The following is a 55,386-nucleotide window of genomic DNA, read 5'->3' as shown; positions in this document are numbered from 1 at the left end:
TTGTCCCGGCCCTTCAATGCATGGTGCAGCAGGTGCGCCTTGTACAAGCGCTTGAGGTAGCGATTGCGCGGCCGGGGCTTGAACGGCCAGTGCCGGTGCACGATGCCATCGTGGACGATCACGTAGAGCACACCAAACGCCGCCACGCCCGCGCCCACCCATTGCAAGGGTGCATGGCCGGCCCGACCTAGGGCGACCAGGGCAAAGGCGATCAAGGCCAGGGCTGCCAGGTAGATATCGTTGGTTTCCAGCGCCCCCAGGTGCGGTTCATGGTGCGAGCGGTGCAGGAACCAGCCCCAGCCGTGCATAATGTAGCGATGCGCGAGGTAGCCGATGCCCTCCATGGCCGTCAGGGTGCAGAGAAATACCGCGAGGTTGAGGATCATCGAAGGGTGTACGGTTCAAAGGGGCTGTGAAGGGCGAAAAGCCTACCACCAAGGCACCCGTTGGCACACCCTGCAGTCGGCTAAAACCGATTGAATGTCGCGTGTTCGGTGACTTTGGGCAGGTACAGGCTGGTCATTGAAAAATGTTGCGGGGCGGGATCGGGCATGGTGGATGCGGTGGCAGCGCCAACCAGCGCGATAACAACCAGGGAAAAGACGTAGTGGCGCATAACGGTGCTCCTTCACCCGGGCGGGGCCTGGGTGGTGAAGTTTTTTTGTTGTCAGGCACCACCATGATCCCTTGTGCAGGGGGTGTCTTGTCTTTATGCGCCACTGATTTATCTTTCCAGACCATTTCGATGACCTGCCCCGCCCCTCAATCGCGCACGGTAACCGTAGCCGTGGTGCCGGCGCGCAAGGTGGCCTTGCCGGCGTAGGCCGGGTCGATCTCGATCCGCACCGGCACTCGCTGGGCCAGCTTGACCCAGGTATAGCTGGGGTTGACGTTGGCCAGAAGGCGATTGCCCAACTCGTTTTCGCGGTCGGTAATGGCGTAGGCGATGCTCTGCACCTTGCCCTCGAAACGCTCCCCGCTCATCAGGGCGATGTCTACCCGGCTGCCAGGGTGGATGCGCGGCAACTTGGTTTCTTCAAAGTAGCCGCTGACATAGAACGAGCCGCTGTCGACCAGGGCCAGCAAGGCCACGCCGCTGCTGGCGTAGTCACCCTGGCGGGTCTGCAGGTTGGTGACGAAGCCTGTGACGGGCGAAACGATTCGTGTGCGCTCAAGATCCAGCTCCGCCTGGGTCAGCGCCGCCCTGGCCAGACGGCTGTTGGCCAGGGCCAGGCTCAAGTCCGACTGCCCGCGCATCAGCTCGGCCTGGGCCACGGCGACTTCGGTGCTGGATTTCTCCCATTCTTCCCCGGAAATCGCGAAGCCCTGCTTCAAGGTCCGCCGGCGTTGTTCTTCGCTCTGGCGCTGCTTGAGCAACGCCTGGCTCGAGACGATCTGCGCCCGCGCCTGGCCTTCGCTGGCCTGGGCCACCTCCACCGCACGCCGCGCATGCTCGACCGCCAGCTGGTAGCGGGCCGGGTCGATCTCAAGCAGCAGATCGCCCTTGTTCACGTGTTGGTTGTCTTGCACATGCAGCGCGGTGATGCGCCCCGACACATCGGCCGACAGCGTCACCACGTCCGCGCGCACTCGCGCATCGCGGGTCCAGGGCGCGCGGGTGTAGTGCTCCCAGGCAAACCAGCCAAGGATCAACGCCAGTGCCACGATTGCCAGGGTCGAGGCCTGGGCCAGAAACGTCTTCAAGGTTCAACTCCCCATGAACAGGATAATCAAGGCGCAAACACAGGTGTACAGCGCACCTTCGAACAAGGCCGGGTGCCACACCCGTTGCATGACGCCCAGGCGCTGCAACAGCCACAGCAGCACGAACAGCACGGGCATGGCCAGCAACAAGGCCTGGGCAATCGGTGGCAGGTAGACGCCGCCGATCTCGAAATCAATGGGCAAGGGCCGGCTCTCCTTCGGCAGCGGGATCGAGGTAGCTGCTGTAGTGACGCAGGAACCCGGCAATCACCAGCAGTGCAACGCGAATCCGGAACAGCGAGCGCAGCTGTTCGGCTGGCGCATCGAACTTTTCGCTGTGCCGGGTATCGAGGTCTTCGCCCAGCGCTTGCAGGGTGTCGAGCAACGCGGGCAACTGGCCCCGGGTGCGCCCGGCCACATAGCGGCCGGTGTTGCGCAAAACCTGCTCAAGGCGCTCGCGAGTGGCCTCGGCCAGCAGCAAATTGCTGCGGCCCTGCTCCTGCAACTGACGCAACGCCACCCCCAGGGCCATGCAGGCCAGGTTGACTTCGAACAACGCCTTGGAGCGGGCATCCTGGGTGGCGGGCAGCAGCCCGAGGATCAAGGTCAGGCGGTCGACCATGCGGCTTTCGAAGGCAAACTGCCGCTCATCGCTGGCGGGTCCCTTGAGCAAGGCATAGACCTGCTCGCGGGTCTCGCGAAACAGCCGCTCGATACGCAGTCGTGGGTTGAACGGGAACATCCAGGCGTACACCAGCAGCGACAGTACCCCGCCGCAGATATAGGCCCCGGCGAACTCGAACCACTGGATCGCGGTGTTTTGCCAGGCTCCGATATTCTGCGGCCCGAACAGCAGGAAGCTGGACAAACCCAGGCCCATGCCGATGCCGGCGGTCATCGGTGTCGAGAGCCCCACCGCGACCACATACAGCAGCGGCAGCAGCAACAGCGCGAGCATCTCGAAGTCGACCACCTGGGGAATCAGCCAGAACTGGTACAACGCCGACACCACCAGGGCCATGCCCAGCCCGCGCATGTAGTTTTGAGCGGCCATCAAGGGCCGTGGAAACGTCGCCATCAACGAACACAGGATGCCCACCAGGATCACCCCGGCGCGGGCGCCGTCCCAGGCAGTCTCGATCCAGATCGCGCCGGCGGCGAGCAAGGCGACGAAGGCGCGACTGGCGTTCATCGCCGCCAGGCGAAAGTCCAGGTGCAGCGGGTTGGTCAGTGGCTGGCGGTAGACACAGTCGCCGGCCCGGCCTTCCTGGATGGCATCGCTGAGTTCCAGCATTTCGCCCAGTTGCTCCAGCAGGCGCGCCTGCTCCCAGCGCAGCGCCCAGGCGAGCGAGCGCAGGGTCGGGGGCAAGTCGTGCTGCAACTGCTCGGCCTGCAGGGCGGCCTGGTCGAAGCGCCGTTGCAGGGCGCTGAAACGTTCGCGGGCACTGGCCGGCATGGCCCTGCCCTGTTGCGCCAACTGGTCGAGAAAGGCCAGCTCGTCGGTGAGCAGGCGGTTGATGAATTCGGGGTACGCGCCCTGCCAGCGCTCGGCGATCATCAGCTTTTGATTGCGCAGCACGGTCAGCCGAGAGCTGAGCAGTACCAGCTGGTTGCCCAGCAATTGCACCAGGCCGTTGGCTCCACGCAAGTGCGGGGCATCGAAGTACAGGTGGCGACGCAGCCCCTCCAGGGCGCTGATTTCACCGAGGATCTGCATTTGCCGTTGACTGAACGCGGCGCTGGATTCTTCGCCGCGAATGGCTGCTGCGGCATGGGCGGCCATCAGCTTGATCAGGTTGTCGACCTTGGCGAAATAGCCACTGGCTACCGCCTGGGGCCGGGCGCCGAGCAGGCTGACGGCACACACGCAGGCCACCGCCAGCAAGGTCTCGGTGACCCGGGTAATGGCCAGCATCAAGGTGTTGCCTTGCTCGGGAATCGCCAGCATGGCCACCACCACGGCGGTGAACCCACTGAGCACAAAGGCATGGGAGCTGGTATAGCGCAGCAAGGTGCCACCGGCGGTACACAGGGCCAGCCATAGCGCCAGGGTGACGATAAAAGGCACCGGCGCCTGGGGAAACAGCGCCATGATCAGCACCGCCACCGCTGCGCCAATGGTGGTGCCGACCACCTGGGCAAAGCTGCGCTGCAGGGTCATGCCGCCCAGTGGCTGGCTGACGATGAACACGGCCATGATCGACCATTTGGGTTGGTCGAGGTCGAAGATAAAGGCCAGGTATAGCGTCAGCAGGCAGGCGACGATGGTCCGCAAGGCAAAGCGAAAGGTGTCCGGCCCTGGGTGCAGGACCATCCTGAAATAGTTGACCAGTGGCTGCATACCGCTCCCTCGACACACCGTGTTACTTACCTTAGCCACAGTGGTGGGTGGGCGGAAGCGGCAACGGCATATTAGAGCGTTGCATTTATGGAACGGTGGCGGCCCGCAACCTGAAGGAGCGGGCTTGTCCCGCGATAGCGATATGACGCTCAGCTCGCATCGCAGGGCAAGCCCGCTCCACTAGCGGCGATCGTCCGACAGCGGGCTGGGCTGGTCCGGCTCAGGCAGGCGGTCGTTCGTATCCGGATCGTCAGGCACTCGCTCGACGTCCTGGGGGTGCTCGCGTCGTTGTGGATCGCCATCGACATTCGGGTCGGTGACCGGGTCGTGTTCGCGTTGCGGGTTGTTCAGCGGATCCTTCCAGAGCGGATCATCCTCAGGGCGTGGCGTGCTCATGGCAGATACCTCACGAATCGGGCCGGGTGAAATCCTGGCCGTATCTTTTCGAGCCGCGCCACCGCCCCCACGTGCCGTCGAAGCGATCAACGGTTGAGCAGTGAAAATATGCTCAGTGCCCAGCAAAATCCGCTGCAGGAGACATCGCCCGACGGGGTATCGTGTAGCAAAACAATCAGCCAGAGGTGCACTGTGGCGTCCTATACCTTGCGTCAGTTGAAGTACTTCGTCACCACCGTCGAATGCGGCAGCGTCGCCGAGGCTTCGCGCAAGCTGTACATCGCGCAGCCTTCGATTTCCACCGCGGTCAAGGGCCTGGAAGACAGCTTCGGCGTGCAATTGTTCATCCGCCATCACGCCCAGGGCGTGTCGCTTACCCCCAGTGGCGCGCGCTTCTACCGCAAGGCCCAGGAACTGCTGCGCATGGCCCGGGAGTTCGAGCAGAACGCACTGGCCGACAACGACGTGGTGTGCGGCCAGATCGACATCGGCTGCTTCGAAACCGTTGCCCCGCTCTACCTGCCGCGCCTGATCAAGGGTTTTCACGAACGCTTCCCGGGGGTGGAGATCCGCCTGCAGGACGGTGAGCAGCAGGAGCTGGTTCAGGGCCTGACCGGTGGGCGCTTCGACCTGGCGATCTTCTACGACCATGACCTGGACAGCACCATCGAAACCGAAGCGTTGATGGCCCCGCAACGCCCCTATGCCCTGGTACCGGCCGGGCACCGCTTCGCAGGCCAGGCCCAGGTGTCGCTGCGAGACCTGGCCCTGGAGCCGATGATCCTCCTCGACGTGCAGCCCAGCCGCACCTACTTCGTGAGTATCTTCGAGGAACTGCAACTGACCCCCAACATCGTCTTCAGCTCGCCCTCGATCGAAATGGTCCGCGGCATGGTCGGCCAGGGGTTCGGCTTTGCCTTGCTGGTGACCCGTCCGCACCTGACCTGCACCTACGACGGCCAGGAAGTGGTGTGTGTCGAGCTGGTCGAAAATGTCACCGGCTCCGGGCTGGTGGCCGGGTGGTTGAAGCGTACGCAGTTGACCAAGCCTGCGCAGTTGTTCGTCGAGTACTGCAAGGAACAATTCATCGCCTGGCTCAAGTGATCGCGGCGCCGCGGGTGCACGGCGATGGCCATGGGATTAGACTGGGCGCCTTTTTTCACCTGGAACACGAGGTTCTCATGGCCAACCACGACATCACCTACATCCCGGACCCGGACGCGGACTCCATCTCCAGTGACGTGACCGGCTTCGGCGGCCTGCTGGTTTCCACCCAGATCCCTACCCGCGCCGACGGCAGCCTGGAGCTGGGCGACATCACGGCCCAGAGCGAATGCACCCTGGAGGCGCTCAAGGTGGCCCTGGAGCGTGCCGGCAGCTCCATGGACCGCGTGCTGCACCTGACCATCTACCTCACCGACATGGCTGACCGACCGGCCTTCAACGAAGTGTACAAGCGCTACTTCGCCAAGCCCTGGCCGGTGCGCGCCGCCGTCGGCGTGGCAGCCCTGGCAGCCGAAGGCATGCGCGTCGAAGTCACCGCCATGGCCGCCAAGGCCTGACCTGGTAGGAGCGGACTTGCCCCGCGATGCGATGTGACTGAGAGATCGCTATCGCGGGGCAAGCCCGCTCCCGCACAACCCCACACCACACCACCGCCGCACCACCGGGCAGCATTCGGGTGCCGTCGCGCCGTTTCGCCGCTACAATGCGCGCCTTGACCGTGACAGCCTGACTAAAAAAACCATGTCCCTGCCCAAACATCATCTAGAACTGCTCAGCCCTGCCCGCGATGTGGCCATCGCCCGCGAGGCCATCCTGCATGGCGCCGACGCCGTGTACATCGGTGGCCCAAGCTTCGGTGCGCGCCACAATGCCTGCAACGAGGTGAGCGAAATCGCCCAACTGGTGGAATTTGCCCGGCGCTACCACGCCCGGGTGTTCACCACCATCAACACCATCCTGCACGACAACGAGCTGGAACCGGCCCGCAAACTGATCCACCAGCTCTACGACGCCGGCGTCGACGCCCTGATCGTCCAGGACCTGGGCGTGATGGAACTGGACATCCCGCCGATCGAACTGCACGCCAGCACCCAGACCGACATCCGCACCCTGGGACGGGCCAAGTTCCTCGACCAGGCGGGCTTCTCGCAACTGGTCCTGGCCCGTGAGCTCAATCTCAAGGAAATCCGCGCCATCGCCGATGAAACCGATGCCGCCATCGAGTTCTTCATCCACGGCGCGCTGTGCGTGGCGTTCTCCGGCCAGTGCAACATCTCCCACGCGCAGACCGGGCGCAGTGCCAACCGTGGCGACTGCTCCCAGGCCTGCCGCCTGCCGTACACCCTCAAGGACGAAAAAGGCGGCGTGATCGCCTACGAAAAGCACCTGCTGTCGATGAAGGACAACAACCAGAGCGCCAACCTGCGCGCCCTGGTCGAGGCCGGCGTACGTTCGTTCAAGATCGAGGGCCGCTACAAGGACATGGGCTATGTGAAGAACATCACCGCCTACTACCGCCAGCGCCTGGACGACATCCTCGAAGACCGCCCGGACCTCGCCCGCGCCTCCAGCGGCCGCACCGCGCATTTCTTCCTGCCCGACCCGGACAAGACCTTCCACCGTGGCAGCACCGACTATTTCGTCAGCGAGCGCAAGATCGACATCGGCGCCTTCGACTCCCCGACCTTCACCGGCCTGCCGGTCGGTGTGGTGGAAAAAGTCGGCAAGCGCGACCTGATGGTCGTCACCCACGAGCCACTGTCCAATGGCGACGGCCTCAACGTGCTGGTCAAGCGTGAAGTGGTGGGCTTTCGCGCCAACATCGCCGAGCCCAAGGGCGAGTTCGAAGAAGACGGCGAGAAGCGCTACCGCTACCGGGTAGAGCCCAACGAGATGCCCAACGGCCTGCAACTTCGCCCCAACCATCCGCTGAGTCGCAACCTGGACCACAACTGGCAGCAAGCCTTGCAGAAGACCTCGGCCGAACGCCGTGTCGGCCTGGCCTGGGAGGCACAGCTGCGCGAGAACCACCTGCAGCTGACCGCTACCAGTGAAGAAGGCGTCAGCGCCAGCATCACCCTGGACGGTCCGTTCGGCGTGGCCAACAAGCCGGAGCAGGCGCTCGAGCAACTGCACGACCTGCTCGGCCAGCTGGGTACCACCCAGTACCATGCCACGGACATCAAGCTCGATGCACCGCAGGCGTACTTCATCCCCAACTCGCAGCTCAAGGCCCTGCGCCGTGAAGTGATCGAGGCCCTCACCAGCGCCCGCGTCGCCGCCCACCCACGTGGGGCTCGCAAGGCCGAGACCGACCCTGCGCCGGTATACCCCGAGTCGCACCTGTCGTTCCTGGCCAACGTGTACAACCAGAAGGCCCGCGACTTCTACCACCGCCACGGCGTCAAGCTGATCGACGCGGCCTACGAGGCCCACGAGGAAACCGGAGAAGTGCCGGTGATGATCACCAAGCACTGCCTGCGTTTCTCCTTCAACCTGTGCCCCAAGCAGGCCAAGGGCGTGACCGGCGTGCGCACCAAGGTTGCGCCGATGCAGCTGGTGCATGGCGATGAAGTGCTGACACTGAAGTTCGATTGCAAGCCATGCGAGATGCACGTGATCGGCAAGATGAAGGGCCACATCCTCGACCTGCCGCAACCCGGCAGCGTGCAACAGGTGGTGGGCCACATCAGCCCTGAAGACCTGCTCAAGACCATTCCCCGCGCGCCACACTAAGCGATGGGCCTGCATGGCGCTGTGATGGCGCCGTGCAAGGTCTGCGCGGCTGGCGGGAAAACCGGGCGCAGAAACAAGAACACCCCGGCGTTCTGGCAGCGATTGCTGCTGAACGACCGGGGTGCATCTTGAAAAATATGGCAGGGGCGGCTGGATTCGAACCAACGCATGGCAGGATCAAAACCTGCTGCCTTACCGCTTGGCGACGCCCCTGTAATGCGCGCAAATTTACCAACATATTTGCGCCCTGGGAAGCCCCTTTAGAAAAAAAATATCAGTGGAAACAGCCGCTTACTGCCCGGCTGCAGAATTACGGCGCCGCCTGCGCACAGAACAGCGCCCGCCTTCACAGCACTCCTACGCAACTCAGGCTCCCCGTTTGCGCAACTTGCCACGCCCTTGCCTGCTGTATCAATCGCCATTCAAATACGTTGAAATATAATTGTTCTTATTAGCACCTTATATAAGCGCCTGGTTATCTTCCGTATAAATGACCTGTATCAATCCGCCGTCGGTCGCGCTGGGCTTTTATCGACACGTCCGATCTTCTTGTTGATCTACGCTCAATCAACAGTTCGGCTGGAGATAGTTCAATGTCGTTGGCTGAAGAACAAAAACCTGCGCGTCGCAAGGAAGCCCGGTTGTTCATCTTTCTTGTCGCCTTCCTCTTCCCCTTGCTGTCGGTGGCAATCGTCGGCGGCTACGGTTTCATCATCTGGTTCCTGCAAATGCTCTACGGCCCGCCTGGGCCGCCCAACGGATAGACCTTCCCCTACCAAGTCTATTGGAGCCAGCCCATGGACGAAATGCTGCACATCGCCAGCCTTGTAGTACTTGCCCGCCCCGAACTGCTTGAAGCCGTAAAAGCCAACTTGCGCCTGCTCGACGGGCTTGAACTGCATCAACAAAGTGCCCTGGGGAAGTTAGTGGTGGTACTTGAAGCCCGTGATGAAGCAGAGATTCTTCAACGCATCGAACAGATCAACAATTTGCCCGGCGTACTTAATGCGGCGTTGATCTATCACGAACTCCTCGACCCTGCAGGAGCGTCCCAATGAGCATGACCCGCCGTGAATTCGCCAAGGCCCAGGCGGCCGCCATTGCCGCCGCCGCGGCCGGCCTGCCGATCTATACCACCGCCAGCAACCTGATCACCGAAGCCGACATGGTCACCCTGGACTGGAACAAGGCGCCGTGCCGCTTCTGCGGGACCGGTTGCAGCGTGATGGTCGCTACCCGCGACAACAAGGTCGTGGCCACCCACGGCGACGTCAAGGCCGAGGTCAACCGCGGTCTCAACTGCGTCAAAGGCTACTTTCTGTCCAAGATCATGTACGGCAACGACCGCCTGACCCAGCCACTGCTGCGCATGAAGAACGGCCAGTACGACAAACAGGGCGAGTTCCAGCCAATCAGTTGGGAAAAGGCCTTCGACATCATGGAGGCCAAGTTCAAGGAAGCGCTGAAGAACAAGGGCCCGGAATCCGTGGGCATGTTCGGCTCCGGCCAATGGACGGTCTGGGAAGGCTACGCCGCCAACAAGCTGATGAAGGCCGGCTTTCGCAGCAACAACATCGACCCCAACGCCCGCCATTGCATGGCCTCGGCGGTCATGGGCTTCATGCGCACCTTCGGTATGGACGAGCCGATGGGTTGCTACGACGATATCGAGGCCACCGACGCCTTCGTGCTCTGGGGCTCGAACATGGCCGAGATGCACCCGATCCTCTGGAGCCGGGTCACCGACCGGCGCCTGAGCCAGCCCCAGGTCAAGGTCGCGGTGCTGTCGACTTTCGAACACCGCAGTTTCGAGCTGGCCGATATTCCCATGGTGTTCAAACCGCAGACCGACCTGCTGATCCTCAACTACATCGCCAATCACATCATCGAAAGCGGTGCGGTCAACAAGGACTTCGTCAGCAAGCACACCCGCTTTGCCAAGGGTGCCGACGACATCGGCTATGGCCTGCGCCCGGACAACCCGCTGGAAGCCAAGGCCAAGAACGCCGACAAGGCCAACACCTGGAGCGATATCGACTTCGAGCAGTACGCAGCGTTCGTCAGGCCCTACACCCTGGAGCGCACCGCCAGGGAAACCGGCGTACCCGCCGAGCGGCTCAAGGCCCTGGCCGAGCTGTACGCCGACCCCAAGCGCAAGGTGGTGTCGTTCTGGACCATGGGCTTCAACCAGCACACCCGCGGTGTGTGGGCCAACAACCTGATCTACAACATCCACTTGCTCACCGGCAAGATCAGCGAGCCAGGCAACAGCCCCTTCTCCCTCACCGGCCAGCCCTCGGCCTGCGGTACCGCACGGGAGGTCGGCACCTTCTCCCACCGCCTGCCGGCCGACCTGGTGGTGACCAACCCCAAGCACCGCGCCACCGCCGAGAAAATCTGGAAACTGCCGGCCGGCACGATCCAGGAAAAGGTCGGGTTCCACGCCGTGCAGCAGAGCCGCATGCTCAAGGACGGTGTACTCAACGTCTACTGGACCCAGGCCAGCAACAACATGCATGCCGGCCCCAATATCATGCAGGAGGTGCTGCCCGGCTGGCGCAAGCCGGACAACTTCGTGATCGTCTCCGATGTGTACCCCACAGTGTCGGCGCAAGCCGCCGACCTGATCCTGCCGAGCGCCATGTGGGTAGAAAAGGAAGGGGCCTTCGGCAACGCCGAACGGCGTACCCAGTTCTGGCACCAACTGGTCAGTGCACCGGGCGATGCCAAGTCCGACCTGTGGCAACTGGTGGAGTTCTCCAAGCGCTTTACCACCGATGAAGTCTGGCCGGCCGAACTGCTGGCCAAGGCCCCCGAGCTCAAGGGCAAGACTTTGTTCGAGGTACTGTACAAGAACGGCCAGGTCGACCAGTTCCCGGTCGAGCAACTGGAGGCCGGCTACAAGAACGACGAGGCCAAGGCCTTCGGCTTCTACTTGCAAAAGGGCCTGTTCGAAGAGTACGCCCAGTTCGGCCGCGGCCATGGCCACGACCTGGCCACCTTCGACCGTTACCACAGCGAGCGCGGATTGCGCTGGCCGGTGGTGGACGGCAAGGAAACCCGCTGGCGCTACCGCGAAGGGTTCGACCCGTATGTCGAAGCCGGCAGTGGCGTGCAGTTCTATGGCTACCCGGACAAGAAGGCGATCATTTTCGCCCTGCCCTACGAGCCACCCGCCGAAGCCCCGGATGCCGACTACCCGTTCTGGCTGAGCACCGGCCGCGTGCTGGAGCACTGGCACACCGGCAGCATGACCCAGCGGGTCGAGGAACTGTACAAGGCGGTGCCCGACGCCCTGGTGTACATGCACCCGGACGATGCCAAGGCGCTCAACGCCCGGCGTGGCAGCGAAGTGAAGGTGATCAGCCGTCGTGGCGAAATCCGCGCACGCATCGAGACCCGTGGACGCAACAAGCCACCGCGCGGGCTGGTGTTCGTGCCGTTCTTCGATGCCAACAAACTGATCAACAAGGTCACGCTCGATGCCACCGACCCGATCTCCAAGCAGACCGACTACAAGAAATGCGCCATACGAATCGAGTTGATCAGCGTGGCCTGAGGAGCACCGTCATGAATCTACGCATCCTGCCGCTGTGCCTCTTCGCTGCGATCGGCGTGGTGATTGCAGCCGAGGTCGACTACCCCCTGGACGCGCCCGGCCCGGACGGGCGTCGCCCCGGCGGCACCCTGACCCAGAACATGCCGGCGCCGGTGATTGCCAACGACGAAAACAAGGACCTCAAGCGCGAGCGCAACTACCCCGACCAGCCGCCGACCATTCCCCACAGCATTCGCGGCTACCAGATCGACATCAACGGCAACAAGTGCCTGTCGTGCCACAGCCGCGCCAACAGTGCCCGCAGCCAGGCCACCATGATCAGCATCACCCACTACATGGACCGCGACGGCCAGGCGCTGGCGGCGGTGTCACCGCGGCGCTACTTCTGCAACCAGTGCCATGTGCCGCAGAAAGAGGTGCAGCCGCTGGTAGGCAACACCTTTGAAACCATCGACAAGATCCTGCAAGACGACGCCAACGCCGAGAAGAAACCCTGAGGAGGCGCCATGAAAGCACTGTTCGCCCTGCTTAAGGAGTACTGGGGCATCCTCTGTCGACCAAGCGTGTATTTCAGCCTGGGCTTCCTGACCCTGGGTGGCTTTATCGCCGGGATCATCTTCTGGGGTGGTTTCAACACGGCGCTGGAGATGACCAACACCGAGAAGTTCTGCGTGTCGTGCCACGAGATGCGTGACAACGTCTTCGTCGAACTCAAGGAAACCATCCACTACACCAACCGCTCCGGCGTGCGTGCCAGTTGCCCGGATTGCCACGTGCCCCACGAATGGACCCACAAGATCGCCCGCAAGATGCAGGCGTCCAAGGAAGTGTGGGGCAAGATTTTCGGCACCATCGACACCCGCGACAAGTTCGTCGCCTTGCGCCGGGAGCTGGCCGAGCACGAGTGGGCACGGCTCAAGGCCAACGACTCACGCGAGTGTCGCAACTGCCATAACTTCGAGTTCATGGACTTCACCCGCCAGAGCAAACGCGCGGCGGCCATGCACTCCACCTCGCTGGCCAAGGGCGAGGCAACCTGTATTGATTGCCACAAGGGCATCGCCCACAAACTGCCCGACATGCATGGGGTCAAGGGCTGGTAGCACGGATCGCGGGCAAGCCCGGTCCTGTGGGAGCGGGCCTGCCCCGCGATGAGGCCATCACGACTATGTACAGCCTGTGCCGACCTCTCGCGAGGTAAGCCCGCTGCTACCGGGCTACATCAGTTTGGCGAACGCCTGCAGATGATGATCGTCATCCCCGAACTGGCGCGCCACCATCAGCAAATGCTTGGCATGGTGCGACAGCATGTATTCCCAGGTCAGGCCGATGCCCCCATGCAGCTGGATGCCCTGGTCAGCCACAAAACGACTGGCCCGACTGACGATGAACTTGGCCGCCGCCAACGTACGGCTGCGCGCTTCGCTGTCGGGCTGGTCCGCCACGCAGGCCGCGAGCAAGGCCATGGAGGTGGCCTGGTCCAACTCGATGCGCATGTCCACCATACGGTGCTGCAACACCTGGAACTTGCCGATCGCCTGACCAAACTGCTGGCGCGTCTTCAGGTAGTCGAGGGTCAGCGCACAGGCCGCCTCCATGCTACCCACCGCTTCGGCGCACTGCGCCGCAATCGCCCGCCCTTGCTGATAGCGAAGTGCCGGCAAGGCCTTGCCCGGCTCGCCCAGTAGCGCGCCCGCCTCGACAAACACCGCCTGCAAATAAAGCTCGCAGGCCATGCGCCCATCAATGGTTGCAAACGAACGTCGACCGACACCGGGTGCGTGCGGATCGACCAGGAACAGACTGATCCCGTCGCCGCTGCGCGCCGACACCACGATCAGCCCCGCGCTCTGGCCGCCAACCACCACAGACTTGCGCCCATCCAGCCTCCAACCGCCGTCCACGGGCGTCGCCACGGTTTGCACATCGTGCAGCTGGTAGTGGCTCTGGGGTTCCTCAAGGGCCACCGCCAATTGCAGGCCGGCGCTGCCCACCTGCGGCAACAGTGCCTGTTTCTGCGCCTCGCTCCCCAACTGCGCCACCAGGCCACCGGCGTAGATCACCGAGTGCAAGTACGGCTCCAGACAAAGCCCGCGCCCCAGTTCGGTCATGACCACCAGGTTGTCCACGCCATTGCCGCCAAAACCGCCATAGGCCTCGGCGAAAGGCACGGCGCACAGGCCAAGCTCGCCCAGTTGCTGCATGAACGCCGCGCTGAATCCACACGCACTGTTGCGGGCGTGTTCGCGCTGCTCGAAACCATAGGCGGCACGCACCAGGCGCGCGGCGGTGTCCTGCAGCATCAGCTGCTCTTGTGTCAGTTTGAAATCCATGAGCAGTGCGCCTTAGAGTTCGAGGATCATTTTCGCGATGATGTTTTTCTGGATTTCGTTGGCGCCGCCATAGATCGACGCCTTGCGCGCATCCAGGTACTGACAAGTGGCCGCACTGCTGTAGTCGGTGTACAGCAACGGCTCCTCCCCGTAGCCCAGCTCGTCCTCGATGAACGGCATGGCGTAGGGCCCCACCGCCTTGCTCATCAGGTAGGTGATGGCCTGGCGGATCTCGGTGCCCCTGATCTTCAGGAACGAGCTTTCCGCTCCCGGTGCGGCGCCATCCTGGGCGGCAGCCAGGGTACGCAGGCTGGTCATTTCGGCAGCCATCAGCTGCATCTCGACTTCAGCGACCTGGGCGCGAAACAGCGGCTCCTCGATCAATGGACGACCGTCTCGCAGCTCATGCGCAGCGATGTGCTTGAGGCGGCTGAGCAGCGCCTTGTTCTGGGCGATCCCGCCAATGCTGGTGCGCTCATGGGTCAGCAGGTACTTGGCGCAGGTCCAGCCTTCGTTCTCCTGCCCGACCAGGTTGGCCACCGGTACGCGAACGTTGTCAAAGAACACTTCGTTGACTTCATGCTCGCCATCGAGGGTGATGATCGGCCTGACGGTGATGCCCGGCGTCTTCATGTCGATCAGCAGGAATGAAATGCCCCGCTGCTGGCGTGCCTCGGGGTCGGTGCGCACCAGGCAGAACATCCAGTCGGCAAAATGCGCCAGGGTGGTCCAGGTCTTCTGTCCATTGACCACATAGTGATCGCCCTCGCGCACTGCCCGGGTTTTCAAGGACGACAGGTCCGAGCCTGCGCCCGGCTCCGAATAACCCTGGCACCACCAGTCTTCGCAACTGAGGATGCGCGGCAAAAAGCGCGTCTTCTGCTCTGCAGTACCGAACTTGATGATCACCGGGGCAACCATTTTCAACCCGAACGACACCACCTTCGGCGCCCCGGCAGCAAAGCATTCTTCATCGAAGATGTGCTTTTGCACCGCGCTCCAGCCAGTGCCACCCACCTCCACCCGCCAGCCTGGTGCCAACCAGCCCTGCTGGTTGAGGATCTGCATCCATTGCACCTGATGCGCCTTGCTCAGGCGCTTGCCCTGGCTGATCCGAGTCGACATCTCGGTGGGCAGCCGGTCACGCAGAAAGGCCCGCACGTGCTCGCGGAAGGCCTGCTCGGGCGCTGTGTATTCAATGTCCATCAATCCACTCCATCAGCGGGTAGCTGCCACCGCGCACGATGGCAGTGTGTTCATCGGCGCGCCTTACTCGTCGAACAGGATCACCGAGCGAGCCAACTCGCCACGGCGCAACTCGTCGAAGGCCTCGTTGATCTGTTCCAGGCGGATGCGCTGGGAAATCATCTGGTCGAGCTTGAGCTTGCCGGCCATGTAGAAATCCACCAGGCGCGGCATGTCTACCGGAAAGCGATTGGAGCCCATCAGCGAACCCTGGATGCGCCGTTCGTGCAACAGTTGCAGCGGGTCCACTTCGATTTTCAGGCCCGGCTTGAGCATGCCAATCACCGTGGCGGTGCCACCCCGGGCAAGCATGGCGAAGGCCTGTTCGACGGTCTGCTTGAGCCCGATGCACTCGAAGGCGTGGTGCACGCCGCCACGGGTCAGCTCCAGCACCTGCTTGGCAGCATCGCCGTCGCGACCGTTGATGACGTCAGTGGCGCCAAACTGGCGGGCCAGCTCCAGCTTGGAGTCGATCATGTCGATGGCGATGATCCGCCCTGCCCCCGCCAGCGCCGCGCCATTGATGGCAGCCAGGCCGATGCCGCCGCAGCCGATAACCGCCACGGTTTCACCCGGACGGACCTTGGCGGTGTTGAACACCGCGCCGGTGCCGGTGGTCACCGCGCAGCCGAGCAGCGCGGCGCGGTCCAACGGCATGTCCCGGCGGATGGCCACGCAGGCGTTCTCATGCACCAGCATCTGCTCGGCAAAGCCGGACAGGTTGACGAACTGCGGGATCGGCTTCTGCACGTAGGTCAGGCGCGACTCTTCGTCCGCGGCACGTTTGGTTTCCGGGGATACGCAGCGCGCCAGATGGCCGGTCACGCAGTGCTCGCAGTGGCCGCAGAATACCGTGAGGCACGTCACCACATGGTCGCCCGGCTTGACCGAACGAACCTCGCTGCCGACCTGCTCGACCACCCCGGCCGCTTCATGCCCCAGCACCAGCGGGCCCGGGAACGGGAACGACCCATCGATCACATGCAGGTCCGAGTGGCAGACCCCCACGGCCTTGGTGCGGATCAGCACCTCACGCGGGCCCGGTTTGCTGATGCCCACTTCTTCGATAACCAGCGGGGCGCCAACCTGATGGAATACGGCAGCTTTCATGGCAGTTCTCCTGATTGGGGGGTGTGAAGGTTCAGGCCGTGGCTGGCGCGCTACGCAGCACCGCCTTGGCATGACTGAAGGTACGGAAGCCGTCGATACCGTGATAGGCGCCCATGCCGCTCTGGCCAACGCCACCGAACGGCAGGCCTTCGGTGCTGGCATGGCTGAGCACGCCGTTGAGGGTCACGCCGCCGGAGCAGGTACGGCTGAGCACCCGCGTTTCTTCTTCGCCGTCATGGCCGAAGTAATAGAGCGCCAGGGGCCTAGGGCGGGCGTTGATGAAGTCGATGACCTCGGTGATGCTGTGGTAGGGCTTGATCGGCAGCAGCGGGCCAAAGATCTCGTCCTGCATCACCTGCAGGTCGTTGCCCGGATCGCGCAGCAAGGTTGGCGCGATCTTGTTCAGCGGTGCATCGCTCAGGTCCTCGGCAGCAGGGTTGAGTTCGATCAATTCCACCCCGGCCTCGCGCGCTTCGCCCAAGTAACGCTGCAAACGCTCGACGTGGCGAGCGTTGATGATCGAGGTGTACTCGGGGTTGTCCTTGAGCGTCGGGAAGAACTTCGCCACCACCGCCTTGGCCACGGCGATGAAGGCATCCATCGATTCGTGCGGCACGAACACATAGTCGGGCGCCACGCAGAGCTGCCCGGCGTTGAGCAGCTTGCCGACGACCACCTTGGCCACCGCCTCGTTGAAGTCGGCAGAGCGCGAGAGGATGGCCGGTGACTTGCCACCCAGCTCCAGGGTGACCGGCACCAGGTTCTCGGCGGCGGCGCGCAGCACATGCTTGCCGATGCTGCTGGCGCCGGTGAACAGCAAATGGTCGAACGGCAGGCTGCAGAATGCCTGGCCAACCTCGGGGCCACCGACGACCACCGCGACCTCCTCTTCGGCATAGGCCGAGCGGATCAGCCGAGCAATCAGGGCCGAGGTACGGGGGGTGAACTCGGAGGGCTTGATCATCACCCGGTTACCGGCGGCCAGTGCCCCGGCCAGGCCGCTGAACACCATGTAGCCCGGTACGTTCCAGGCGGTCACGATGCCCACTACGCCCAGTGGCTGATACTGCACCCAGGCCTGCCCGGCCTTGGCCTGGCGTGCCTCGGGTTGCATCCAGCGGGCCAGCTCGGCCTTGGTCTGGGTGAGGGTTGCCAGGGGTGAAAGCACCTCGCTGCCCTTGGAAAAACTGGGGCTGCGGTGACCGAAGTCGGCGCTCAGGGCGTCGATGATGTCCTGTTCGTGGTTGACCAGCAGGGTGATTGCGCGGTCGATCAGTTCGCAGCGCTGTTCGGCGCTGTAGGGTTCACTGGCCAGGAAGGCGGCTCGCTGTTTATCCAGGATCAGACGGATGTCGGTGCTGGTTGCATGCTCGATGGCGCTCATCACTGCCTCGCTTGTTATTGTCAGAGTGCGAATGGCTGCATGGTTGATCATCAGGGCGGCGCTGCCGCCACCCGGATCAGGTGGTGGGTAGGCAGGAGCGGGCTTGCCCCGCGAGGCGATGTAGCTGACACACCGCTATCGCGGACAAGACCCGCTCCCACACCTGTGCCTAGCGGTTAACGCACACCCGCATTGCGCAACGCCGCCGGGGTGAAGTCGGTGAGTTTGGCGCTGACGCCATAGGTGGTCGCATGCCGCGACTGGTTGGTCATCGCCATGATGTTGTAGCGACCGGCAATCAGGTCGTAGATCCCGAGCATGGCGAAGTTGGGCGCGCCGCGTTCGTAGTCGTTGATCGCGTACCCTTCCGCCACCCGCCACAGCTGGCCGCGGCCGTCGTAGTGGTCGACTTCGGCCAGTTGCCAGGTGTCTTCGTCGAAGTACATGTCGCGCTTGGCGTAGATGTGCCGCTGCCCTGGCTTGAGGGTCGCCTGCACATGCCAGACCCGGTGCAGTTCATAGCGCGTCAGGTCCTGGTCGATGTGGCCCGGCTTGATGATCTGCTCGTACTTGAGCTTCGGCGACTGCAGGCGGTAGTTGTTGTACGGGATGTAGATTTCTTTCTTGCCGATCAGCTTCCAGTCGTAGCGGTCCGGGGCACCGTTCATCATGTCGGTGTTGTCGGCGGTGCGCATGCCGTCCGAGCCATTGCCCGGCCCGTCGTAGGCCACCTGCGGCGCACGCCGCACGCGGCGCTGGCCGGCGTTGTAGACCCAGGCCAGGCGCGGTTCCCTGACCTGGTCGATGGTCTCGTGGATCAGTACCACGCTGCCGGCCATGCGCGACGGTGCGGTGATCTCCTGCTTGTAGTAGTAGAGGATGTTGTCGCCCTGCCCCGGCTTGACGTCACCCATCAACTGCGGAAACGCCAGGATGTCTTCGTACTCGACGATCGAATACGAGCCATTGATTTGCGGCGCCGCCTGCGCCGCCTGACGGCTCAAGTTGCCGCCCCGGTAGCGGTTGGTGTGGTTCCAGTACACCTCAACACCGCTCTTGGGAATCGGGAATGGGTAGTAGCGGGTCTGCGCGAAGTTCACCAGGCCGTTGCCATCGGGCGCCAATTCGGTGGTCACCGCGCTTTTCTTGGCAATGTCGTAGATGTTCTGCGGCGAGGAGGCGGTGCGCTGGGTCTTGTATACCGGGATCTTGTAGCTGTCCGGATAGCGCTTGAACATCGCCAGCTGGCCTGGGGTGAGCTTGTCCTTGTACTGCTCGGCAGTGGCGGCGGTAATCACCATCTGCGGCTTTTCGCCGGCGAACGGATCGCCCAGGAAGCCGTTGTCCAGGGGCGCCGCGCCAGGCTTCAGGCCGCCGGTCCAGGCCGGGATGCTGCCATCGCCATTGCCCTCTTTCTGGGCACCCAGCGGTGTCAGGGTAGTGCCTAGTTGCGCGGCTTCCTGGGGTGAAACCGCGGCCATCACACTGCTTGCCAGCAGCGAAAGGCTCAATGCGCCAACGCGCAGAATGAAACGTGCGTTCATGTTCAGGTTCCTCTGGCAGGGTTGCATCAGAAATTCACGCCCAGGCTCAGGGCGAGGTAGTCGCGGTCGATGTTGGTGTTGAAGTCGCCACCAAAAAAGTTGGTGTAGCTCAGGCTTGCGGTGTAGGTGTTCTGGTACTCGGCATCCACACCCACGCTGACCGCCTTGGAGCCTTCGTCGAAGTTCGGGCCATAGCCCTGCACGTCGTGGGACCAGGCGAGGTTGGGCGACAGGTTGATGCCGGCGAGCACGTTCTGGTAATCGAGCTTGCCGCGCAGGCGATAGCCCCAGCTGTTGCTGGTGTAGAAACCATCGTCGTTGCACTCCTGCGCCGGGTTGCTGGCCGAGGGGGTGCCTGCCGCGGTGCCCTGGCAGGTGGCCAGGCCCAGTGCGCCTGGCAGTTCACCGGAACCGAAGGCAGGGCTGCGACCAAAGCGCAGGTCGCTGCCGTCGGCCTTGCCCAGGCCGTTGATGTGGTTGTAGCCCACCTCGCCCACCAGGGTCAGGCGGCTGGCGCCCAGCACCTGGTCGAAGAACTGCGTTGCGGTCACCTGTGCCTGGGTGACTGGCATGCGCTTGTAGCCGTTGACTTCGGCGCCCAGGGTACGGCCGGCGAAGCCGCTGGTGATCAGGGGCGAGGTGGCGCCAAAGGTTGCCGCAGAGAGCAGGTCGGCGGTGTTCAACTGCAGGGGCATGTTGGGCCGGTAGCTGACCTCGCCGCCCAGCGCGACACCGCCGACGTTGGTCTGGAAGCTCAGGCCGTAGAGACGGATATCCTCGGGATAGTCGATGAAGTAGCGGGTACTGCGCGCCGACGTCACGCCCCCTGCGGCACTGCTCATCTGGTTGATGCTCAGGTACGGGCTACGGCTGTGGTAGTTCATGGCGTAGGCACCGAACTCAGTGTCGTTGAGCTCCGGCACGAACCAGCGCAGGGCCAGGCCGTACTGGCCACTGTCGCGGGCATCGTTGTCCTTGAGGCGCGGAATGTAGGCATCGTCGAGGCCGGCCGCGATGGCCGCCAGGCCTCCGGTGTTCTGCGCGGCACCCGGCGGCAGGTCGAGGCCGGCGACCACCAGGCGGTCGTTGCAGCCCTGGGGCACACCGTCGTTGCCAAAGAAGGTACCGCAGTTGTCGACCACCGATTTCTCCCATTCGAGCTGGTAGAACGCTTCGGCGGGGAGGTTCTCGGCTGCCCCCTGGGACACGTACAGCAGGTTGACCGGAATCAGGCCTTCCTTCACTTCCGCCCCCGGACGGCGCAGGGCCGCCACGTCGATCGGGTTGATGCTGTTGATGGAGTTGCCGATGAAGGTACTCTCGCCCCAGCTCACCACCTGTTTGCCCAGGCGCACGTTGCCGACCTGATCACCGATGGCGTAGTTGTGGTAGACGAAGCTGTCGAGGAACATCGCCCCGGACGACTTGGCTGCACGGTCGCGCCCGCTGTCGTCGATGTCGTAGAACGGCCGGTGCTCGTCCATCAACTCGAAGTCATACCAGTACTTGCCGCGCACGAAGGCACCGCTGTCACCGTACTTGAGCTCCAGGTCGTGCACGCCCTTGAATATCTTGGAAAAGGTCTCGCCCTTCTTGAAGTTCAGGCGGTTGTCGTCGGTGGTACGCGACGCCGACTCACCGGCCTTGCCCTGCGAGTTGAAGTTGGAGATGAATTTCGAGTCCGGGTCGGTGGTCGACCAACTGGCGCCGATGGACAGCGCCGAATCGAAATTGCCCTGAATCTCCCCGATGTTGAAATCGACAGCGTGGGCAGGGTTACCCGCGCAGGTGGCAACCATTACAGCTACGGCCAGCAGACTTGGCTGGAAGACGCCGCGCATTGTTGTTCTTGTCATGCGGTTTCTCCGGTTAGGGATTGAGTGGTGCATCCGTGCCTGCGATGCACGGGTGTGTCCTTACACCCGAAAAACCGGTTGCGTTTACTGGCCGCCGACGCCGGCGTAGAGCGTTACCACGCAAGCGCCGCCCAGGCCCAGGTTATGCGCCATGCCCAGGCGCGCGCCCTCGACCTGGCGCTGATCGGCGTTGCCGCGCAGTTGCTGGGTCAGCTCGTAGCACTGGGCAAGGCCGGTGGCCCCCAGAGGGTGGCCTTTGGAAAGCAGGCCTCCGGACGGGTTGATGACGATCTGCCCGCCGTAGGTGTTGTCGCCATTCTTGACGAACTTCTCGGCCCCGCCCTCCGGGCAGAAGCCCAGCGATTCGTAGCAGATCACCTCGTTCTGGGCGAAACAGTCGTGCAGCTCGCACAGCTGGATGTCCTCGGGGCCAACGCCCGCTTTCTCGTACACCTGGTGCACCGCAGCGCGGGTCATGTGCGTGCCGACCCAGTCGAGCATCGACGGCTTGTCGAAATTGAACGACGCGGGCGTGTCGGTGGTCATGGCCTGGGCCAGGATCTGCACGTCGCGGCGCAGCCCGTGCTTGCGGGCGAAACGCTCCGACACCAGGATCGCCGCCGCACCGCCGCAGGTCGGTGGGCATGCCATCAGGCGGGTCATCACGCCAGGCCAGAGCACCGGGTCGGCCATGACCTCCTCGGTGGTCAGCACCTTGCGAAACAGGGCCAGGGGGTTGTTCGCCGCATGGCGGCTGGCCTTGGCCCGCACGGCAGCGAAGGTGTCCATGCGTGTGCCGTATTTTTCCATGTACTCGCGCCCGGCCCCGCCGAAGGTGCGCAGTGCCTGGGCCATCTCGCTGCCGACATCGGCGGTGAGGCCACGCAGGATCGGCAAGAAGCGCTCGCGGGTCGGCGGGCGGTCGTCCCAGTGGGACCGCAACGGGCCGGCCTGCATCTGTTCGAAACCAACCGCCAGCACGCAATCGGCAGCCCCCGACTCGATGGCCTTGCGCGCCAGGTACAGGGCGGTCGAGCCGGTGGCGCAGTTGTTGTTGACGTTGATCACCGGGATACCGGTCATGCCCACTTCATACAGCGCGCTCTGGCCGCAGGTAGAGTCGCCGTAGACATACCCGGCGTAGGCCTCCTGTACCAGCTCATAGCCAACGCCGGCATCGGCCAGGGCGCGGCGTACCGCTTCGGCCCCCATCTGTACATAGGTCGGGCTGGTGCCGGGCTTGCTGAAGGGAATCATCCCGACGCCGGCCACTATTACGTTCTCGCTCATGGGCTCACCTGATAACAAGAAAAAGGGATCAAAGCTGGCGTGCGATCAGTTCACGCAGCACTTCACTGGTTCCACCGAAGATACGTGTCACGCGCATATCGACGAACGCCCGGGCAATCGGATACTCGAGCATGTAGCCGTAGCCGCCATGCAGCTGGACCATGTCGTCCAGGCACTTCCACAGGGTTTCGGTGGCCAGCAGCTTGGCGATGGCCGACTCCTGCACCGTCAGGCGCCGACGCATGTGTTCGCTGATGTAGTAGTCGATGGTCAGGCGCACCGCGGTGGCCTGGGCCTTGATGTCGGCGAGCTTGAACTTGGTGTTCTGGAAGTCCCAGACGGTCTGGTCGAAAGCCTTGCGGTCCTTCACATACTCGAGGGTCTGCTCGAGCAGGCGTTCAAGCTTGGCGGCGCTGTACAGGGCAATCACCAGGCGCTCCTGGGGCAGCTCTTCCATCAAGTGCATGAAGCCCCTGTTCTCTTCGCCCAGCAGGTTGCCTACCGGTACCCGGACCTCGTCGAAGAACATCTCGGCGGTGTCGGCGGCCGCCTGGCCGACCTTTTCCAGCTTGCGGCCGCGACGAAAGCCCGGCCGGTCGCACTCGACCACAATCAGGCTGCAACCCTTGGCGCCGGCGGTGGGGTCGGTCTTGCACACCACCACGACCATGTCGCAAGACAGGCCGTTGCTGATGAACGTCTTGCTGCCGTTGATCACCCACTCGTCGCCGTCACGCACGGCGGTGGTGCGGATGGCCTTGAGGTCGGAACCGGTGCCTGGTTCGGTCATGGCCACCGCCAGCACGGTTTCGCCGGTGCAGATTTTCGGCAGCCATTTCTGCTTTTGCGCTTCGGTACCCAGGCGCACGATATAGGGCGCGACGATGTCCGAATGCACCCCCAGGCTCCAGCCCGAGACACCAGCGCGGTAGAGTTCTTCGATCAGCACCGCCGAATGACCGAAGTCGCCGCCACCGCCACCGTATTCGGTCGGCACGGTGAGACACAGCAGGTTGTGGCGTCCGGCCTGGAGCCAGGTTTCACGGTCGACCTGCCCGGCTTTGTCCCACTGCGCCTGCTTGGGCAGGCATTCACGCTCGAAGAAACGCCGTGCGGTTTCACGCAGCATTTCATGGTCTTCGCGGTAGACGGTACGGTTGATGTGCATCGGGATCTCCAGTGGGCTGCCCGGCCAGGTACGCCGGCTTCGTAGCCCTAATGTAGTGAGCAGGGTGGGGGTTTAAGCCACCCGGATCGGGTAGCGTGAATGGCCGGTGTTTGGGTCAGTTCGCAGGCGTTGGATGGCCAGCCGCAAATGGCTCGCGCAACACTCGCTTGAGCACTTTCCCGGCGGCCGAGAGCGGTAGTTGCTGGCGAAATTCAACCGACTTCGGGCACTTGTAGCCGGCGATGAACTGGCGGCAATGCTCACGCAGTTGCGCCGCGTCCACCTGGGCGCCGGGGTGGCAGACCACCACCGCATGCACCGCCTCGCCCCACTGCGCATGGGGAACACCGATCACCGCGCACTGGGCCACCGCCGGGTGCCTGGCCAGGACGTTCTCGACTTCGGCCGAATAGATGTTCTCGCCGCCACTGACGATCATGTCCTTGAGCCGGTCGACGATGAACAGGTAGCCCTGCTCATCCATGTAGGCGCCGTCGCCGGTGTACAACCAGCCATCGCGCAAGGCCCTGGCGGTTTCTTCGGGCTTGTTCCAGTAGCCCCGCATGATGTTCGGCCCGCGTACGATGATCTCGCCCACGGTGCCACGCGGGACCTCCACGCCGTCCGGGTCGACAATCTTCACCTGCACGCCCAGCCCGCCGCGCCCGACCGAACGCGACAGCCCGCTGGCCCGTGCCTGGGGGGTGTGGTTGCACGGCAGGTTGCTCGACACCACCGGGCATGCCTCGGTGAGGCCGTAGGAGTGGGAAAGCTCGATGTCCGGCAGCCGCGCCAGCAGCTGCTCGACCATCTCGCCGGCACTCGGGGAGGCGCCATAGGTCAGGCGCTTGAGGGTACTGAGGTCGCGCCGGTCGAGGTCGGGATGGGCCAGCAACGCGAGGATCATGCTCGGCACCAGCAACGTCTCTGTGACCCGCTCGCGCTCGATCACCTGCAAGGTGTGCGCGGCATCGAAGCTTGCCACCAGCACATGGCTTTCACCGGCCATGAACTGGATCAATGCCCGCGCCATGCCGGCCACGTGGAACAGCGGCGCGACATGCAACAGCCGGCCGCCGGCAATCGGCGGCATGTCCACCATGCGCGGCATGCAGGCCGACCACAGGTTCTGGTGCGACTGCATCACCCCCTTGGGAAAGCCGGTGGTGCCACCGGTGTACATGATGCAGGCCAGGTCGTCGCCACTGCGCCCGGCATCCTGCACCGCCGGCGTGTCGGCAATCAGCTGTTCGAAGCCATGCATCCCCGCCGGCACCTCGCCGTCGCCGGCGTAGATGAACTGCGTCGGCATGCGCACCAGGGCGCGGATACCCTCGGCGAGGCCGGCAAAGTGTTCATCGACGATCAGGATGCCGGTGTTGCAGTCGTCCAGGGAGTAGACGACCTCGGGCACGCTCCAGCGGCTGTTCACCGGGTTGAGCACCCCGCCGCCCCACCAGACGGCAAACAGGTATTCCAGGTAGCGGTCGCTGTTGTGCGCCAGCATGCCGACCCGGTCGCCCGGGGCCATCCCCAGGCGTTGCAGGGCACCGGCAAGGCGGGCGACACGCTCGACGAACTGGCGGTAGGTCTGGCGCCGCTCGCCGAAACAGGTGGCCAGGTGTTCGGGGTTCTGTTGCACGGTACGGTGCAGGCATTGGGTCATGTACATGGCGTCAGCTCACCCCGCGGTCCTTGCCGCCCCAGAACGGCTCGCGCAGCTCGCGCTTGAGCACTTTGCCGGCGCCGGACAACGGCAGGCCGGCACGAAACTCGACGGTTTTCGGGGCCTTGTAGCTGGCGATCTGGCGTCGGCAGTGCTCGATGATGTCGGCCTCTCGAGCCAAGGCGTCGGTCTTGAGCACGATCACCGCATGCACCGCCTCGCCCCACTGGGCACAGGGGATGCCGATCACTGCGCACGCGGCCACGGCCGGATGGCTGGCGATGGCGCTTTCCACTTCGCCGGAATAGACGTTCTCGCCACCGCTGACAATCATGTCCTTGAAGCGGTCGACGATGTAGATATAGCCGTCCTTGTCCATGTAGGCGCCGTCGCCGGTGTGCATCCAGCCGCCACGCAACGCCTGCGCGGTTTCTTCTGGCTTGTTCCAGTAGCCGAGCATGATGTTCGGCCCGCGCACCACCACCTCGCCCACTGTGCCGCAGGGCACTTCGTTGTCGTGTTCGTCGACAATGCGCACGGTCACCCCCAGCCCAGGCCGTCCGGCCGAGCGCAGGCGGCCGTTGGCGATGCCTTCGGCGCCGTGGTTGTGCGGGCCATTGGCAGTGATCGGCGGCGCGGCCTCGGTCATGCCGTAGCCCTGGGTGAACCGGACCTGCGGCAAGGCCTTGAGGGCAAGTTCCAGCAACGGCACGGCGATCGGCGATGCACCGTAGGTCAGGTCGCGCAGGCAGCTCAGGTCGTGCCGGGGGAACTCGGGGTGCATGATCAGGGCTTGCAGCATGGTTGGTACGATGAGGATGTCGGTGATGCGCTCGCGGGCGATGGTGCGCATCACATCCACGGCATCGAAGGCAGGCACGAAAAAGCTCGGCAGGCCGAGCAGCGAGACCAGGATCACCCGCGACAGCGCCGCCAGGTGGAACATCGGTGCAATATGCAGGCTCCGCGCATCGTCCAGCACCGGCACATCGGCGCAGCGGGCAACCGCTGCGCTCCACAGGTTCATGTGCGACAGCATCACCCCCTTGGGCCGGCCCGTGGTGCCGCCGGTGTAGAGGATGCAGGCCAGGTCGTCGCCGCCACGCGAGGCGTCGCCCACCGCCACGGCCGTTTCGATCAGTTGCTCGTAGCCGAGCATCCCTTCCGGAGCCGGCCCATCGCCGACATGGATCAGCAGCGGACGTACCCTGGCGCTGCTGGCAATGGCCTGGGCCATGGGCACAAAGGTGTCGTCGATCAGCAGGATGCGGGTGTCGCAGTCGTCCAGCGAATAGACGATCTCGGCCACGCTCCAGCGGATGTTCACCGGGTTGACCACGCCGCCGCCCCACCAGGTGGCCAGGTAGTACTCCAGAAAACGGTCGCTGTTCAGGCTCAGCATGCCGATGCGATCGCCGCTGTGCATGCCCAGTTGCTGCAAGGCGCCCGCCAGGCGTGCCACCCGCTCGGCCAGTTGTCGGTAGGTGTGGCGGCGGTCGCGAAACGCCATGGCCAGGGCATCGGGATTTTGCTGCAGCATGCGGTGCAGCCCTTGGGTGAGGTACATGGAACTCTCCTGTGAATTATTGTTGTCAGGCTTGAACGAGGGGGTAACGCGGGGGCCGGTCAGCTCCCGGTGTAGTGCGGTGCACGCTTCTCGGCCTTTGCCCGGCGGCTTTCGGCCTGGTCCTGGCTATCGCGCAGCAGGCCCCAGTGCAAGTGGGCCTGGGCGGCAAAGTCCCGAGGGTTCAGGTGCGCGCTGTGCAGCGCCAGGCGCTTGACCGACTGCACCGCCAGCGGGCCGTTGGCGGCGATGCGTTCGGCAAGGTCCAGGCACATCGGCAAGAGTTGCTCGCGCGCGACCAGATCGCTGATCAGGCCGATGCGCAAAGCTTCCTGGGCGTTGACCGGCTCACCGCTCAGGGCGATTTTCATGGCATGGGCGGCAGGCACCGCGCGCAGCAGGTACTGCACGCCACCGGCGGGGGCGATGCTTGCCTCGCGCACTTCTGGCAAACCAAAGCTTGCGTGGGCGGCGCCGATGCGCAGGTCGCACTGCAGGGCAAGCTCCAGCCCGCCGCCCAGGCAGGCGCCATTGATCGACGCGATCAGCGGTTTCCAGATCTCCAGGTCGCTCAGGTCCAGCAGCCGAGCGTGGCCGCCCTCCTCGGCTTCGATGTCACGACTTTTGAGCGCCCCCGCGACGACTCCTGGCAGTGCGCGCAATGGCTCTCTCGGGGTGACACCGCAGCAAAAGGCCCGGTCAGTGCCACCTGTGAGCACGATCACCCGCACCTGCTCATCGTCCTGGCAGGTGCCGAGGACCTTGCGCAGGTGCATCAGGTCGCTGACGCTCAGGGTGTTGTCGGCTGATTGCCCATCGAGCGTGATGACCGCCACGTGCTCGTTGATCTTGAACTGTATGGCCATGAGCGAGTTCCTGCGCTGCGGGAAATGGTTTTGTTGTTCGCAGTAGATCAATACCGGCCCCCGCCTTCGCCACCCGAATCGTGTGGTGGGCACACTCCTCCGGCCACCGGGCTTCAAGCGCCGGGTTACATTGAGATAGATTCAGTGCATGCTTGAAAAAAAATGAGCGGGAGCCCATGGACAACAACCGCAAGTCCACTGCAGCCGATAGCCAGGCCTTTGACCGATCACAGTCGCCCATCGTCAGCACAAAGCTGATACCTCCCCGTAGCAGCGGCCGGCTGATCTCCCGCGAGCGCCTGCAAGAGCAGATGCTCAAGGCGCGTCGCCAACGTTGCATTGTGCTCCAGGGCCCGGCCGGTTGCGGCAAGACCTCGACCTTGATCGCCTGGCGCCAGGGCCTGTTGCCCCTTGGCTATGACGTGGCCTGGTTGACGCTGTCTGCCGACGACAACGAACTGACGCGCTTTCTCGACTACCTACTGGCAAGCCTGGGCCAGATAGACCCTGACCTGATACGCGAGGCCACTCAACTCGAAGGTCGCGGTATCGACGGCGAGGCGGTGGAACGTACGGTCATCACCCTGGTGCGCAGCATCGCCCGACGTTCCGGCGAGCTGGTGCTGGTGCTCGACGACCTGCACCACCTGACCGACGTGAGCATTCACCAGGCCCTGCAATGGTTGATCGATTACGCCCCCGTCAACCTGCACCTGGCGCTGGTATCGCGCAGCACCGTGCCGCTGTCGCTGGCGCGCCTGCGCAGTCAGGACCTGGTCCAGGAGTTGAACCTGCGCGACCTGCGCTTCACCCCGGCCGAGTCCGAACGGTTTCTCAAGGCGCAACTGGGCCAGATCGATGCCCGCGACGCCAGGCAGATGCACGAACTTACCGATGGCTGGGCGGCCGGGTTGCAACTGTTGGCCGTGAGCCGCAAGAAGCACCGTCCGGCATCGGCGGCGGCGAGCCTGCCGGTGCAACCCCAGGTGCGGGACAACCAGGCGTTTGCGCAGTTTTTCGAAGTCGAGGTGCTATCCCACCTGTCGCCCACCGACCTTGACCTGATGTTGCTCATGGCCGTGTGCAACCGCTTTTGCGCCTCATTGTGCGCCGCCTTGAGCGGCAACCCCGACGCCGTTGGAGAAGCCTCTGCGTTGCTGGCGCGCCTTGAGCGGGACAACCTGTTCCTGATCCCGGTAGACAGCGCCGGGCGAGAAACCTGGTATCGCCTGCACCCGCTGCTGCGCGAAACCCTGCTCAAGTACTTCGACTCACGCAGTGAGTCCGAGCAACACGCCGTGCACGCGCGTGCCTGGACCTGGTTCCGCGACCACAATCACCTGGACGAAGCCGTTCACCACGCCGTCCAGAGCGACGATTGCGCAGCCGCCGCCTTGCTGGTGGAGCAGCACGCCCCGGCCCTGTATGCCCATGGCGACCTGCGCCTGCTGATCGAACTGGTGCGCCTGTTGCCGGTGGAACAGGTGCAGTCGCGGGTCAAGCTGCGCCTGGTCAAGGTGCGCATGCAACTATACGCCCGGGACTTCGCCGGCTGCACCGAAAGCCTGGAGCAGTTGAATCGCGACTTGCCCGAGCACCATGTGCACGAGCGCTTCATGCTGGCCGTGATGCGCGCCTCCCTGGCACTGCAGCGCGACGACACCGAGGCAGCCATGACCGTGCTGCCGCAGCTGCTCAACCCGCCGCCGGGCACCGACGGCGTTGCCATCGGCTCATGCGCCAACATCCTGTCGTGGCTGTACATGCACCGCGGCGACTACGAAAAGGCCCGCCAGGTGCAGATGGACCGTCCTGTGCTGCTGGTCAACGGCGAGCCGCTGCTGGGCACCACCGCCGGCAGCCTGCAAGGGCGCTGCATGGTGGGCTTGAGCCTGGCCCTGGAAGGCCAGATGACCCAGGCCGAACGGGTTTATCGCGATGTGCTGCATGAGTCCCGACGGTGCGCAAAGACCGGCGCCGATGCCACCTACCTGTCTGCCGCCCTGCTCGGTGAAGTGCTCTACGAAACCAATCAGGTGGACGAGGCATTCACGCTGCTGTCGGGCCGCGTCGACAGCCTCGAACGGATTTCCATTCCCGACTCGGTGCTGCGGGTACTGCAGGTACTGGCGAACGTGCAATGGCTGGCCGGCAACCAGCAGGAGGCCTTCGCCTTCATCGAGCGCCTGGACGAATATGCGATCAAACTGGGCCTGGACCGCCTGCAAGCCTATTCCCTGACCTGGCAGGTGCGCTGGCTGCTGATCCTCGGCGAGACCGCGGCGGCGCGGGCCAAGCTCACCCGCCTGGAGACCATCGACGCCCGCCACCCCGATGCCGGAGAAACGGCGCTCAAGGAAATCCACATCCTCACCGAGAACTCCCGGGTGCGCTGGCAACTGGCGCAAGGCGACCTGGACGGTGCCTCGGCCCGGCTGGATCAACTGATCGCCACCTGCGAGCGGCATCGCCGACAGCTGGGCTCCGTGCGTTTGCTGGTGCTGGGCGCGGTGGTCGAGGCCGAGCGTGGCAACCGGGTGCTGGCGCGGGACAAGATCCTCGAGGCGTTGCGCCGCGGCCAGCGCTTCGGTTTGTTGCGCAGCCTGCTGGACGCCCATCCCAAGGGGCTTGAGCTGATCAGCAGCGTCGCCAGCCAGGAAACCCTCGATCCGCTGCTGGCGTTCTATGTCGAGCGGTTGCAAGCCGCGCAGAGTACCGCCCCGGCCGTGGCCACCGCCAAGCCCGCGGCCACGACGCCGAGCAAGCCCAGTGCAGCGGTCGAGCCGCTGAGCGAGCGCGAGATCGAAGTGCTGCGCTTGCTTGCCCAGGCGCTGCCGAACAAGAAAATCGCCCGGGCCCTGGGGCTGTCGCCCGAAACGGTCAAGTGGCACCTGAGCCACATCTACAGCAAGCTTGGGGTCAGCAGCCGCGACGAAGCCGTCGCGCGCATGCGTGACCTGCAATTCCACGACAGCGACCTGCCCCCCGCGTAGGCGACACCCCCTCCCCAACACGCCGTTCTTTGCCCCGCCACCCGCCCCGGGTGGCGTTCGGCCACGGCCCCGCGCCTATCGTAATCCTCAGCCCCAGGCGGCCAGCCGTGTTCGAGGAGGCTTGAGGGCAGATTGCCCGAGTCTTTCTCGACATGCGCGTCAACCGCATATACGGCGGCACCCGTGAAGTCATGCGCGAACAGATCGCGCACAAGTTCTGACCTTCGAAAACAAAAAGGAAAAAACGATGAGCAGCAAGGTATTCGTGGCTGGCGTGGGCATGATCCCGTTCAAGAAGCCTGGCACCAATGAAGCCTACGATGTGATGGGCGAACAGGCGATCCGCCTGGCCCTGGCCGATTGCGGCCTGGACTTCAAGGACATCCAGCAAGCCTATGCAGGCTATGTCTACGGTGACTCCACCTGCGGACAAAAGGCCCTGTATCGCGTGGGCATGACCGGTATCCCCCTGGTCAACGTCAACAACAACTGCGCAACCGGTTCCAGCGCCCTGTTCCTGGCTCGCCAGGCGGTGCAAAGCGGCGTGGTGGACTGCGCCCTGGCGTTCGGCTTCGAGCAGATGAACCCGGGCGCGCTGAAATCGGCCTGGACCGATCGCGCCCCGGCCACCGAGCGTGCCCTCAAGCTCACCACCGAACTGGTAGGCAAGCCCGAGCTGCCCACGGCCATTCGCCAGTTCGCCGGTGCGGGCCACGCCCACATGCAGAAGTACGGCACCCAGCTGGCGACCTTCGCCAAGATCCGCGCCAAGGCCAGCCGCCACGCGGCCAACAACCCGCTGGCGGTGTTTCGCAACATAGTCAGCCCCGAAGAAGTGCTGGCCGCGCCGATGCTCTGGGAAGGCGTGCTGACCCGCCTGATGGCCTGCCCGCCCACCTGCGGCGCAGCGGCCGCCATCGTGGTCTCCGAAGCCTTCGCCAGGAAGCACGGCTTGCGCACCGACGTGCTGATCGCCGGGCAGGCGCTGACCACCGACCTGCCCAGCACCTATGACGCCAACGACATGATCCGCGTGGTGGGTTTCGACATGACCCGCATGGCCGCCGACATCGCCTACAACCAGGCCGGCATCGGCCCCCGCGACATCGACGTGATCGAACTGCACGACTGCTTCGCCCAGAACGAACTGCTGACCTACGAAGGCCTTGGCCTGTGCGCCGAGGGCGCCGGCGAGCAACTGGTCAACGATGGCGACAACACCTATGGCGGGCGCTGGGTGACCAACCCTTCCGGCGGCCTGCTCTCCAAGGGCCATCCACTGGGCGCCACCGGTCTTGCCCAATGCTACGAGCTGACCCATCAACTGCGCGGCAGTGCCGAACAGCGCCAGGTGCAAGGCGCGCGGACAGCGGTGCAGCACAACCTCGGCCTGGGCGGTGCCTGCGTGGTCACCGTGTACCAGAAACACTGACCCGGCCTGCCCTCAAGGAGCCCTTCGATGATCGACAAACAACACATCGGCCGCCAGCTACCCGCCTTCCTGGCCACCGCCGAGGCAGGGCAACTGCGCTTTTTCGCCAAGGCCACCGGTGAAACCAACCCGGTCTATTTCGACGAGCAGGCCGCCCGCGATGCCGGCCACCCGACCCTGCCGCTGCCGCCGACCTTCCTGTTCTCGCTGGAGTTGCAGATCCCGTCCAACGCCTGGCGCGACGAACTGGGCATAGTCACCGCCCGCATCCTGCACGGCGAGCAATCGTTCCGCTACCACCGCATGGCCTATGCCGGCGACACCCTGCGCTTCGAAGTACGGATTGCCGACATCTACGAGAAGAAAGGTGGCGCCCTTGAATTCGTGGTGCGCGAAACCCGCGTGACCAACCAGCACGGCGAGCACGTTGCCGACCTTCGTAGCGTACTCGTACAGCGCAACAGCTGAAGCGGAGATCACTGATGACTACCCCATCGCTGCAACACCTGCAGGTCGGCGAACAACTGCCGGCCCTGACCCTGGCCCCGATCAACCGCACCACCCTGGCGCTGTTCGCCGGCGCCTCGGGGGATCACAACGCCATTCATATCGACATCGACTATGCCCGCAAGGCCGGCATGGCCGATGTGTTCGCCCACGGCATGTTGTCGATGGCCTACCTCGCCCGCCTGGTCACCCAGTGGGTGGATCAACGCCAGCTGCGCGACCTGGGCGTGCGGTTTCTCGGCATTACCCACCTGGGCCACCAGATTACCTGCACCGGCACGGTGGTGGAGCGCTTCGAAGCCGAAGGTGAGCAACGCCTGAAGGTCGAGATCCGCACCGCCAACCAGTACGGCGAAACCAAGATCGTCGGCGATGCCGTCATCGCTCTGTAAACAATACTGATAATCGAGGAGCTGCACCCATGGCAAAACTTCAAGGCAAAGTCGCACTGGTAACCGGTTCGGGCCGCGGCATCGGCCAGCAGATCGCACTGAAGCTGGCTCGTGAAGGCGCCCGCGTGGTGATCAACGACCTGGACGCCGACCCTGCCCACGAAACCGCCGAGATGATCCGCAGCCTCGGCGGCGAAGCCGCCGTGTGCCACGGCAACGTCAGCGCTCCGGACTTTGCCGAGCGCTACATCAAGACAGCGATGGACCACTTCAACGGCATCGACATCATTGTCAACAATGCCGGCTACACCTGGGACGACGTGATCCAGAAGATGAGCGACGAGCAGTGGTACGCCATTGTCGACTGCCACATGACCGCGCCATTTCGCATCCTGCGTGCCGCCTACCCGATCATAAAGGCCCAGGCGCAAGCCGATGCCGCCCTGGAGCGGGAAGTGTTTCGCAAGGTGGTGAACATCTCGTCGGTGTCGGCGTTGAACGGCAACGCCGGGCAAATGAACTACTCCTCGGCCAAGGCCGGGGTGATCGGCATGACCCGTGCGCTGGCGCGCGAGTGGGGGCGCTTGAAGGTCAACGTCAATGCCGTGGCCTTTGGCTTCATCGAGACCCGCATGACCCGGGCCGACGCCCATGCAGGCGCCACCGTGAACATCGAGGGCCGTGACATTCGGGTAGGGATCAGCCCGGAGAACGCCAGGACGTTCGCCCAGCGCAACCCGCTCGGGCGTCCGGGTACCGTGCAGGAAGCGGCCGATGCGGTGTACCTGTTCTGCTCGCCGGAGTCGAACTACATCACCGCCCAGACCATCGCGGTTGCCGGCAACCTGCAATGAGTTCAGCGCCAACCGCGCCCTGGGCGCGGCTGGCCTGGCCCGGCACAGGGGATCTCACCATGGACATGCACTACCTGGACGGCATTGCCCGGCAGTGGCAACGCGAGCAACCCGCTGGCGCCCGCGCCGATGTGAAGTTGGTGGCGTTCATCGCCTGCCATGTGCGCTATCACCTGGAGCACCCGGACCAGGACAGGCTCGGCAAGCTGGACTTCAAGCGCCTGGACACCGCAATGCGCAGCACCCGAGGCCGGTATAGGAACTACCTGCAGCGTATGCTCGATCAAGGAAGGGAGGAAGGATCGTTGCACTGCGCCGATCCGCAACTCATGGCCCGCACCCTGTTCAACCAGCTCACCCATGCGTGCATCTGGCACCAGGCCGATGGTCGCTGGGATGTTGAAGAGGTGATCGAGCATTATGCGGCGCTGGTGCTGAAGATGCTCGGGGCGCTGCCCGCCACCGTGACGAATCGTTGCCGACCCGCCACGGTCGAGCAATGCTACGGGGTGACCTGATAGCCCTTGCCCTGCAGGCAACTGGTGTAGGCGGTCGCGTTGGTCGATTCGCTGGTTCTGCGTTGCTCGCGCCGCTCCTGTCGTTGATGGGCGCCCCCCACTACCGCACCGGCGGCCGCGGTTTGCTTGGCGCGGTTCTGCCGATAGTCCTGTTTGACATCGTCATCGACGCGATCATAGATCTCCTCGTGCTGGTTACCGCGCACATTGGCCCCTACCGCACCGGCCGCGGCGCCGACGGCCGCGCCTTTGATCCGCCCGCCGCTGGGCGTCGAGGTACTGCTGGACGCGCTGTTGGCGACGTTGTGGCATTCGTCCGTGTCGAGCTGGACTTGTTGAGCGCTCTGGCCCTTCATCGGCACCACTGTTTCGGCGCTGGCCTGGGCTGCAAACAGCGCAGCCGCCACACATAGGCCCACTGATGACAACCTGAACATGATGACCTCCGGATCTTGCAGGATCATTTTCGGAGCGGGCTTGCCTGGCGATAGCGATCTTTCGGATGTCTTGATGTCGCGGGGCAAATCCGCTCCTACAGGAGAGTCTAGCGCTCGGTGCCCAGCTGGTCCTGCATCAGGATCGCCCGGGCGATGTCTTCATCGGTGGCTTGCAGGCCAGGATTTTGTTCTCGCACACGCTGCAACATGGACTCCAGGTAGACCCCACGAATGGCGCCGCCGCTGGCGATGAACGACGAGGCATCGTCACGGGCCGGAATGATCCGTTTGTCGTCCTTGAAGGTGGAGTACAGCGAGGCAGATACCCCTGCCGAGGTGGCGACATCACCGGCATCGACATCGGCCAGGGCCGCGCCGAAGGGCAGGCAGAGAACAAGGGAAGAAGCGATCAGTAGACGACGCATGGTGGTGCCTCCGGAAATAGAGTCCCTACGTCAAATAGGATACTCCTCTCCCGGCAGTAGTTCCCTGCTACTGCACCGGCAGGAAATTCATCAGCAACAGACTTTGCGCATAGTTCAGGCCGATGCGCCGATACCGCTCATCGAGCATCTGCGCCAGCAGGTCGAGGCGCGCCACGATCTTGCCGAACTCAACGGCGAAGCTGAGATTGCTGCCTTCTTCGGTCATTTCGTTGGAAAACAGCAACAGGACGCCGTTTTCATCCTGGCGCTGGCTGAGCATCCAGGTGGCCTTTTCGATGTTGCGCGCCGCGTTGCTGACGAACAGCGGGTTGATGGTGTCGGTCATGAAGAACTCGCTGCGCCCGCCATGGGCGGTCACCAGCATGCTGCCGATGGCGTAGATGAACGCCCCGACCCGGTCGCCGCGAAATTCCGGGCTCAAGGCGTAGCTCAAGGCTGCCAGGTCACGCCGCTCGCCCAGTTGCGGCAGTGTCTGGCGCTGCTCGATGGCCTGGCGTATCTGCCGTTCGGCGGTAGTGGCATCGACAAACCCCGACTGGCGCCACTGGTTGGGGTTGCGCAGGTACAACTTGTTCATCAGCAGGTAGAGGCTGCGCAGGTTGTCGCGCATCGCCAGGGTCGCCATGCGGTCGACGCTGGTCTGGAACAACTCCTGGGGATTGCCCTGGCTGAATTGGTTGGCGATGTCGCGACCCTGCTGCGGGCTGCAGGCGCTGGCACACATGATCAAGGCACCGGCCAGCAACGGCTGGCACAGCACTCGCAGGGAACGAACAGGGGCAGTCTCGACCATCGGCACCGGGTCTGGATTCTGGCGCGGCGCCGGGGATCGGCGCCGACTGGCCATGAATAGAGCCACGAATCGCTAAAAAGTGCCTCAAGGCGCCTGCCAGCGGCCTCCTGCCGACTCGCAATCCTTGCGCGCCTGTTGCAGATGGGCGGTGGCGTAGTAGTACGTGACCACCTGGGCCCCCTCGGGGATGGCCAGGGTATCGCGCTCCGGCGCCTTGCTGGTGGAGTGCGGGTTGGCCAGGCTTTCCTGGGTGAGGGTCGCGGTGCAGCGGCCCGCCGAGTTGTCCTGGCAGGCCTGCACCCGGCGCTTCTGGGTGCTGAGCATCTCCTTGCTCTCGTTGCTGCACGACCAGTCGATGGCGTCTTCCGGCATGCCGGTGAATTGATAGCAGGTGTGGGATTCGACGCTGGGTACCGAGGGGCTCTGCGAGCGGGTCTGCACGTCGCAGGCCGCGCCGAGGCTGGCGCCACTGCCGAGCATGGCGACGGTGAAGAGAATCGCGTGGATGTTCATGGCCTTGTACCTGTCAGGCTACCGCTATCAGTTATGAGCATTCCAGGGCCGCACCGGTTCAGCTTTTTCGATTGAACTCGCTCCCACTCAAGGATTCACAAGCCCATAGTCCCGCCCATTTGCACACCCAGGAGAAAACGGATGAAGGCGACACAGGCTCGCATGCACATCGGGATCTCGGGTTGGCGCTACGGCCCCTGGCGCGGGGTGTTCTATCCCGAAGGGTTGCGCCAGCAGGATGAACTGAGCTTCGCTTCGCGGGCGGTGAACAGTATCGAGATAAACGGCACCTTTTATGCGCTGCAGCGGCCCGAGCGCTTTGCCCAATGGGCTGCCGACACGCCCGAGGGTTTTGTGTTCAGCGTCAAGGCGCCCCGCTACATCACCCATATGCGGCGCCTGCGCGACATCGCCGAGCCGTTGGCCAACTTCTACGCCAGTGGCCCCCTGATGCTCGGCGCCAAGCTGGGGCCGACGCTCTGGCAGTTCCCGCCGAGCATGAAGTTCGACCCGGCCCTGTTCGATGACTTCCTGGCCCAGCTCCCGCGCACCGCCGCCCAGGCGGGCAAGCTTGCGCAACAGTCGCCGCGCCTGACGCCCCCCGACAATGTGCCCGCCTCCCCCGGCCAGGCCTTGCGCCATGCAGTGGAGATTCGTCACCCAAGTTTTGTCACGCCCGAGTTCGTCGCGTTGCTGCGCCGTCATGACGTGGCCCTGGTAGTCGCCGACACGGCCGGCAAATGGCCCCAGGTCGAGGATGTGACCAGCACGTTCATCTATCTGCGCCTGCACGGCGACAAGCAGCTCTACCGCAGCGGCTACAGCGATCCGGCGCTGCAGCGCTGGTACAAGCGCATCCTGGCCTGGAGGCGCGGCGCCCAGCCCGGCGGTGCGCAGCTGATCGATAAGGACACCCGCCCCCCGGCTGCCAGCACGCGGGACGTGTATTGCTATTTCGACAACGACATCAAGGTGCACGCGCCTTTCGATGCCCGCCGCTTGCTGGCCATGCTCAAACTGGACAAATCACTGCAAACCACGCCGGGAGGTTGAACCCACGCCTGCCTCGCCCCTCGAACGTACAAGGCCGCACGCCGTTGTGCGGGCACGCGGGGTGGCACCATGAGCTTCATTGTGTGGATGGCCGTGCTGGGCATGGTGCTGCTGACCCTGGCCCTGACCGCCTCGTACTTGCGCTGGTTGCCGGTGACAACCTCGGCAGTCTGCCTGGGCCTGGGTGTGGCCATCGGGCCGTCGGGCCTTGGCCTGTTGCAGTTGGATGTGATCGAGGCCGCGCCCTGGATGGAACACCTGACCGAAGTGGCCCTGCTGTTTTCCCTGTTTGTCAGCGGCCTGAAACTACGCCTGGTATTCAGCCGGCGCATGTGGCGCGTGGTGGTGGGGCTGGCGGGACCCTTGATGCTGCTGAGCATTGCCGGCCTGAGCCTGTTGCTGCACCTGTGGTTGCAGTTTTCCTGGGGATTGTCGCTCCTGGTGGCGGCCATTCTCGCCCCCACCGATCCGGTGCTGGCCTCATTGGTGCAGGTGAGCGATGCCAAGGACCAGGATGCCATGCGCTTTGGCCTTTCCGGTGAAGCCGGGCTCAATGACGGCGTGGCCTTTCCCTTCGTGCTGCTGGGGCTGCTGCTGATCGCCCAGGCACAGCCGGATGCCGACGCCCTACTGCACTGGACCCTGCACGAGCTGCTGTGGGCGGTGATCGCCGGATTGGCACTGGGCTACGCCATGGGCCAGGGTGTCGGGCGCCTGAGCCTGGCCCTGCGCATCCGCAACGATGACAGCACCTTGTCGCCCAACGACTACCTGGCCCTGGCCTTGATCGCCCTGGCGTATGTCGGTGCGCAACAGATCCAGGCCTATGGATTTCTGGCGGTATTCGCCGCCGGGCTGGGCCTGCGGCGTACCGAGATGAGTTCCAGCGACCATGCCCCGGTGCCGGCCGAACACCTGGTGCAGCCACTGGTCGGGCATCATCAGCTGGAGCCGGAGCAGGCCGTGCACGGCGATACCCGTCACTTGCAGGACAAGCAAGTGGCGGCCGGGGTGATGATGGGTGACATGCTCGCCTTCGGTGGCCTGGTGGAGCGGGCGATGGAGGTGTTCCTGGTGACGCTGCTGGGGATCGTCCTGGCCAGCCACTGGGACTGGCGAGCCCTTGGCGTGGGCCTGGCGCTGTTCGTGGTGTTGCGCCCGCTGGGCACCCTGCTGCTCCCCTGGGGCACCTTGCTGGACCGCCAGCAACGCCTGCTGGTGGGCTGGTTCGGCATTCGCGGGATCGGCAGTCTCTACTACCTGTTCTACTGCCTCAATCAGGGCCTGGCCCCGGGCCTGGCCACTGCCTGTATCAACCTGACCCTGTCGGTGGTGGCCCTGAGCATCGTGCTTCACGGGCTGAGCACCCAACCGCTGCTGGCGTGCTACCAGAACAGCCGCTAGCCGATCTCGATCCACACCGGCGCATGGTCACTGGCATGGGCTTCGTTGCGTACCCAGGCATGTACCCCGGCGTCCTTCAACTGCGGGGCCAGGACCGGGTTGAGCAACAGGTGATCGATGCGCAGCCCGGAATTTTTCTGCCAGTGCTGCCGAAAGTAGTCCCAGAAGGTGTACACCCGCGCGTCGGGGTACAGGTGGCGTATGGCATCTGTCCAGCCCTGGTCCAGCAAGCGCTGGTAGCAGGCACGGCTTTCAGGCTGGAGTAGCGCGTCCTTGAGCCACGACCTGGGGTTGTAGATGTCGAAGTCGGTGGGCACCACGTTGTAGTCACCCGCCAGCACCACCGGCAACTCGCTGGCCTGCAATGTCGCAGCGTGGGCGATCAGGGCTTCGAACCAGGCCAGCTTGTAGTCGAACTTTGGGCCTGGTTGCGGGTTGCCGTTGGGCAGGTACAGGCAGCCGACCAGCAGACCATGCACTGCTGCCTCCAGGTAGCGGCTCTGGCTGTCCTCGATGCCGGGCAGCCCGCGCCGGCTTTCCAGCGGCTGGGCATCCAGCGCCAGGATGGCCACGCCGTTCCAGGAGGCTTGGCCGTGGTGCAACGTGCCGTAGCCCAAGGCCTCGAACTCGGCGGCGGGGAAGCTTGCGTCGGGCGCCTTGAGCTCCTGGAGGCAGACCACGTCGGGGCGCTCGCGCTGCAGCCAGTCGAGCAGGTTGGGCAGCCGCGCGCGCAGGCCGTTGATGTTGAAGGTGGCGATCTTCAAGGGCTTCATCGCTCAGGTATCCGGATCATCGAGCTTTGCCTCCACGGCCTCTTCCAGGGCATTGAAACGGGCCTCGTCGGCCAGCGCCTTGAGCGCCAGCCAGTCGTCCCAGTCGATGGCGCCATCGTCGCGCAAGGCCTCGGCGGTGCGGATCAGCGCCTTGTGATAGAAGTCCGGCGACTCGCGGCGATAGCTTTCATCATCGTATTGCGCGTACCAGGCTTCAAGTTCCGGGATCGAGCGTTCTATGGACATCGCTGCACTCCTCTGCCGGCACCGTTTGTGTCAATCATTGGGCAACGGCATGTCCTTGTCGTCGGGGTATTGCTCTTTGTCGTCGTCGGTATCCGGCGTCTCCCGTGGGGGTTCATCGGTGCCGGGTTCGGGTCTGGGTGGGGTGGAGTTCTCAAGCTGCATGGCGATGGACATAAACACCTCCGCTGGCCAGGTGAAAAACCTTGCCTGTTCTCAATAGGAAAAACCCTGCGCCCGGACGTTCCAAATATTCGCCCAACTAAAGCCCGCCTGCAGGTCGGTGTCAGGACTCGCGCTTGCGCTGCTCCCGGCCCAGCCAGGCTCCGGTCAAACCCCAGACCAGCGCTATCCCGGCACCAATGAACATCGCCAGCGCCGGATGATCCCCGAGCAAGTCCAGCCCGCGCTTGACCCAGCCACTGAGCGCATCGCCGCCACGATAGACGACCGTGTCGGTAAAGTTCTTGGCCTTGTACTTCTGCTCCGGCAACACCACGGTGTAGAGCATTTCGCGCCCGGGCCGTACCAATGCGTACTCACCCACCCGGCGCACCACCATCACCACCACGAACACCGCGAACAGCGGCGCCAGTGCCAACCACAAGAACCCCACCACCATCACCAGCGGTACCGCCACCAGCAGGACCCCGACGCCCAGCTTGCGCGCCAGGTGCCCGGTGATGAACACCTGGGTGAGGATCGACAGGAACTGCACCAGGCTGTCGATCAGGCCGAACACCTGGGTCTGCTCCGTTCGGCTGGTAAAGTGCGTCGCTACCAGCCGCGCCTGTTCGAAGTACAAAAAGGTACTGACACTGGCCAGCAACACCACGAACAAGGCGATGCCCAGCAGGTAGGGCGAACGGAACACCTCGCTGGCCCCGGCAAACGGGTTGCCGCCCAACGGCCGCGACCGGGGCAGCTCGGTGTCTGCCTGCAGTGGGTGCCGGTCGCGGAATCGCTGCAGGTACGCTGCCGCCACGACACTGCCCAGCAAACAGGCGGTGGCCAGCACCACCAGCCCGGCATGGCCGATTACCCCCACCAGCACGGTGCCCAGCAACGGCCCCAGCAGCCCGCCCAGGCTCGCCCCGCCGGCCAGCAGACCGAACAGGCGCTTGGCCTGTTCGCTGGAGAACAGGTCGGCCAGCACGCTCCAGGCCAGGGAAATGGTCAGCAAGTTGAACATCGACAGCCAGATGTAGAACGCCCGGGCACTCCACAGGTTGTCAGGTTGCAGAGCAAACAAGGCGGCGAACACCAACAGGTTGCTGGCCAGGAAACCATAGGTCCAGGGCAGGATGCGCCGGCGTTGCACCTTCGAGGCCAGCCAGCCGAACAGCGGCAATGCGACCAGGGTCAGCACGAAGGTCCCGGTGAACAGCCACTGCAGGTTCTCGACACCGCCGGCCACGCCCATGGTCTCGCGGACCGGGCGCAACATGAAATAGCCGGCGAACAGCAGGAAAAACAGCGCAAGCCCGGCTACCACCATCGGCAGTTCGCCTTCGCGGACATTGAACAGCCGGGTCGTCAGCGCTGTCATGGCCGGTTCGCCTCACGCGAACTGGTCAATCAACTGTTTACACTGGGCAGCGCTGAGCAACGGTCCATGCCCGGCCTTGAGCTGGTCGAGCTGGCGATCCGGGCGGCTGGTGGCGGGGATCACCGTGGTCACCGCCGGGTGGCTGATGGCGAACTTGAGAAACAGTTGCGCCCAGCTGCCCACGCCCAGCTCCACCGCCCAGGGCGGCAGGGGCATTCCCTTGACCTTGGCGAACAGCCGGCCGTCGTCGAACGCTCGGTTGATCAGTACCGCCACGCCCTTGTCCTGTGCCAGCGGCAATACGGTGCGGGCGGCAGCGGGCGAGTTGACCGAATAGTGGATCTGGATGAAGTCCAGCGACTCCTGGCGCAAGATGGTTTCCAGCGTGTCCAGCCCGCTGTCCACGTAATGGGTCACGCCCACATAGCGGGTCAGGCCCTGGGCCTTGAGTTCGCGGGCATAGGGCAACTGGCGCTGCCAGTCGCGCAGGTTGTGGATCTGCAACAGCTCGACTTTGTCGGTGCGCAGGCTGCGCAAGGTGCCGGCCCACTGGGCCTGCGCGGCGGCACGGCTGTCGGCGGCGATCTTGGTGGCCAGGAAGGTCTTGCTGCGCCAGCCGCCCTCCTCCAGCAGTTGGCCGAGCACCGCGTCGGCACCGCCGTAATTGGGCGAGGTGTCGATGACCTGTCCGCCGCCCTCGAAGAACACTTTGAGCACCTTTTTTAGCTGCTGGTACTCGGGCGAGCCGGCCTCTACTTCAAAGCTGCCCGAGGTGCCGGCGCCGATCACCGCCAGCGCCTCACCGCTAGCGGGGATCTTGCGGGTGAGCATGGCGCCACTGGCGTTCTGGGCGAAGGCAAGACCAGGCAAACTCAGGCAACCGACCCCGGCTGCCAGGGCGGCGCTGGCCGCCAGAAAATCGCGACGGGTGGGCATGACGAAGCTCCTGTGCGAAAGACAGCGCAAGAGAAAAAGCTTAGTCCCGTGGGAATAGTTACACCCTGGCAATCGTTACGTCATGTGTAAACAGTGCCGGGAGTACATTTGTACTCCCGGCGCTTCAGGGGGCATTGACCACTACGTAGGTGACGTTGCTGCCCTGGTACTGCGGCTGGAACCAGGTCGATCCGCATTGCAGGTAGGCGGTGTTGTAGCGCATCACCTGCACACAGTCGGCCGGCAACTGCGAGGGCCGGAAAATCGCCCCGACCACCGCCGCCGTGGCTACTACCGTCGCCGTCACCGCGGCGGCAGTGGCGATCGGGTGATAGTCATCGTCATAGCCGTAGCGGCCGCCGCCATCGACATCGATGTCGACGTCGCGGTGGTTGTCGATGTTGACGTTGCGCGTGCCGTTGTTGATATAGGCGCGGTTGCCGGCGTTGACGTGGCGGTTATTGCTGTTGACTTGCCGGTTGGTATTGACCTGCCGGTTGCTGTTGACGCGATTGCCCGAGACATTCTGGCGGGTGTTGATGCGCTGGGCGTGCGGCGCGCCCCTGGGCGGTGCACGGTTCACCGATGCCCGGGCGTGGCCCATGGCGCGGGGCCCGGCATCGGCCTGCGGCATGGGAATCACGGTCAAAAGCGACACACTCAACAGCGACAACAGCACCGTGTACGAGGCGATCCTGAACATGACGGCGCTCCCTTACTCGCTGGCTTTTTTCAATGGAATGGCGACATCGCCCTTACCCGGCGCGAAGGTGAACTTGACGTTCTTGGCGTCGGGCTTGAGGTTCCAGCTGTACACCGCCGAGTATTCAGGCGCGCTGGCTTCGCTGATGGTGGTGATCACCAGTTTGCACGGCAGCGGCTTGTCGGCGCGAGTCAGCCACAGCTGCCAGTCGAGCTCGTCCTGGCGAAACGCCAGGTGGTCGCACAGCTGGCCATTGATGCTCGAGGGGCCGATGTACAGGGCGCTCTTGATGCCGTCGATCTGCGCCTGGTCGCGGCCGAACAGGAACAGGTCTTCAAGGGGAATCTGGATGCCGTAGTAGTTTTCCAGGCGGTGCAGGGTTTCTTCGAGGGTCGGCGGCGCGTCCACCGTGGTGTAGTACTTGAGGTAGGGCGAGTACTGGGTGAGTTGCTTGCCGTTGTAGAAGAACTCGAGGGTTCGCGTGTCACCGTCGCTGCGCGCATACAGGTGGTTGTGGCCGTCCACCTGCAACACATTGAGCGATTCGCTTTTGATCTTCTGCCCCGAGTCCAGCACCGTGTCGCGGGTGGTCTGGGCGGTCACCCTGAAGGCCTTGAGGCTGCGCAGGTGCTCGCCCATGTCGATGACCTTGTCGATCACCTGGGGGTTGCGCACGGTCTGCGTGTCGGGCGTCGGCGTAGCGGGTGCCGGGGTATCTTCGGCCAGGGCAAGCGACGCCGGGGCCGTCAACAACAGGCAAAGAACACAGGTCACTGGCTTCATCTGCGCACTCCGTGCGAGTGGGTCGAGCCAGTTAGGTATAGCCCAAGTTCATCCACCGACCGCAGATGTGGGAAAAATCCGTGGGCTTGTCCGCACGCCGTCTATATTGAGCTAGTCCCCCGTCGGTAGCCTGAGCGCGTACCATGCTGGAAACCGATCAACTGATCATCTGTGAACACTGCGACTGCGTTTACCACAAGGTCCCCCTCGGCAAGCACCAGAAGGCCTTGTGTCTGCGCTGCGGCGCCGTGCTGCAACGCTATAACGGACTGAACCTGCAACAGCGCCTGGCATTGAGCCTCACCGCCGGTGTGCTTTGGATCCTGGCCAACTTCTACCCGGTGATGAGCATTAGCCTGCAGGGTTTCTCCAACAGCGCCACCTTGTGGGACTCGGTGCGTGCCCTGGCCACGGGGCCGATTACCTTCATTGCCCTGGTGGCGGCGATCTCCATCATTATTGCGCCGATGTTCCAGCTGGCATTGCTGATCTGGGTGCTGACCTTCGCCCTTGCCGGCCAGCGCTCCCCGGGGTTCGCCTGGTGCATGCGCTGGCTGGAAACCCTGCGCCCCTGGAGCATGCTCGAAGTCTGCCTGCTCGGCGCCATGGTCGCGGTGTTCAAGCTGGCCGGCCTGCTCGATGTACTGCCCGGTATCGGCCTGTTGGCGCTGGCAGCCCTGAGCCTGCTGATCATCCGCGTGGCCGGCCGCGATATCCGTGACTTGTGGGACGAACTGCCATGAGCCGCCCGCCCCTGGCCAGCGAGCTCAACCTGGTGCTCTGCCACGCTTGCGGCAAGGCCTGCGATACCACCGCCGGGCCCGTGCATGAGTGCCCGCGCTGCGGCGCCCCGGTTCACCAGCGCAAGCCCAATTCGCTGACCCGCACCTGGGCCTACCTGATTGCCGCGCTGGTGTTCTATATACCGGCCAACCTGCTGCCGGTAATGAACACCAAGATGCTCGGCAGCGGTGACGACAGCACCATCATGAGCGGGGTGATCGAGTTCTGGGCCCACGGCGCGTGGGACATTGCCTCGATCATCTTCATCGCCAGTATCGCGGTGCCGGCGACCAAATTCGTCGCCCTGGGCCTGTTGCTGACCACCGTGCAGCGCGGCAGCAACTGGGCGCAGAGGGAGCGCTCCAAGCTCTATCGCTTCGTCGAACTGATCGGCTACTGGTCGATGCTCGATGTAATTGTCGTGGCCCTGGTCGCCGCGCTGGTCAAGTTCCAGGCCCTGGGCGACATCGAACCGCGCCCGGGCATTCTGTTTTTCGGCCTGGTGGTGGTGTTCACCATGCTGGCCGCAATGAGTTTCGACCCCCGAATGATCTGGGAAAGCCGAGAACCCGAGGAGCGCATGGATGAAGTCAGCAGTCACTGAAGAGCCGCCAGTGCCGGGCGCACCGACCGTAAAAACCCGGCGTTTCAGCGTTTCACTGGTGTGGATCGTGCCGATTATCGCGGTGCTGGTGGGTATTTCCCTGGTGGTGCACAACTGGTTGCAGCAAGGCCCGACCATCGAGATCACCTTCAAGACCGGTGAAGGCCTGACCGCCAATAAAACCGAAGTCAAATACCGCAACGTGGTCATCGGCAAGGTCACCACGGTGGAGCTGAGCGATGACCAGAAACACGTGACCGCGACGGTGCAACTGGTCAAGCATGCCGAAAACTTCACCCGCGAGGACTCGACTTTCTGGGTGGTGAGGCCGCGCATCGGTGCCGGCGGCGTATCGGGGATCGACACCCTGTTCTCGGGCGATTTCATCGGTGCCGACGCCGGCAAGGCCGGTGCCCGGGCGAAAACCTTCACCGGGCTTGAAATGCCGCCTCCCATCACTTACGACGAACCGGGCAAACGCTTTACCTTGCATACCAGCGATCTGGGGTCGCTGGGCGTCGGCTCGCCGGTGTACTTTCGAAAAATCCCCGTCGGCCAGGTGGTGTCCTACCAGCTGAGCAAGGATGGCAAGGGCGTGGATGTCGAGGTGTTCGTGCAATCGCCCAACGATGCCTTTGTCACCAACAACACCCGTTTCTGGAATGCCAGCGGCATTGATGTCGAAGCCGGTGCCAATGGCTTTGCCGTGCGCACCGAGTCGCTGTCGTCATTGCTGGTGGGCGGCATCGCCTTTCGCGCCCCGCAGTTCAACCCCGAGGACCAGGTGGCGAGCGAAGACCAGGTGTTCGAGCTGTTCGAGAACGAACAGCTCGCCCTCGCCCCGCCCAACGGCAAGGCGCAATACCTGGCCCTGCGCTTCGACCAGGCGCTGCGCGGCCTGAAAGTCGGCGCCCCGGTGGAGTTCCTCGGCGTGGAGATCGGCAAAGTGGTGTCGGTGAACCTGGATTTCGACCTCAAGCAACGCAGTTTCCCGGTCAATGTCGGTATCGTCATTTACCCGCAACGCCTGGGCAAGGCCCACACCAAGCTGCTCAAGGCGCTCAAGCACAACCCCGACGACGAACAGGGTGCCGCCGAGTTGCTGGGCATGTTCATCGAAAACGGCCTGCGCGCCCAGGCCCGCAGCGGCAACCTGCTGACGGGGCAGTTGTACATCGCCCTGGACTTCGACCCCAAGGCGCCCAAGGTGGCCTTCGACCCGAACGCACGGCCGGTTTCCATTCCCACCGTACCGAGCAGTCTTGAACAGTTGCAGGAAAAATTCGAGGTCATGGTCGACCGTCTCAATCGCCTGCCGATTGAGCGCATCGCCAACAACCTCGACGCCAACCTGGTGGAAATGCGCAAAGGCCTGCAGCAGTTCAACACCCGTACTCTGCCCGGGGTCCAGGGGACCTTGCAGGAAGTCAGCAAGACGCTGCAGTCGGCCAACTCGACCCTGGCCGACGATTCGCCGCAACGCGAGCAACTGACTCAGACCCTCGACGAGTTGGGACGCATGTCGCGCTCCTTGCGTGAACTGGCCGACTACCTGGGCCGCAACCCTGAATCCCTGCTGCGCGGCAGGCCCAAGGATGCCCCGGCTGACACCTTGAAACCGTCGCGCAATTGACCGCAGGAGCACCGAACATGGCGCACGCCACCAAATTCGCATTGCTGGGCCTGACCTTGATGCTGGCAGCTTGTCGCAGCGACCCGATCCACTACCACACCCTGATTCCCCAGCAGCCGGTGCCGGTCAACAGTGTCGATGTGCAGCTCGAACTGATCAGCGTGCCGCCCCAGGTCGACCGCCCGCAGTTGGTGATTCGCCAGAGCAACAGCAGCCTGGCGATCCTGGAGACCGAATGGTGGGGCGCAAGCCTTGCCGACGAATTGCAGAACGCCCTGATCAACCAGTTCTCCGGCAACAGCGCCCAGCCGAGCCTGGCGCTGCGGGTCGACGTGCAACGCTTCGATTCGGTGCCGGGGCAATACGCCCTGTTCGATGCCCGCTGGCGCCTGCGCGCGGCCGGCGGCAGCGACGCCGGCGCCCTGAACTGCCGCAGCGTGCTGCAGACCCCGGCCGGCGGCACCATCGAGGAACTGGTGGTGGCCCATCAACAGAACATCAAGCGCTTTACCGAGCAGGTCAGCCAGGCGGCTCGTGGTGGCGCCAGGCGCTGTCCGGCGTTGTAATCATCGCGGGGCAAGCTCGCTCCCACTTTCCCGCGACTCAACCCTCCTATGGCATCAAGTAAGGAATCTCTCATGGCCGACCATCGACCGATACAGTTTGGCAATGGCAGGGAACTGCTGGATGTATTGATTCGCGCCGGGTTGATCGCGGTACTGGTGATGTTCTGCTTCGATATCTTCAAGCCGTTCCTGAGCCTGATGCTGTGGGCGATGATCCTGGCCATCACCCTGTACCCGGTCAACCAGCGCCTGGGCGGTTGGCTCGGCGGTCGCAATGGCCTCGCCGCGGTATTGCTGGTGATCGTCGGCCTGGCCTGCCTGATCGGCCCATTGAGCCTGTTGGGCACCTCGATCGCCCAGTCGGTGCACATGGGCATCCAGGGCTTCGAGGACCAAGCGGTCGAAATCCCCCCGCCGCCTGCAAACGTGCGCGACTGGCCCCTGATCGGCGCCCCGCTGTTCGGCATCTGGGAACATGCCAGCACCGACCTGAGCTGGGCGCTGTCACAAGTGGCGCCGCACCTCAAGGGCGTGAGCAAGACCTTGCTGACCCAGCTGGCGGGTATCGGCTCGGGCATCCTGGTGTTCGTGCTGGCCCTGATCATCGCCGGCATCATCATGGCCAAGGGCGAAGCCGGCCATCGCACCGGGGTGGCCATTGCCACGCGCATTTCCGGGCCTGAACGCGGACCACAGCTGGCCGAGTTGTGCACCTCGACGATTCGCGCCGTGGCCCAGGGCGTGGTGGGCATCGCCTTCATCCAGATGATTCTGGTGGGCATCGGCCTGGTGATCATGGGCGTCCCGGCCGCCGGGGTACTGGCCTTGCTGGTACTGCTGCTGGGCATCACCCAGTTGCCGGTGCTGCTGATCACCCTGCCGATCGTGATCTACGTCTTCGCCCATGACGGCGTGGGCGCCAGCACCGTGATCTTTGCCCTCTGGACCATTCTGGCCGGGCTTTCCGACAACGTCCTCAAGCCCTTGCTGCTGGGCCGCGGGGTCGCCGTGCCAATGCCGGTGGTACTGATCGGCGCCCTGGGCGGCATGCTCACCAACGGCATCATCGGCTTGTTCATCGGCCCGGTGCTGCTGGCGGTCGGGTACGAGCTGTTCATGACCTGGGTGGCACAGCCCCTGGCAGCAGACCGGCCGGCCCCGGCACCGCCGAAGGAGGAACCTTAGCCGGTCTCAGTGGAACGGAAAGATGTAGTTCATCCAGGCGGCCATGCGCAAAAGGATCTTGCGCATCGCCGCAATGTGATGAAAGTGCTGGCTGTAGAGCGCCGCCTGCCCATATGCGCCACCAGGCATCTGCGCTTTGTACTGGGCAAACTCCGGATCCGTGATCTCGATGATCACCGGTACCCGTCCTGCCGGCGGCGAGCCGGTAAACCCGATCAGGTTGCCCGACGGCTGCACCTGCCCCTCGGCAATGACCGCAATCACATTCTTCACCCGGCCCTTGAACACCTTCCCGGGAATGCCGTCGAACGCCACCTCCGCTTCATCACCAGGCACCAGCCGCAATAGGCTGTTCTGCCGCATCCAGGCGGCAAAATACTGCCCCTCCTCGGGAATGAACACCATCGAAGGCCGCAGCGGCAACTTGCTTGCCATCATCCCCCGGCGCAGCGATACATGCGTCACATAGCCCTTGCTCGGGGCACGCACCACGGTGTTGTCGAGTTCGAACTGGGCATTGTCGATCTGCGCCTGCAAATCATCGACCCGGGCAATGGCGGCTTCCTGCTCGCGCCGCGTACCGAAGTTGCGCTTGATCAACTCATTGATCCGGTACAGGTCGCCCTTGGCCGACAACTGCTGGGCCTTGAGCGAGGCCAGCCGGTACTTGAACGGTGCAGGGTCGATGCGAAACAGCACGTCGCCCTCCTCCAGCGGCTGGTTGCCCTTGACCGGCACATCGATCACCTTGCCGGTGACTACCGGAATCACCGGCACCGAGACAAAATAGGAGCGCGCCACCTCCGAGTAGGGATGGTTGTAGTTCATGGTAAAGATCAGTGCGCCGATGATCAGCACGCCACCGAGCACCGCCGTGGGCACCGTCCATTTGTTCAGGGGAATACGAAACAGCTTGAAGATCGCCACGCAGATCGCGGCATAGGTGAGGATCAGCAGCAGGTCCATGGCCTAGATACCTCCGCCCGACTCGACATTGGCATCCCTGGCACGGGCCTGGGCCGCTTCCAGCTGAGAGACCCGTTGCTGCAGCGCCTCTACCTCTCGCTGCAGATCGGCTGCCGAAGGCTGTGCGCTGCCCGCGCCGATTCCCCATCCGCGATCCTCGCGGTAAAGCATGGCCCAGATCCATAAGAACGGCCAAAGCGCATGCAGGGTGAACAGGCTGACCCAGCCCGTGGCATGGATGGCATCCTGGTGCGGATGATTGCGGTGAACGGCGATTTCGTAGGGGATGTCGTGAAGCACGATGATGCCGTAGAACATCACCAGGCCGACGAAGATCAACAGACCTAATGCGAAGTAATCAAGCATGGCTGCTCCAGCTCGCACGGGCATGGGTGCGATGGATTCAGTCTAGCCAATGAACACTGGCATACCGGGCGATTTATCCGCCCTGTTCAGCCGTCGCCTGCACCCGGCGCGCCTCGAGCAATTCAACGAAACTCGACAGGCTGCGGGACACCGTGCCCCGCCGCCATACCAGCCAGGTATCGAGGTAGCGAAAGTCTTCGCACAGCGGCCAGACACTCACCGTGGCGCAACCCGGCATGCTTTGCAGCATGCTGCGCGGCATCAGTGCCAGGCCGGCGCCGGCGCTCACGCAGGCGAGCATGCCGTGGTAGGACTCCATCTCGTAGATCTTGCCCGGCACAGCGGCATCGGTGCTGAACCAGCGCTCGAAATGGTGACGGTAGGAACAGTTGGCGCGAAAGGCGTAGATGTTTTCGCCGTTGACATCCTGGGCGCGGCTGATCGGCCCGTGATTGAGCGGTGCGATCAGCACCATCTCTTCTTCGAACACCGGTACACCGTCCAGGGTCGGGTGCAGCACCGGCCCATCGACGAAGGCCGCTACCAGGCGCCCGGCCAGCACGCCTTCGATCATCGCCCCGGACGGCCCGGTGGAAAGGTCCAGCTCGACCTTGCTGTACTGCTGATTGTAGGCGGCCAGCAGCGCCGGAATGCGCACCGCCGCCGTGCTTTCCAGCGAGCCCAGGGCAAACGGCCCCTGAGGCTCTTCGCCCGCCACGGTCAGGCGCGCCTGCTCCACCAGGGCGAGGATGCGCCGGGTGTAATCGAGAAAGGTCCAACCGGCTGGCGATAGCCGCAGGCGGCTTTTTTCGCGGATGAACAGCTCGACACCGAGGTCGGTCTCCAATTGCTTGATACGTGTGGTCAGGTTCGACGGCACGCGATGGATATGCTGGGCGGCAACGCTGATGCTGCCGTGTTCGGCCACGGCCTTGAAGATTTCCAGCTGGACCAGATCCACAGCATTCTCCTTTCATGAATGAAAGGCTCATTATTATTCAGTTTCCACAAGCTGCGCATCCCCCTACGCTGGCGGCATTCCCTAACACCTGCAGGACTGTGCCATGACCGCGTTTTCCCACCAGACCCATGCCGTCTCCACCAACCCCGCGACCGGCGAGGCCATCGGCCATTACCCCTACCAATCCTCCGCGGCCCTGGATGCTGCCCTGGATCGCGCCGCTGCAGGCTTCGCCCTGTGGCGCCGCACCGAGGTGGGCGAGCGCGCGCGACTGATCCTTGCCCTGGCCAGCGCCATTCGTGAAAACGCCCCGGCCATGGCCCGCATGATCACGCTGGAGATGGGCAAGCCGCTGGCCCAGGCCCGTGGCGAAGTGGAGAAATGCGCGCAACTGTGCAAGTGGTACGCCGCCCAGGGCCCGGGCATGCTCAGCGCCGAGTCGACCCTGGTGGACAACGGCACCGCGCGCATCGAGTACCGCCCGCTGGGCCCGATCCTCGCGGTGATGCCGTGGAACTTTCCGGTCTGGCAGGTACTGCGTGGTGCGGTGCCGGCGCTGATCGCCGGCAACACCTACGTGCTCAAGCACGCCCCGAATGTGATGGGCAGTGCCTACCTGCTGCTCGAGGTGATCAAGCAGGCCGGCTTGCCTGAAGGAGTGTTCGAGGTCATCAACGTCACCCCGCAAGGCGTCTCCCAGGCCATCAAGGATCCACGCATCGCCGCCGTGACCCTGACCGGCAGCGTGCGTGCCGGCATGGCCATTGGCGCCCAGGCGGGCGCCGCCCTGAAAAAATGCGTGCTGGAGCTGGGCGGCTCCGATCCGTTCATCGTGCTCAATGATGCCGACCTCGACGAAGCGGTCAGGGCCGCGGTGATCGGCCGCTACGCAAACACCGGCCAGGTCTGCGCCGCCGCCAAGCGCCTGATCGTCGAGCAAGGTGTGGTACAGGCGTTCACCGAGAAGTTCGTCGAAGCGACTCGCCAACTGGTGATGGGCGATCCGCTTGACGAACAGACCTACCTGGGCCCGATGGCGCGCTTTGACCTGCGCGACGAGCTCGACGAGCAAGTCCAGGCAACCCTGGCCGAAGGGGCCACCCTGCTGCTGGGCGGCCGCAAGGCCGACGGTGTGGGCAACTACTATGCGCCCACGGTGCTGGCCGATGTCACCGACCAGATGACCTCGTTCCGCCAGGAGCTGTTCGGGCCGGTAGCCTCGATCATCACCGCACGCGATGCCCGCCACGCCCTGGAGCTGGCCAACGACAGCGAGTTCGGCCTGGCCTCGACGATCTACACCCGGGACCTGGAACTGGCTGCGCAACTGACCAACGAGCTGGACACCGGCGGTGTATTCGTCAACGGCATCTGCGCCTCCGACCCCCGGGTGACCTTCGGTGGCGTCAAGAAGAGCGGTTTTGGCCGCGAGCTCTCCCACTTTGGCGTGCGCGAGTTCTGCAACGCCCAGACCGTGTGGCTCGACCGCCGCGGCTGAGGCGCCTTGGCCGGGGTGCAGGTCAGGATCAGGTCGGCAGCCGTCTCGCCGACCACCCTGGCCTGACACGCAGCACGCAGCACGCAGCGGCGCGGCCTCGACCGCTGGTCAGATTGACCGCGGCCTCGCCCCGAAACCCATGCTGGCAATGGACTAGACTCAAGCTCGGGGGCTGGCAATGCCACACAACCGGAGGTGCACCATGAGCCAGTACCAACGCCTTTTCCTGATGGTCGGATCAGATCTGTGTCATACCCCAGCCATGGAGCGCGCCGCGGCGCTTGCCCGCGCCACCGGCGCTACCCTGCATATCACTGCCTTCATCGAGGAGGTCGACACTCTCGGCCTGATGAGCGGCGACGAGCAGCGGTTGCAGACCCTGGTCAGCGACAACCGCCAATGGCTGGCCGACGAAGCCACCTTGCTGCATGAAAACGGCATCCGGGTCAGCACCGATGTCATGCTCACCCGCGACGTTCTCCAGGCCGTGCTCACCCAAGTGGTCGAGATCGGTCCCGACCTGCTGATCAAGGATGTCCACCATCAATCGGCGCTCAAACGGCTGATGAACACCCCGCTGGACTGGGAGCTGCTGCGCGAGTGCCCGTGCCCGGTGCACCTGGTGAGTGCGGTACATTGCCCGCTGCCACGAATCGTCGTGGCCGCCGTTGACCCCACCCACCCCGAACACCCCTACAGCGACCTCAACGAAACCGTCATCAAGGCGGCCGCCGATCTCGCCCAACAGTGCAATGCCGAACTGCACCTGTTGCACGTGTGCGACAGCGCTCACACCCATATGTCCGACTTCGGTGCCGGTACGGTCACCATGCCGGGATTCGGCAGCGACGTGCGCAAGTCGATCCACAAGGCCTTCGATCACTTGGCCGAACGTCACGCGATACCGCCGGAGCGCCTGCATTTCCTGTCGGCACCGATCACCCGCAGCATTGCCGAATTCGTCGCCCACAGCCGCACCGACGTGCTGGTGATGGGCAACCACACCCGTACGCTGATGGAACGCATGACCGGGAGCACCACCGAGCATGTGGTCGACCACCCGCTGTGCAATGTACTGGCGATCAGGGCCCAGGCCTGAGGCTCAGTCGTATTCCGCCTCGGCATGTTCGCCCAGCAAGCGCCGTTGACGGGCCGTGGCGGCTGCCAGCACCGCCGGGTTGTACTGCCAGTGCAGGTACGGCGAGAACTTCTGCGCCACCATGCGCCGGCCGTAGTGCACCTGCAGCATCGACCGGCACAAAATGCTCTGCGCCGCCTGGCCCTGCCACTTTAACCTCGGACGCCCCGGTTTCCCGATGAGCCCAAAGACTTACCAGGTGAGATTCTTTACGGAGCCTCCGTCAGATCTAGTTCGAGATATTTCTCACAGACCATCAGAAACGCCCTACAGCACACCTGGAGTCCTTGTAAGTAGGATATTTGGCTGACTAGCTGACTAAAAGGAGTTTCACATATGGCTAACCACGGTTACATGACCATTACCGGCAAGGCTCGAGGACTAACTTCGGCGGGTTGCTCAACCCAAGACTCTATTGGCAACAAGTGCCAGGCAGGGCATGCAGACGAAATCAAGCAGAGAGAAAATAACTTGTTCGATTAGTTCCTACCGAACTTCTTCATTTGGCCTTCAGGAAAAATTCTACACCGTCGAACTGAAGGGCGGCATCATTGCAGATCTGACGGCTGAGATGCCCCATGTTATTTTCCAAAATGACGCCGAACCTCAAGAGCATCTTGCTATTCGCTACCGTGAAATCACCTGGACGCACCATTCGAACAGGAAAGCAGCTCTATCAAGAGACTGAAAAATGATTGCGTGGACTTTCCCTGCATTGGCCGCCTGTGGCATTTTTGTCGCCTACCTCTTAAAGATGCGCCTATCTGGCAGCAAATTAAATCACGTCAAACTCTATGCCTGCCTACTGTTCAATGGGCTATTTGTTGTGCCTTATATAGACATTCTTCAAAATAATGATTTTCTATTCTTAGGGCATCGACCAGAGACAACCTCAGAACACCCACACATTGGCTGGATTGCTTTTATCTGCATTTTTATACATTTATTTGCACTTCCTGTTAAACGGGACATTAGATGGTGGTTTTCGCGAAAGTAAACTCACACCTTCCAGGTCGTCGTACTGGCGATCAGGGCCCAGGCCTGAGGCTCAGTCGTATTCTGCCTCGGCATGTTCACCCAGCAAGCGCCGTTGACGGGCCGTGGCGGCTGCCAGCACCGCCGGGTTGTACTGCCAGTGCAGGTACGGCGAGAACTTCTGCGCCACCATGCGCCGGCCGTAGTGCACCTGCAGCATCGACCGGCAGCGATCGGGGGTGCGGTTGTCGCTGCCGCCATGCCATAGCTCGCTGCGAAACATCAACGCATCGCCTGCCCGGCACAAAATGCTCTGCGCCGCCTGGCCCCGCCACTGCTGTTCGCCCGGCAGCGGCTTGCGCCCTGCCCTGTGGCTGCCGGCCAGCACCCGAGTGGGACACAGGTCGGCATCGACATCGTCCAGGTAGCACTGCAGCGTACACACCTGCATGGGCAGCTCGAAACCAGGATCGGCCAGCAGCTTTGGCGGCAACGCCATGACCAGGTAATCCAGGTGCAGGGGCATGCCCAGGCAGCCAGGATGGCTGCGCCAGGCGGTCTGGCCGATGATGTGGCAATCCTCGCCCAGGGCCGCTTCGGCCAACTCGATCACCC

At 63.8% G+C, this 55,386-nt stretch carries 56 protein-coding genes, 1 tRNA gene and 2 pseudogenes (2 of these 59 cut by a window edge); 25 read left to right on the top strand and 34 right to left on the bottom strand.

Translation table 11 applies throughout. The features are described 5' to 3' along the window. The 6 genes from NPS58_RS12275 to NPS58_RS12250 all read right to left on the bottom strand — a co-directional run. A protein-coding gene (locus tag NPS58_RS12275; RefSeq protein WP_274115619.1) for a sterol desaturase family protein crosses the window boundary here: on the bottom strand, positions 1-386 show its 5' portion. It extends 82 nt beyond the left edge of the window; the window shows 386 of its 468 coding nt (coding positions 1-386); the start codon lies at positions 384-386; its stop codon lies beyond the left edge, outside the window. A gap of 80 nt (positions 387-466) precedes the next feature. Then, the gene (locus NPS58_RS12270) at positions 467-616 is read right to left on the bottom strand and encodes a hypothetical protein (protein WP_274115618.1); all 150 of its coding nucleotides are present in this window, start codon (positions 614-616) and stop codon (positions 467-469) included. Positions 617-762: 146 nt separating this feature from the next. Further along, complete coding sequence (locus NPS58_RS12265) at positions 763-1,704, bottom strand: biotin/lipoyl-binding protein (RefSeq protein WP_274115617.1); 942 nt, start codon at positions 1,702-1,704, stop codon at positions 763-765. 3 nt (positions 1,705-1,707) lie between these two features. Continuing rightward, positions 1,708-1,908, bottom strand: a complete 201-nt coding sequence (locus NPS58_RS12260) for a DUF1656 domain-containing protein (protein ID WP_274115616.1) — start codon at positions 1,906-1,908, stop codon at positions 1,708-1,710. After that, the gene (locus tag NPS58_RS12255) at positions 1,898-4,045 is read right to left on the bottom strand and encodes an FUSC family protein (protein WP_274115615.1); all 2,148 of its coding nucleotides are present in this window, start codon (positions 4,043-4,045) and stop codon (positions 1,898-1,900) included. The genes NPS58_RS12260 and NPS58_RS12255 overlap by 11 nt, the downstream gene beginning before the upstream one ends. 180 nt (positions 4,046-4,225) lie before the next feature. Then, entirely contained in the window at positions 4,226-4,441 is a 216-nt protein-coding gene (locus tag NPS58_RS12250) for a hypothetical protein (protein WP_274115614.1), read from the bottom strand. Between the two features lie 192 nt (positions 4,442-4,633). Between NPS58_RS12250 and NPS58_RS12245 the strand changes: the two genes are divergently transcribed. The 3 genes from NPS58_RS12245 to NPS58_RS12235 all read left to right on the top strand — a co-directional run bounded on the left by NPS58_RS12245 (position 4,634) and on the right by NPS58_RS12235 (position 8,182). After that, positions 4,634-5,545, top strand: a complete 912-nt coding sequence (locus NPS58_RS12245; RefSeq protein WP_274115613.1) for a LysR family transcriptional regulator — start codon at positions 4,634-4,636, stop codon at positions 5,543-5,545. Between the two features lie 77 nt (positions 5,546-5,622). After that, on the top strand, positions 5,623-6,003 hold the full coding sequence (locus NPS58_RS12240) for a RidA family protein (protein WP_274115612.1): 381 nt from the start codon (positions 5,623-5,625) through the stop codon (positions 6,001-6,003). A gap of 184 nt (positions 6,004-6,187) precedes the next feature. Continuing rightward, positions 6,188-8,182: a peptidase U32 family protein gene (locus tag NPS58_RS12235; protein ID WP_274115611.1), complete on the top strand. Its 1,995-nt coding sequence runs from the start codon at positions 6,188-6,190 to the stop codon at positions 8,180-8,182. Between the two features lie 138 nt (positions 8,183-8,320). Here NPS58_RS12235 and NPS58_RS12230 read toward each other — a convergent pair. After that, positions 8,321-8,395: transfer RNA gene (locus NPS58_RS12230), tRNA-Gln, on the bottom strand. Positions 8,396-8,775: 380 nt separating this feature from the next. Here NPS58_RS12230 and napE point away from each other — a divergent pair. The 5 genes from napE to NPS58_RS12205 are packed head-to-tail and all read left to right on the top strand — an operon-like array spanning position 8,776 to position 12,844. Continuing rightward, the gene (gene napE, locus NPS58_RS12225; protein ID WP_274115610.1) at positions 8,776-8,946 is read left to right on the top strand and encodes a periplasmic nitrate reductase, NapE protein; all 171 of its coding nucleotides are present in this window, start codon (positions 8,776-8,778) and stop codon (positions 8,944-8,946) included. Between the two features lie 33 nt (positions 8,947-8,979). Beyond that, positions 8,980-9,240 (top strand): chaperone NapD, encoded by a 261-nt coding sequence (locus tag NPS58_RS12220; protein WP_274115609.1) that lies wholly within the window; start codon positions 8,980-8,982, stop codon positions 9,238-9,240. Beyond that, complete coding sequence (gene napA, locus NPS58_RS12215) at positions 9,237-11,741, top strand: nitrate reductase catalytic subunit NapA (RefSeq protein ID WP_274115608.1); 2,505 nt, start codon at positions 9,237-9,239, stop codon at positions 11,739-11,741. Before NPS58_RS12220 ends, napA begins: the two co-directional genes overlap by 4 nt. Before the next feature lie 11 nt (positions 11,742-11,752). Next, positions 11,753-12,238: a nitrate reductase cytochrome c-type subunit gene (locus NPS58_RS12210; protein ID WP_274115607.1), complete on the top strand. Its 486-nt coding sequence runs from the start codon at positions 11,753-11,755 to the stop codon at positions 12,236-12,238. Positions 12,239-12,247: 9 nt separating this feature from the next. Further along, the gene (locus NPS58_RS12205; protein ID WP_274115606.1) at positions 12,248-12,844 is read left to right on the top strand and encodes a cytochrome c3 family protein; all 597 of its coding nucleotides are present in this window, start codon (positions 12,248-12,250) and stop codon (positions 12,842-12,844) included. A gap of 114 nt (positions 12,845-12,958) precedes the next feature. Here the strand turns inward: NPS58_RS12205 and NPS58_RS12200 are convergent, their stop codons facing one another. The 11 genes from NPS58_RS12200 to NPS58_RS12150 all read right to left on the bottom strand — a co-directional run bounded on the left by NPS58_RS12200 (position 12,959) and on the right by NPS58_RS12150 (position 27,767). Then, positions 12,959-14,074, bottom strand: coding sequence for an acyl-CoA dehydrogenase family protein (locus NPS58_RS12200; RefSeq protein WP_274115605.1), 1,116 nt, complete (start codon positions 14,072-14,074; stop codon positions 12,959-12,961). Positions 14,075-14,086: 12 nt separating this feature from the next. Further along, entirely contained in the window at positions 14,087-15,280 is a 1,194-nt protein-coding gene (locus tag NPS58_RS12195) for an acyl-CoA dehydrogenase family protein (RefSeq protein WP_274115604.1), read from the bottom strand. A gap of 63 nt (positions 15,281-15,343) precedes the next feature. Next, the gene (locus NPS58_RS12190) at positions 15,344-16,429 is read right to left on the bottom strand and encodes a Zn-dependent alcohol dehydrogenase (RefSeq protein WP_274115603.1); all 1,086 of its coding nucleotides are present in this window, start codon (positions 16,427-16,429) and stop codon (positions 15,344-15,346) included. A 31-nt stretch (positions 16,430-16,460) separates the two neighbouring features. Beyond that, a complete protein-coding gene (locus NPS58_RS12185) occupies positions 16,461-17,864 on the bottom strand; it encodes a coniferyl aldehyde dehydrogenase (protein ID WP_274115602.1) in 1,404 nt (467 codons plus the stop codon). Positions 17,865-17,989: 125 nt separating this feature from the next. Beyond that, positions 17,990-19,357: a DUF1329 domain-containing protein gene (locus tag NPS58_RS12180; protein ID WP_274115601.1), complete on the bottom strand. Its 1,368-nt coding sequence runs from the start codon at positions 19,355-19,357 to the stop codon at positions 17,990-17,992. A 26-nt stretch (positions 19,358-19,383) separates the two neighbouring features. Beyond that, the gene (locus tag NPS58_RS12175; RefSeq protein WP_274115600.1) at positions 19,384-21,213 is read right to left on the bottom strand and encodes a DUF1302 domain-containing protein; all 1,830 of its coding nucleotides are present in this window, start codon (positions 21,211-21,213) and stop codon (positions 19,384-19,386) included. An 84-nt stretch (positions 21,214-21,297) separates the two neighbouring features. Further along, positions 21,298-22,503, bottom strand: coding sequence for a lipid-transfer protein (locus NPS58_RS12170; RefSeq protein WP_274115599.1), 1,206 nt, complete (start codon positions 22,501-22,503; stop codon positions 21,298-21,300). Positions 22,504-22,531: 28 nt separating this feature from the next. After that, a complete protein-coding gene (locus tag NPS58_RS12165) occupies positions 22,532-23,671 on the bottom strand; it encodes an acyl-CoA dehydrogenase family protein (RefSeq protein ID WP_274115598.1) in 1,140 nt (379 codons plus the stop codon). Positions 23,672-23,786: 115 nt separating this feature from the next. Continuing rightward, positions 23,787-25,343, bottom strand: coding sequence for an acyl-CoA synthetase (locus NPS58_RS12160; RefSeq protein ID WP_274115597.1), 1,557 nt, complete (start codon positions 25,341-25,343; stop codon positions 23,787-23,789). Between the two features lie 4 nt (positions 25,344-25,347). Next, positions 25,348-26,904, bottom strand: coding sequence for an acyl-CoA synthetase (locus NPS58_RS12155; RefSeq protein ID WP_274115596.1), 1,557 nt, complete (start codon positions 26,902-26,904; stop codon positions 25,348-25,350). 59 nt (positions 26,905-26,963) lie between these two features. After that, positions 26,964-27,767 (bottom strand): enoyl-CoA hydratase/isomerase family protein, encoded by an 804-nt coding sequence (locus NPS58_RS12150; RefSeq protein ID WP_274115595.1) that lies wholly within the window; start codon positions 27,765-27,767, stop codon positions 26,964-26,966. Positions 27,768-27,943: 176 nt separating this feature from the next. Between NPS58_RS12150 and NPS58_RS12145 the strand changes: the two genes are divergently transcribed. The 7 genes from NPS58_RS12145 to NPS58_RS12120 all read left to right on the top strand — a co-directional run bounded on the left by NPS58_RS12145 (position 27,944) and on the right by NPS58_RS12120 (position 34,463). Beyond that, positions 27,944-30,760, top strand: a complete 2,817-nt coding sequence (locus tag NPS58_RS12145) for a LuxR C-terminal-related transcriptional regulator (protein WP_274115594.1) — start codon at positions 27,944-27,946, stop codon at positions 30,758-30,760. Positions 30,761-30,891: 131 nt separating this feature from the next. Next, positions 30,892-30,981 carry an acyl-CoA dehydrogenase family protein gene (locus NPS58_RS29610; protein WP_279841999.1) on the top strand — a complete coding sequence of 30 codons (90 nt, stop codon included), beginning with the start codon at positions 30,892-30,894 and terminating at the stop codon, positions 30,979-30,981. A gap of 26 nt (positions 30,982-31,007) precedes the next feature. Continuing rightward, positions 31,008-32,192 (top strand): lipid-transfer protein, encoded by a 1,185-nt coding sequence (locus NPS58_RS12140; RefSeq protein WP_274115593.1) that lies wholly within the window; start codon positions 31,008-31,010, stop codon positions 32,190-32,192. A 27-nt stretch (positions 32,193-32,219) separates the two neighbouring features. Continuing rightward, a complete protein-coding gene (locus NPS58_RS12135; protein ID WP_274115592.1) occupies positions 32,220-32,660 on the top strand; it encodes a MaoC family dehydratase N-terminal domain-containing protein in 441 nt (146 codons plus the stop codon). Between the two features lie 14 nt (positions 32,661-32,674). After that, a complete protein-coding gene (locus tag NPS58_RS12130; RefSeq protein ID WP_274115591.1) occupies positions 32,675-33,091 on the top strand; it encodes a MaoC family dehydratase in 417 nt (138 codons plus the stop codon). 29 nt (positions 33,092-33,120) lie between these two features. Beyond that, on the top strand, positions 33,121-33,945 hold the full coding sequence (locus NPS58_RS12125) for an SDR family NAD(P)-dependent oxidoreductase (RefSeq protein ID WP_274115590.1): 825 nt from the start codon (positions 33,121-33,123) through the stop codon (positions 33,943-33,945). Beyond that, on the top strand, positions 33,942-34,463 hold the full coding sequence (locus NPS58_RS12120) for a TetR/AcrR family transcriptional regulator (RefSeq protein WP_274115589.1): 522 nt from the start codon (positions 33,942-33,944) through the stop codon (positions 34,461-34,463). Before NPS58_RS12125 ends, NPS58_RS12120 begins: the two co-directional genes overlap by 4 nt. Here NPS58_RS12120 and NPS58_RS12115 read toward each other — a convergent pair. From NPS58_RS12115 to NPS58_RS12100, 4 genes are all read right to left on the bottom strand, one after another. Further along, on the bottom strand, positions 34,448-34,900 hold the full coding sequence (locus tag NPS58_RS12115) for a YMGG-like glycine zipper-containing protein (protein WP_274115588.1): 453 nt from the start codon (positions 34,898-34,900) through the stop codon (positions 34,448-34,450). The genes NPS58_RS12120 and NPS58_RS12115 overlap by 16 nt on opposite strands. 107 nt (positions 34,901-35,007) lie before the next feature. Then, on the bottom strand, positions 35,008-35,325 hold the full coding sequence (locus NPS58_RS12110; protein ID WP_274115587.1) for a DUF2388 domain-containing protein: 318 nt from the start codon (positions 35,323-35,325) through the stop codon (positions 35,008-35,010). A 67-nt stretch (positions 35,326-35,392) separates the two neighbouring features. After that, positions 35,393-36,139 carry a hypothetical protein gene (locus NPS58_RS12105; RefSeq protein WP_274116531.1) on the bottom strand — a complete coding sequence of 249 codons (747 nt, stop codon included), beginning with the start codon at positions 36,137-36,139 and terminating at the stop codon, positions 35,393-35,395. Between the two features lie 84 nt (positions 36,140-36,223). After that, positions 36,224-36,652, bottom strand: a complete 429-nt coding sequence (locus NPS58_RS12100; RefSeq protein WP_274115586.1) for a hypothetical protein — start codon at positions 36,650-36,652, stop codon at positions 36,224-36,226. Between the two features lie 141 nt (positions 36,653-36,793). Here NPS58_RS12100 and NPS58_RS12095 point away from each other — a divergent pair, with 141 nt between their 5' ends. Both NPS58_RS12095 and NPS58_RS12090 read left to right on the top strand, forming a co-directional pair. Further along, positions 36,794-37,705 carry a DUF72 domain-containing protein gene (locus NPS58_RS12095; RefSeq protein WP_274115585.1) on the top strand — a complete coding sequence of 304 codons (912 nt, stop codon included), beginning with the start codon at positions 36,794-36,796 and terminating at the stop codon, positions 37,703-37,705. Between the two features lie 69 nt (positions 37,706-37,774). Then, positions 37,775-39,109 carry a cation:proton antiporter gene (locus NPS58_RS12090; RefSeq protein WP_274115584.1) on the top strand — a complete coding sequence of 445 codons (1,335 nt, stop codon included), beginning with the start codon at positions 37,775-37,777 and terminating at the stop codon, positions 39,107-39,109. Here the strand turns inward: NPS58_RS12090 and NPS58_RS12085 are convergent. From NPS58_RS12085 to NPS58_RS12055, 7 genes are all read right to left on the bottom strand, one after another. After that, on the bottom strand, positions 39,106-39,882 hold the full coding sequence (locus NPS58_RS12085; protein WP_274115583.1) for an exodeoxyribonuclease III: 777 nt from the start codon (positions 39,880-39,882) through the stop codon (positions 39,106-39,108). The genes NPS58_RS12090 and NPS58_RS12085 overlap by 4 nt on opposite strands. 3 nt (positions 39,883-39,885) lie before the next feature. Beyond that, positions 39,886-40,128, bottom strand: coding sequence for a hypothetical protein (locus tag NPS58_RS12080; RefSeq protein ID WP_274115582.1), 243 nt, complete (start codon positions 40,126-40,128; stop codon positions 39,886-39,888). Between the two features lie 30 nt (positions 40,129-40,158). Further along, a complete protein-coding gene (locus NPS58_RS12075) occupies positions 40,159-40,302 on the bottom strand; it encodes a hypothetical protein (RefSeq protein WP_274115581.1) in 144 nt (47 codons plus the stop codon). Between the two features lie 109 nt (positions 40,303-40,411). Next, positions 40,412-41,674: an NTP/NDP exchange transporter gene (locus tag NPS58_RS12070; protein ID WP_274115580.1), complete on the bottom strand. Its 1,263-nt coding sequence runs from the start codon at positions 41,672-41,674 to the stop codon at positions 40,412-40,414. A gap of 12 nt (positions 41,675-41,686) precedes the next feature. Further along, positions 41,687-42,610: an aldo/keto reductase gene (locus NPS58_RS12065; RefSeq protein WP_274115579.1), complete on the bottom strand. Its 924-nt coding sequence runs from the start codon at positions 42,608-42,610 to the stop codon at positions 41,687-41,689. Between the two features lie 124 nt (positions 42,611-42,734). Then, entirely contained in the window at positions 42,735-43,313 is a 579-nt protein-coding gene (locus tag NPS58_RS12060) for a hypothetical protein (RefSeq protein WP_274115578.1), read from the bottom strand. A 12-nt stretch (positions 43,314-43,325) separates the two neighbouring features. Continuing rightward, the gene (locus tag NPS58_RS12055) at positions 43,326-44,096 is read right to left on the bottom strand and encodes a DUF2092 domain-containing protein (protein WP_274115577.1); all 771 of its coding nucleotides are present in this window, start codon (positions 44,094-44,096) and stop codon (positions 43,326-43,328) included. 143 nt (positions 44,097-44,239) lie between these two features. On the opposite strand from NPS58_RS12055, the gene NPS58_RS12050 reads away from it, so the two are divergent. The 5 genes from NPS58_RS12050 (at position 44,240) to NPS58_RS12030 (ending at position 48,867) form a co-directional block, all read left to right on the top strand. Continuing rightward, positions 44,240-44,839, top strand: coding sequence for a paraquat-inducible protein A (locus NPS58_RS12050; RefSeq protein ID WP_274115576.1), 600 nt, complete (start codon positions 44,240-44,242; stop codon positions 44,837-44,839). Continuing rightward, positions 44,836-45,483, top strand: a complete 648-nt coding sequence (locus NPS58_RS12045) for a paraquat-inducible protein A (RefSeq protein WP_274115575.1) — start codon at positions 44,836-44,838, stop codon at positions 45,481-45,483. Before NPS58_RS12050 ends, NPS58_RS12045 begins: the two co-directional genes overlap by 4 nt. Further along, positions 45,464-47,116: an intermembrane transport protein PqiB gene (locus tag NPS58_RS12040; RefSeq protein WP_274115574.1), complete on the top strand. Its 1,653-nt coding sequence runs from the start codon at positions 45,464-45,466 to the stop codon at positions 47,114-47,116. Before NPS58_RS12045 ends, NPS58_RS12040 begins: the two co-directional genes overlap by 20 nt. A 17-nt stretch (positions 47,117-47,133) precedes the next feature. Further along, on the top strand, positions 47,134-47,682 hold the full coding sequence (locus tag NPS58_RS12035; RefSeq protein WP_274115573.1) for a PqiC family protein: 549 nt from the start codon (positions 47,134-47,136) through the stop codon (positions 47,680-47,682). A gap of 72 nt (positions 47,683-47,754) precedes the next feature. Then, complete coding sequence (locus NPS58_RS12030) at positions 47,755-48,867, top strand: AI-2E family transporter (protein ID WP_274115572.1); 1,113 nt, start codon at positions 47,755-47,757, stop codon at positions 48,865-48,867. Positions 48,868-48,873: 6 nt separating this feature from the next. Here NPS58_RS12030 and NPS58_RS12025 read toward each other — a convergent pair whose 3' ends face one another. From NPS58_RS12025 to ptrR, 3 genes are all read right to left on the bottom strand, one after another. Further along, positions 48,874-49,833: an HlyD family secretion protein gene (locus NPS58_RS12025; RefSeq protein WP_274115571.1), complete on the bottom strand. Its 960-nt coding sequence runs from the start codon at positions 49,831-49,833 to the stop codon at positions 48,874-48,876. Positions 49,834-49,836: 3 nt separating this feature from the next. Continuing rightward, a complete protein-coding gene (locus tag NPS58_RS12020; protein ID WP_274115570.1) occupies positions 49,837-50,199 on the bottom strand; it encodes a DUF3302 domain-containing protein in 363 nt (120 codons plus the stop codon). A gap of 73 nt (positions 50,200-50,272) precedes the next feature. Continuing rightward, positions 50,273-51,160 (bottom strand): putrescine utilization regulator PtrR, encoded by an 888-nt coding sequence (ptrR, locus tag NPS58_RS12015; RefSeq protein ID WP_274115569.1) that lies wholly within the window; start codon positions 51,158-51,160, stop codon positions 50,273-50,275. A 103-nt stretch (positions 51,161-51,263) separates the two neighbouring features. Between ptrR and NPS58_RS12010 the strand changes: the two genes are divergently transcribed. Next, positions 51,264-52,658 carry an aldehyde dehydrogenase family protein gene (locus tag NPS58_RS12010; protein WP_274115568.1) on the top strand — a complete coding sequence of 465 codons (1,395 nt, stop codon included), beginning with the start codon at positions 51,264-51,266 and terminating at the stop codon, positions 52,656-52,658. Between the two features lie 202 nt (positions 52,659-52,860). Further along, positions 52,861-53,757 (top strand): universal stress protein, encoded by an 897-nt coding sequence (locus NPS58_RS12005; RefSeq protein ID WP_274115567.1) that lies wholly within the window; start codon positions 52,861-52,863, stop codon positions 53,755-53,757. Between the two features lie 3 nt (positions 53,758-53,760). On the opposite strand, the pseudogene NPS58_RS12000 reads toward NPS58_RS12005, so the two are convergent. Beyond that, positions 53,761-53,967, bottom strand: a pseudogene (locus tag NPS58_RS12000) (phytanoyl-CoA dioxygenase family protein); the annotation flags it as partial. 165 nt (positions 53,968-54,132) lie between these two features. On the opposite strand from NPS58_RS12000, the pseudogene tssD reads away from it, so the two are divergent. After that, positions 54,133-54,484, top strand: a pseudogene (gene tssD / locus NPS58_RS11995) (type VI secretion system tube protein TssD). A 360-nt stretch (positions 54,485-54,844) separates the two neighbouring features. On the opposite strand, the gene NPS58_RS11990 reads toward tssD, so the two are convergent. Continuing rightward, positions 54,845-55,386: the 3' portion of a phytanoyl-CoA dioxygenase family protein gene (locus tag NPS58_RS11990; protein WP_274115566.1), read on the bottom strand. Its footprint extends 205 nt past the window's final position; the window shows 542 of its 747 coding nt (coding positions 206-747); the start codon falls outside the window, past its right edge — the gene reads right to left on this strand; it ends in the stop codon at positions 54,845-54,847.

Source organism: Pseudomonas putida (genome assembly GCF_028682455.1).
GTDB classification, from domain to species: Bacteria; Pseudomonadota; Gammaproteobacteria; order Pseudomonadales; family Pseudomonadaceae; genus Aquipseudomonas; species Aquipseudomonas putida_AA.
The sequence above is the reverse complement of the archived record's forward strand: the minus strand, read 5'-3'. Positions and strand labels throughout refer to the sequence as shown.

Bases quoted from the DNA above. Each gene is read 5' to 3' on its own strand.
- NPS58_RS12270 (WP_274115618.1), bottom strand. From the start codon at position 616: ATGCGCCACTACGTCTTTTCCCTGGTTGTTATCGCGCTGGTTGGCGCT.
- NPS58_RS12255 (WP_274115615.1), bottom strand. From the start codon at position 4,045: ATGCAGCCACTGGTCAACTATTTCAGGATGGTCCTGCACCCAGGGCCG.
- NPS58_RS12250 (WP_274115614.1), bottom strand. From the start codon at position 4,441: ATGAGCACGCCACGCCCTGAGGATGATCCGCTCTGGAAGGATCCGCTG.
- NPS58_RS12240 (WP_274115612.1), top strand. From the start codon at position 5,623: ATGGCCAACCACGACATCACCTACATCCCGGACCCGGACGCGGACTCC.
- NPS58_RS12235 (WP_274115611.1), top strand. From the start codon at position 6,188: ATGTCCCTGCCCAAACATCATCTAGAACTGCTCAGCCCTGCCCGCGAT.
- napE (WP_274115610.1), top strand. From the start codon at position 8,776: ATGTCGTTGGCTGAAGAACAAAAACCTGCGCGTCGCAAGGAAGCCCGG.
- NPS58_RS12220 (WP_274115609.1), top strand. From the start codon at position 8,980: ATGGACGAAATGCTGCACATCGCCAGCCTTGTAGTACTTGCCCGCCCC.
- napA (WP_274115608.1), top strand. From the start codon at position 9,237: ATGAGCATGACCCGCCGTGAATTCGCCAAGGCCCAGGCGGCCGCCATT.
- NPS58_RS12210 (WP_274115607.1), top strand. From the start codon at position 11,753: ATGAATCTACGCATCCTGCCGCTGTGCCTCTTCGCTGCGATCGGCGTG.
- NPS58_RS12205 (WP_274115606.1), top strand. From the start codon at position 12,248: ATGAAAGCACTGTTCGCCCTGCTTAAGGAGTACTGGGGCATCCTCTGT.
- NPS58_RS12200 (WP_274115605.1), bottom strand. From the start codon at position 14,074: ATGGATTTCAAACTGACACAAGAGCAGCTGATGCTGCAGGACACCGCC.
- NPS58_RS12195 (WP_274115604.1), bottom strand. From the start codon at position 15,280: ATGGACATTGAATACACAGCGCCCGAGCAGGCCTTCCGCGAGCACGTG.
- NPS58_RS12190 (WP_274115603.1), bottom strand. From the start codon at position 16,429: ATGAAAGCTGCCGTATTCCATCAGGTTGGCGCCCCGCTGGTTATCGAA.
- NPS58_RS12185 (WP_274115602.1), bottom strand. From the start codon at position 17,864: ATGATCAACCATGCAGCCATTCGCACTCTGACAATAACAAGCGAGGCA.
- NPS58_RS12180 (WP_274115601.1), bottom strand. From the start codon at position 19,357: ATGAACGCACGTTTCATTCTGCGCGTTGGCGCATTGAGCCTTTCGCTG.
- NPS58_RS12175 (WP_274115600.1), bottom strand. From the start codon at position 21,213: ATGACAAGAACAACAATGCGCGGCGTCTTCCAGCCAAGTCTGCTGGCC.
- NPS58_RS12170 (WP_274115599.1), bottom strand. From the start codon at position 22,503: ATGAGCGAGAACGTAATAGTGGCCGGCGTCGGGATGATTCCCTTCAGC.
- NPS58_RS12165 (WP_274115598.1), bottom strand. From the start codon at position 23,671: ATGCACATCAACCGTACCGTCTACCGCGAAGACCATGAAATGCTGCGT.
- NPS58_RS12160 (WP_274115597.1), bottom strand. From the start codon at position 25,343: ATGTACATGACCCAATGCCTGCACCGTACCGTGCAACAGAACCCCGAA.
- NPS58_RS12155 (WP_274115596.1), bottom strand. From the start codon at position 26,904: ATGTACCTCACCCAAGGGCTGCACCGCATGCTGCAGCAAAATCCCGAT.
- NPS58_RS12150 (WP_274115595.1), bottom strand. From the start codon at position 27,767: ATGGCCATACAGTTCAAGATCAACGAGCACGTGGCGGTCATCACGCTC.
- NPS58_RS12145 (WP_274115594.1), top strand. From the start codon at position 27,944: ATGGACAACAACCGCAAGTCCACTGCAGCCGATAGCCAGGCCTTTGAC.
- NPS58_RS12140 (WP_274115593.1), top strand. From the start codon at position 31,008: ATGAGCAGCAAGGTATTCGTGGCTGGCGTGGGCATGATCCCGTTCAAG.
- NPS58_RS12135 (WP_274115592.1), top strand. From the start codon at position 32,220: ATGATCGACAAACAACACATCGGCCGCCAGCTACCCGCCTTCCTGGCC.
- NPS58_RS12130 (WP_274115591.1), top strand. From the start codon at position 32,675: ATGACTACCCCATCGCTGCAACACCTGCAGGTCGGCGAACAACTGCCG.
- NPS58_RS12125 (WP_274115590.1), top strand. From the start codon at position 33,121: ATGGCAAAACTTCAAGGCAAAGTCGCACTGGTAACCGGTTCGGGCCGC.
- NPS58_RS12120 (WP_274115589.1), top strand. From the start codon at position 33,942: ATGAGTTCAGCGCCAACCGCGCCCTGGGCGCGGCTGGCCTGGCCCGGC.
- NPS58_RS12115 (WP_274115588.1), bottom strand. From the start codon at position 34,900: ATGTTCAGGTTGTCATCAGTGGGCCTATGTGTGGCGGCTGCGCTGTTT.
- NPS58_RS12110 (WP_274115587.1), bottom strand. From the start codon at position 35,325: ATGCGTCGTCTACTGATCGCTTCTTCCCTTGTTCTCTGCCTGCCCTTC.
- NPS58_RS12105 (WP_274116531.1), bottom strand. From the start codon at position 36,139: ATGGTCGAGACTGCCCCTGTTCGTTCCCTGCGAGTGCTGTGCCAGCCG.
- NPS58_RS12100 (WP_274115586.1), bottom strand. From the start codon at position 36,652: ATGAACATCCACGCGATTCTCTTCACCGTCGCCATGCTCGGCAGTGGC.
- NPS58_RS12095 (WP_274115585.1), top strand. From the start codon at position 36,794: ATGAAGGCGACACAGGCTCGCATGCACATCGGGATCTCGGGTTGGCGC.
- NPS58_RS12090 (WP_274115584.1), top strand. From the start codon at position 37,775: ATGAGCTTCATTGTGTGGATGGCCGTGCTGGGCATGGTGCTGCTGACC.
- NPS58_RS12085 (WP_274115583.1), bottom strand. From the start codon at position 39,882: ATGAAGCCCTTGAAGATCGCCACCTTCAACATCAACGGCCTGCGCGCG.
- NPS58_RS12080 (WP_274115582.1), bottom strand. From the start codon at position 40,128: ATGTCCATAGAACGCTCGATCCCGGAACTTGAAGCCTGGTACGCGCAA.
- NPS58_RS12075 (WP_274115581.1), bottom strand. From the start codon at position 40,302: ATGTCCATCGCCATGCAGCTTGAGAACTCCACCCCACCCAGACCCGAA.
- NPS58_RS12070 (WP_274115580.1), bottom strand. From the start codon at position 41,674: ATGACAGCGCTGACGACCCGGCTGTTCAATGTCCGCGAAGGCGAACTG.
- NPS58_RS12065 (WP_274115579.1), bottom strand. From the start codon at position 42,610: ATGCCCACCCGTCGCGATTTTCTGGCGGCCAGCGCCGCCCTGGCAGCC.
- NPS58_RS12060 (WP_274115578.1), bottom strand. From the start codon at position 43,313: ATGTTCAGGATCGCCTCGTACACGGTGCTGTTGTCGCTGTTGAGTGTG.
- NPS58_RS12055 (WP_274115577.1), bottom strand. From the start codon at position 44,096: ATGAAGCCAGTGACCTGTGTTCTTTGCCTGTTGTTGACGGCCCCGGCG.
- NPS58_RS12050 (WP_274115576.1), top strand. From the start codon at position 44,240: ATGCTGGAAACCGATCAACTGATCATCTGTGAACACTGCGACTGCGTT.
- NPS58_RS12045 (WP_274115575.1), top strand. From the start codon at position 44,836: ATGAGCCGCCCGCCCCTGGCCAGCGAGCTCAACCTGGTGCTCTGCCAC.
- NPS58_RS12040 (WP_274115574.1), top strand. From the start codon at position 45,464: ATGAAGTCAGCAGTCACTGAAGAGCCGCCAGTGCCGGGCGCACCGACC.
- NPS58_RS12035 (WP_274115573.1), top strand. From the start codon at position 47,134: ATGGCGCACGCCACCAAATTCGCATTGCTGGGCCTGACCTTGATGCTG.
- NPS58_RS12030 (WP_274115572.1), top strand. From the start codon at position 47,755: ATGGCCGACCATCGACCGATACAGTTTGGCAATGGCAGGGAACTGCTG.
- NPS58_RS12025 (WP_274115571.1), bottom strand. From the start codon at position 49,833: ATGGACCTGCTGCTGATCCTCACCTATGCCGCGATCTGCGTGGCGATC.
- NPS58_RS12020 (WP_274115570.1), bottom strand. From the start codon at position 50,199: ATGCTTGATTACTTCGCATTAGGTCTGTTGATCTTCGTCGGCCTGGTG.
- NPS58_RS12010 (WP_274115568.1), top strand. From the start codon at position 51,264: ATGACCGCGTTTTCCCACCAGACCCATGCCGTCTCCACCAACCCCGCG.
- NPS58_RS12005 (WP_274115567.1), top strand. From the start codon at position 52,861: ATGAGCCAGTACCAACGCCTTTTCCTGATGGTCGGATCAGATCTGTGT.